This window comes from Paenarthrobacter sp. NEAU-H11 (assembly GCF_050573415.1).
Taxonomy (GTDB): Bacteria; Actinomycetota; Actinomycetes; order Actinomycetales; family Micrococcaceae; genus Arthrobacter.
Genome location: NZ_JBNZGA010000016.1, coordinates 1 through 57671, shown reverse-complemented (window position 1 = coordinate 57671; position 57671 = coordinate 1). Strand labels below are relative to the sequence as shown.

Annotated in this window: 52 protein-coding genes (1 of these 52 running past the window's edge); 36 read left to right on the top strand and 16 right to left on the bottom strand. The window is 65.9% G+C overall.

Annotated features, from left to right (window positions below):
• Positions 1 to 1755 carry the 5' portion of an AMP-dependent synthetase/ligase gene (locus ACQ3DC_RS17455; RefSeq protein WP_323057399.1) on the bottom strand. Its footprint begins 54 nt before the window's first position, so the window shows 1755 of its 1809 coding nt (coding positions 1–1755); it begins with the start codon at positions 1753 to 1755; the stop codon falls past the left edge of the window.
• 188 nt (positions 1756 to 1943) lie between these two features.
• Here ACQ3DC_RS17455 and ACQ3DC_RS17450 point away from each other — a divergent pair, with 188 nt between their 5' ends.
• A complete protein-coding gene (locus tag ACQ3DC_RS17450) occupies positions 1944 to 3038 on the top strand; it encodes an ROK family glucokinase (RefSeq protein WP_157238521.1) in 1095 nt (364 codons plus the stop codon).
• Here the strand turns inward: ACQ3DC_RS17450 and ACQ3DC_RS17445 are convergent.
• From ACQ3DC_RS17445 to ACQ3DC_RS17435, 3 genes are read right to left on the bottom strand one after another with little or no spacing between them, the layout of a single operon-like run.
• Positions 3035 to 3613: a hypothetical protein gene (locus tag ACQ3DC_RS17445; protein WP_321215913.1), complete on the bottom strand. Its 579-nt coding sequence runs from the start codon at positions 3611 to 3613 to the stop codon at positions 3035 to 3037. The two genes, ACQ3DC_RS17450 and ACQ3DC_RS17445, sit on opposite strands and share 4 nt — an antisense overlap.
• A complete protein-coding gene (locus tag ACQ3DC_RS17440) occupies positions 3600 to 4421 on the bottom strand; it encodes an alpha/beta hydrolase (protein WP_321215914.1) in 822 nt (273 codons plus the stop codon). Before ACQ3DC_RS17440 ends, ACQ3DC_RS17445 begins: the two co-directional genes overlap by 14 nt.
• Positions 4418 to 5206, bottom strand: a complete 789-nt coding sequence (locus ACQ3DC_RS17435) for an alpha/beta hydrolase (RefSeq protein ID WP_321215915.1) — start codon at positions 5204 to 5206, stop codon at positions 4418 to 4420. Before ACQ3DC_RS17435 ends, ACQ3DC_RS17440 begins: the two co-directional genes overlap by 4 nt.
• 111 nt (positions 5207 to 5317) lie before the next feature.
• Between ACQ3DC_RS17435 and ACQ3DC_RS17430 the strand changes: the two genes are divergently transcribed.
• On the top strand, positions 5318 to 6151 hold the full coding sequence (locus ACQ3DC_RS17430) for a lysophospholipid acyltransferase family protein (RefSeq protein WP_421093467.1): 834 nt from the start codon (positions 5318 to 5320) through the stop codon (positions 6149 to 6151).
• A 73-nt stretch (positions 6152 to 6224) separates the two neighbouring features.
• Positions 6225 to 7619 (top strand): class II 3-deoxy-7-phosphoheptulonate synthase, encoded by a 1395-nt coding sequence (locus ACQ3DC_RS17425; RefSeq protein WP_104997491.1) that lies wholly within the window; start codon positions 6225 to 6227, stop codon positions 7617 to 7619.
• Positions 7620 to 7666: 47 nt separating this feature from the next.
• On the opposite strand, the gene ACQ3DC_RS17420 is transcribed toward ACQ3DC_RS17425, so the two are convergent.
• Both ACQ3DC_RS17420 and ACQ3DC_RS17415 read right to left on the bottom strand, forming a co-directional pair.
• Positions 7667 to 9796 carry a protein kinase domain-containing protein gene (locus ACQ3DC_RS17420; RefSeq protein ID WP_421093466.1) on the bottom strand — a complete coding sequence of 710 codons (2130 nt, stop codon included), beginning with the start codon at positions 9794 to 9796 and terminating at the stop codon, positions 7667 to 7669.
• Positions 9797 to 9902: 106 nt separating this feature from the next.
• Positions 9903 to 11306, bottom strand: a complete 1404-nt coding sequence (locus ACQ3DC_RS17415; protein WP_323057395.1) for a LysM peptidoglycan-binding domain-containing protein — start codon at positions 11304 to 11306, stop codon at positions 9903 to 9905.
• A 242-nt stretch (positions 11307 to 11548) separates the two neighbouring features.
• Between ACQ3DC_RS17415 and ACQ3DC_RS17410 the strand changes: the two genes are divergently transcribed.
• Complete coding sequence (locus tag ACQ3DC_RS17410; RefSeq protein WP_321215918.1) at positions 11549 to 11902, top strand: Rv2175c family DNA-binding protein; 354 nt, start codon at positions 11549 to 11551, stop codon at positions 11900 to 11902.
• 66 nt (positions 11903 to 11968) lie between these two features.
• On the opposite strand, the gene ACQ3DC_RS17405 is transcribed toward ACQ3DC_RS17410, so the two are convergent.
• Positions 11969 to 13063: a polyprenyl synthetase family protein gene (locus tag ACQ3DC_RS17405; protein ID WP_430752826.1), complete on the bottom strand. Its 1095-nt coding sequence runs from the start codon at positions 13061 to 13063 to the stop codon at positions 11969 to 11971.
• Positions 13060 to 13587: a hypothetical protein gene (locus ACQ3DC_RS17400; protein WP_323057394.1), complete on the bottom strand. Its 528-nt coding sequence runs from the start codon at positions 13585 to 13587 to the stop codon at positions 13060 to 13062. The genes ACQ3DC_RS17405 and ACQ3DC_RS17400 overlap by 4 nt, the downstream gene beginning before the upstream one ends.
• Before the next feature lie 75 nt (positions 13588 to 13662).
• Here ACQ3DC_RS17400 and dinB point away from each other — a divergent pair, with 75 nt between their 5' ends.
• From dinB to dnaE, 23 genes are all read left to right on the top strand, one after another.
• Positions 13663 to 14889: a DNA polymerase IV gene (dinB, locus tag ACQ3DC_RS17395; RefSeq protein WP_321215921.1), complete on the top strand. Its 1227-nt coding sequence runs from the start codon at positions 13663 to 13665 to the stop codon at positions 14887 to 14889.
• 274 nt (positions 14890 to 15163) lie between these two features.
• Positions 15164 to 15541 carry a DUF3040 domain-containing protein gene (locus tag ACQ3DC_RS17390; protein WP_157238514.1) on the top strand — a complete coding sequence of 126 codons (378 nt, stop codon included), beginning with the start codon at positions 15164 to 15166 and terminating at the stop codon, positions 15539 to 15541.
• Between the two features lie 407 nt (positions 15542 to 15948).
• Positions 15949 to 16377, top strand: coding sequence for a division/cell wall cluster transcriptional repressor MraZ (gene mraZ, locus ACQ3DC_RS17385; RefSeq protein WP_009358613.1), 429 nt, complete (start codon positions 15949 to 15951; stop codon positions 16375 to 16377).
• A 166-nt stretch (positions 16378 to 16543) separates the two neighbouring features.
• Positions 16544 to 17536 (top strand): 16S rRNA (cytosine(1402)-N(4))-methyltransferase RsmH, encoded by a 993-nt coding sequence (gene rsmH / locus ACQ3DC_RS17380; RefSeq protein WP_323057393.1) that lies wholly within the window; start codon positions 16544 to 16546, stop codon positions 17534 to 17536.
• Positions 17533 to 18255 (top strand): hypothetical protein, encoded by a 723-nt coding sequence (locus ACQ3DC_RS17375; protein ID WP_421093464.1) that lies wholly within the window; start codon positions 17533 to 17535, stop codon positions 18253 to 18255. The genes rsmH and ACQ3DC_RS17375 overlap by 4 nt, the downstream gene beginning before the upstream one ends.
• Positions 18256 to 18303: 48 nt before the next feature.
• Positions 18304 to 20100, top strand: coding sequence for a peptidoglycan D,D-transpeptidase FtsI family protein (locus ACQ3DC_RS17370; RefSeq protein ID WP_370460333.1), 1797 nt, complete (start codon positions 18304 to 18306; stop codon positions 20098 to 20100).
• Positions 20101 to 20278: 178 nt separating this feature from the next.
• A complete protein-coding gene (locus ACQ3DC_RS17365) occupies positions 20279 to 21889 on the top strand; it encodes a UDP-N-acetylmuramoyl-L-alanyl-D-glutamate--2,6-diaminopimelate ligase (RefSeq protein ID WP_430752838.1) in 1611 nt (536 codons plus the stop codon).
• Between the two features lie 6 nt (positions 21890 to 21895).
• Positions 21896 to 23362: a UDP-N-acetylmuramoyl-tripeptide--D-alanyl-D-alanine ligase gene (locus tag ACQ3DC_RS17360; protein ID WP_321215925.1), complete on the top strand. Its 1467-nt coding sequence runs from the start codon at positions 21896 to 21898 to the stop codon at positions 23360 to 23362.
• Positions 23359 to 24468 (top strand): phospho-N-acetylmuramoyl-pentapeptide-transferase, encoded by a 1110-nt coding sequence (gene mraY, locus ACQ3DC_RS17355; RefSeq protein WP_321215926.1) that lies wholly within the window; start codon positions 23359 to 23361, stop codon positions 24466 to 24468. Before ACQ3DC_RS17360 ends, mraY begins: the two co-directional genes overlap by 4 nt.
• A complete protein-coding gene (murD, locus tag ACQ3DC_RS17350) occupies positions 24450 to 26024 on the top strand; it encodes a UDP-N-acetylmuramoyl-L-alanine--D-glutamate ligase (protein ID WP_421093462.1) in 1575 nt (524 codons plus the stop codon). Before mraY ends, murD begins: the two co-directional genes overlap by 19 nt.
• Before the next feature lie 2 nt (positions 26025 to 26026).
• A complete protein-coding gene (gene ftsW / locus ACQ3DC_RS17345; RefSeq protein WP_157238509.1) occupies positions 26027 to 27367 on the top strand; it encodes a putative lipid II flippase FtsW in 1341 nt (446 codons plus the stop codon).
• A 6-nt stretch (positions 27368 to 27373) separates the two neighbouring features.
• Positions 27374 to 28474 carry an undecaprenyldiphospho-muramoylpentapeptide beta-N-acetylglucosaminyltransferase gene (gene murG / locus ACQ3DC_RS17340; protein WP_421093461.1) on the top strand — a complete coding sequence of 367 codons (1101 nt, stop codon included), beginning with the start codon at positions 27374 to 27376 and terminating at the stop codon, positions 28472 to 28474.
• Positions 28471 to 29847: a UDP-N-acetylmuramate--L-alanine ligase gene (murC, locus tag ACQ3DC_RS17335; RefSeq protein WP_430752825.1), complete on the top strand. Its 1377-nt coding sequence runs from the start codon at positions 28471 to 28473 to the stop codon at positions 29845 to 29847. Before murG ends, murC begins: the two co-directional genes overlap by 4 nt.
• Positions 29840 to 30796 carry a cell division protein FtsQ/DivIB gene (locus ACQ3DC_RS17330; RefSeq protein ID WP_430752824.1) on the top strand — a complete coding sequence of 319 codons (957 nt, stop codon included), beginning with the start codon at positions 29840 to 29842 and terminating at the stop codon, positions 30794 to 30796. Before murC ends, ACQ3DC_RS17330 begins: the two co-directional genes overlap by 8 nt.
• A gap of 183 nt (positions 30797 to 30979) precedes the next feature.
• Complete coding sequence (ftsZ, locus tag ACQ3DC_RS17325) at positions 30980 to 32215, top strand: cell division protein FtsZ (RefSeq protein WP_321215930.1); 1236 nt, start codon at positions 30980 to 30982, stop codon at positions 32213 to 32215.
• An 8-nt stretch (positions 32216 to 32223) separates the two neighbouring features.
• Positions 32224 to 32913 (top strand): polyphenol oxidase family protein, encoded by a 690-nt coding sequence (locus ACQ3DC_RS17320; protein ID WP_430752823.1) that lies wholly within the window; start codon positions 32224 to 32226, stop codon positions 32911 to 32913.
• The gene (locus ACQ3DC_RS17315) at positions 32906 to 33676 is read left to right on the top strand and encodes a YggS family pyridoxal phosphate-dependent enzyme (protein WP_430752822.1); all 771 of its coding nucleotides are present in this window, start codon (positions 32906 to 32908) and stop codon (positions 33674 to 33676) included. Before ACQ3DC_RS17320 ends, ACQ3DC_RS17315 begins: the two co-directional genes overlap by 8 nt.
• A gap of 90 nt (positions 33677 to 33766) precedes the next feature.
• Entirely contained in the window at positions 33767 to 34297 is a 531-nt protein-coding gene (locus ACQ3DC_RS17310) for a cell division protein SepF (RefSeq protein ID WP_104997513.1), read from the top strand.
• A gap of 120 nt (positions 34298 to 34417) precedes the next feature.
• Positions 34418 to 34705, top strand: coding sequence for a YggT family protein (locus tag ACQ3DC_RS17305; protein ID WP_139028864.1), 288 nt, complete (start codon positions 34418 to 34420; stop codon positions 34703 to 34705).
• Between the two features lie 177 nt (positions 34706 to 34882).
• The gene (locus tag ACQ3DC_RS17300) at positions 34883 to 35569 is read left to right on the top strand and encodes a DivIVA domain-containing protein (protein ID WP_157238503.1); all 687 of its coding nucleotides are present in this window, start codon (positions 34883 to 34885) and stop codon (positions 35567 to 35569) included.
• A gap of 91 nt (positions 35570 to 35660) precedes the next feature.
• Entirely contained in the window at positions 35661 to 36233 is a 573-nt protein-coding gene (gene lspA, locus ACQ3DC_RS17295; protein WP_157238502.1) for a signal peptidase II, read from the top strand.
• 4 nt (positions 36234 to 36237) lie between these two features.
• Entirely contained in the window at positions 36238 to 37164 is a 927-nt protein-coding gene (locus ACQ3DC_RS17290) for an RluA family pseudouridine synthase (RefSeq protein ID WP_157242536.1), read from the top strand.
• Positions 37165 to 37200: 36 nt separating this feature from the next.
• Complete coding sequence (gene dnaE, locus ACQ3DC_RS17285; RefSeq protein ID WP_323057384.1) at positions 37201 to 40758, top strand: DNA polymerase III subunit alpha; 3558 nt, start codon at positions 37201 to 37203, stop codon at positions 40756 to 40758.
• Between the two features lie 55 nt (positions 40759 to 40813).
• Here the strand turns inward: dnaE and ACQ3DC_RS17280 are convergent, their stop codons facing one another.
• Complete coding sequence (locus ACQ3DC_RS17280; protein ID WP_104999690.1) at positions 40814 to 41272, bottom strand: flavin reductase family protein; 459 nt, start codon at positions 41270 to 41272, stop codon at positions 40814 to 40816.
• 177 nt (positions 41273 to 41449) lie between these two features.
• On the opposite strand from ACQ3DC_RS17280, the gene ACQ3DC_RS17275 reads away from it, so the two are divergent.
• The 3 genes from ACQ3DC_RS17275 (at position 41450) to nrdR (ending at position 43999) form a co-directional block, all read left to right on the top strand.
• Positions 41450 to 41986, top strand: a complete 537-nt coding sequence (locus ACQ3DC_RS17275) for a hypothetical protein (protein ID WP_321215934.1) — start codon at positions 41450 to 41452, stop codon at positions 41984 to 41986.
• A gap of 4 nt (positions 41987 to 41990) precedes the next feature.
• Positions 41991 to 43358 carry a histidinol dehydrogenase gene (gene hisD / locus ACQ3DC_RS17270; RefSeq protein WP_430752821.1) on the top strand — a complete coding sequence of 456 codons (1368 nt, stop codon included), beginning with the start codon at positions 41991 to 41993 and terminating at the stop codon, positions 43356 to 43358.
• Positions 43359 to 43495: 137 nt separating this feature from the next.
• Positions 43496 to 43999: a transcriptional regulator NrdR gene (gene nrdR / locus ACQ3DC_RS17265; protein WP_157238500.1), complete on the top strand. Its 504-nt coding sequence runs from the start codon at positions 43496 to 43498 to the stop codon at positions 43997 to 43999.
• A gap of 98 nt (positions 44000 to 44097) precedes the next feature.
• Here the strand turns inward: nrdR and ppgK are convergent, their stop codons facing one another.
• Positions 44098 to 44901, bottom strand: coding sequence for a polyphosphate--glucose phosphotransferase (ppgK, locus tag ACQ3DC_RS17260; RefSeq protein ID WP_157238499.1), 804 nt, complete (start codon positions 44899 to 44901; stop codon positions 44098 to 44100).
• A 130-nt stretch (positions 44902 to 45031) separates the two neighbouring features.
• On the bottom strand, positions 45032 to 45910 hold the full coding sequence (gene map / locus ACQ3DC_RS17255) for a type I methionyl aminopeptidase (protein ID WP_157238498.1): 879 nt from the start codon (positions 45908 to 45910) through the stop codon (positions 45032 to 45034).
• A gap of 121 nt (positions 45911 to 46031) precedes the next feature.
• Between map and ACQ3DC_RS17250 the strand changes: the two genes are divergently transcribed.
• On the top strand, positions 46032 to 46196 hold the full coding sequence (locus tag ACQ3DC_RS17250) for an SPOR domain-containing protein (RefSeq protein ID WP_120691318.1): 165 nt from the start codon (positions 46032 to 46034) through the stop codon (positions 46194 to 46196).
• A 78-nt stretch (positions 46197 to 46274) separates the two neighbouring features.
• On the opposite strand, the gene panB is transcribed toward ACQ3DC_RS17250, so the two are convergent.
• Entirely contained in the window at positions 46275 to 47171 is an 897-nt protein-coding gene (gene panB / locus ACQ3DC_RS17245; RefSeq protein WP_430752820.1) for a 3-methyl-2-oxobutanoate hydroxymethyltransferase, read from the bottom strand.
• Between the two features lie 276 nt (positions 47172 to 47447).
• Between panB and glnA (ACQ3DC_RS17240) the strand changes: the two genes are divergently transcribed.
• The 4 genes from glnA (ACQ3DC_RS17240) (at position 47448) to ACQ3DC_RS17225 (ending at position 52863) form a co-directional block, all read left to right on the top strand.
• Positions 47448 to 48788, top strand: a complete 1341-nt coding sequence (gene glnA, locus ACQ3DC_RS17240) for a type I glutamate--ammonia ligase (protein WP_157238496.1) — start codon at positions 47448 to 47450, stop codon at positions 48786 to 48788.
• A gap of 9 nt (positions 48789 to 48797) precedes the next feature.
• Positions 48798 to 51809, top strand: a complete 3012-nt coding sequence (locus ACQ3DC_RS17235; RefSeq protein ID WP_430752819.1) for a bifunctional [glutamine synthetase] adenylyltransferase/[glutamine synthetase]-adenylyl-L-tyrosine phosphorylase — start codon at positions 48798 to 48800, stop codon at positions 51807 to 51809.
• Between the two features lie 80 nt (positions 51810 to 51889).
• Positions 51890 to 52333 carry a VOC family protein gene (locus tag ACQ3DC_RS17230; RefSeq protein WP_157238495.1) on the top strand — a complete coding sequence of 148 codons (444 nt, stop codon included), beginning with the start codon at positions 51890 to 51892 and terminating at the stop codon, positions 52331 to 52333.
• Between the two features lie 5 nt (positions 52334 to 52338).
• Positions 52339 to 52863, top strand: a complete 525-nt coding sequence (locus tag ACQ3DC_RS17225; protein WP_157238494.1) for a GNAT family N-acetyltransferase — start codon at positions 52339 to 52341, stop codon at positions 52861 to 52863.
• Between the two features lie 277 nt (positions 52864 to 53140).
• Here ACQ3DC_RS17225 and glnA (ACQ3DC_RS17220) read toward each other — a convergent pair whose 3' ends face one another.
• Positions 53141 to 54565 carry a type I glutamate--ammonia ligase gene (gene glnA / locus ACQ3DC_RS17220; RefSeq protein WP_139028876.1) on the bottom strand — a complete coding sequence of 475 codons (1425 nt, stop codon included), beginning with the start codon at positions 54563 to 54565 and terminating at the stop codon, positions 53141 to 53143.
• A gap of 319 nt (positions 54566 to 54884) precedes the next feature.
• On the opposite strand from glnA (ACQ3DC_RS17220), the gene ACQ3DC_RS17215 reads away from it, so the two are divergent.
• On the top strand, positions 54885 to 55322 hold the full coding sequence (locus ACQ3DC_RS17215; RefSeq protein WP_321215938.1) for an RDD family protein: 438 nt from the start codon (positions 54885 to 54887) through the stop codon (positions 55320 to 55322).
• Positions 55323 to 55361: 39 nt separating this feature from the next.
• On the opposite strand, the gene ACQ3DC_RS17210 is transcribed toward ACQ3DC_RS17215, so the two are convergent.
• The 3 genes from ACQ3DC_RS17210 to lipA all read right to left on the bottom strand — a co-directional run.
• Positions 55362 to 55718: a DUF3817 domain-containing protein gene (locus tag ACQ3DC_RS17210; protein WP_430752818.1), complete on the bottom strand. Its 357-nt coding sequence runs from the start codon at positions 55716 to 55718 to the stop codon at positions 55362 to 55364.
• 83 nt (positions 55719 to 55801) lie between these two features.
• Entirely contained in the window at positions 55802 to 56554 is a 753-nt protein-coding gene (locus tag ACQ3DC_RS17205; RefSeq protein ID WP_323057381.1) for a DUF4191 domain-containing protein, read from the bottom strand.
• Positions 56555 to 56652: 98 nt separating this feature from the next.
• Positions 56653 to 57671 (bottom strand): lipoyl synthase (lipA, locus tag ACQ3DC_RS17200; RefSeq protein WP_430752817.1); only part of this gene is annotated, 1019 nt, incomplete at its 5' end.

The following is a 57671-nucleotide window of genomic DNA, read 5'->3' as shown; positions in this document are numbered from 1 at the left end:
CACTTGCGCCCTTTTTACTTTCATTGAAGGCGTCAGGTGCCCGGACGCTTCGGTGAAGTCGGCCGGCACGATGCGGAAGGACTTGATGGCCTCGGCCTGGGAAACCGACGCATTCGCGGCCGTGATCAGGTCCTGGACTGCCGCCTTGACTACCGGGTTCTTGGCGGCGTCCGCCAGGGAAGTGTCTGCCGGGAGGTTGTGCCGCTGCAGCCAGCCGGGCAGGGCTTCCTGGTCCAGCGTGACCAGGGCGCCGATGAACGGCCGGTTGTCGCCGACCACCAGCACCTGCGAGACCAGCGCATCGGCCCGGATCTGGTCCTCGAGCAGGGCGGGGATGACGTTCTTGCCGCCCGCGGTGACAATGATCTCCTTCTTGCGCCCGGTAATCCACACAAAGCCGTCGTCATCGAGCCGGCCGATGTCCCCGGTACGGAACCATCCGTCGTCGAACGTTTCGCCGGTGAGGTCGGGCCGCTTGTAGTAGCCGCGCATTACGCACACGCCCTTGGCGAGGATCTCGCCGTCCTCGGCGATCTTCACGGCATTTCCGGGCAGGGGCTTTCCCACGGACCCGATCTTGATCAGCGACGGGGTGTTCACCGTAATGGGGGCCGTGGTTTCCGTCAGGCCGTAGCCTTCAAGCACCTGCAGCCCGATGCCCTGGAAAAAGTGGCCCAGCCGCTCGCCCAGCGGGCCGCCGCCGGACACCGCATGGGCAACATGGCCGCCCATCGCGGCCCGCAGTTTGCCGTAGACCAGTTTGTCGAACAGTGCGTGGCGCAGCCTGAGGCCCAGGCCGACGCGGCCCTCCTGCCGTGCCTTGGAGAAGGCGATGGCGGTATCGGCTGCCTTATGGAAGATGGCTCCCTTGCCGGCGTCCTCCGCCTTGGTCATGGCAGAGTTGTAGACCTTTTCGAAGACCCGCGGCACCGCCAGGATGAAGGTGGGCTCGTAGCTCTGGAGGTCCGCCAGGAGGTTCTTGATATCCGGTGTGTGCGCCACGGTGGTGCCGGCAGCCATGGCCAGGACGGAGATGAAGCGGGCAAAGACGTGCGCCAGCGGGAGGAACATGATGGTCTTCGCGTTCTCGTGGACGATCTCGCCAATGATGGCCAGTGCGTTGTCGGAAAGCTCGACGAAGTTGCCGTGCGTCAGTTCGCAGCCCTTGGGCCTGCCTGTGGTGCCGGACGTGTAGATGATGGTGGCGGTATCACCCAGGGTGGCTGTTTTCCTCCGGGCTTCAAGATCCTCGTCGCTGACCTCCCGGCCGGCTTCGCGGAGGGCGTCAAGTCCCTCGCCTTCCAGCTGCCACACGTGCTGGAGGGATGCCAGGCCTTCCGCCGTTACCGCCTGGCGGATGATGTCCTCATGGTGGGCTGCCTCGCCGAAAGCGGCCACCGCGCCGGAGTCGCCCAGGTTCCAGGCCACCTGGGAGGGCGAGGAAGTTTCGTAGATGGGGACGGAGACGGCGCCGGCGAACCAGATTGCGAAATCCACCAGGGACCATTCGTACCGGGTGCGGGACATGATGCCCACGCGGTCGCCGGCACCCACTCCGCTGGCCATCAGCCCCTTTGCCAGTGCCCGGACGTCGGCCACGAAATCAGTGGCGGAAATGTCCTGCCAGGACCCGGAGGCGTCGCGCCGCGAAAAGAGTGCGGGGTTGCCGGCCTTGGCTGCCTGCCGCAGCACCAGATCGGTGATGTTGGTTTCCGGTGGGACTACAACAAGAGGCGGAACACTGAATTCGCGCACTATAGCTCCTTTGATATCCGAGGTCCCGCACGGGGGCATGCCTAAAGCCTAGTACGCCGGTGCGGGGCCGTGCAGTATATAAAGTTACTGGCCAGTAACTTTCCCGTCAACGACGCCGGAAGACACGTGGGCGGCATCCGTGGCTGCCGCGGGCTTCGGCGGAATATGCGCACCTAGAATGGGGGATTATGTATGTACCGCCCCCCGGCGAACAGGCCGGGCCCCTCAGAAGACCTGCCCCCTGGAGGCGCCGGCCCACCACTTCCAGGGCAAGGACGCGGCACGACGGCGAAGGCTTCCGTGAGCACCTGCGCCTCGGCCGCAAGGGCCTCGCCATTGGGATCGACATCGGCGGGACGAAGGTGGCCGCCGGCGTCGTTGATGCAGACGGCCGCATCCTCAGCGAGGCACGGCGTGCCACCCCCGGCAGCGATCCCCGGGCAGTGGAAAAGGTCATCGTGGAGTTGGTCGAGGAACTGGGCAAGGGGCACCGGATCTGGTCCGTGGGCATCGGCGCCGCAGGGTGGATGGACCTCGACGGCGGGACGGTGCTTTTCAGCCCCCACCTCGCCTGGCGCAATGAACCACTACGCGCCAACCTGCAGCGGCTCCTGCGCCGGCCGGTGCTCCTTTCCAACGACGCCGACGCCGCCGCGTGGGCGGAATGGCGCTTCGGTGCGGGCCAGGGGGAAGACCGGCTGGTCTGCATCACGCTGGGTACCGGCATCGGCGGTGCCATGGTGATGGACGGCAGGGTGGAGCGCGGCCGTTTCGGTGTGGCAGGGGAATTCGGGCACCAGATCATCATGCCGGGCGGGCACCGCTGCGAATGCGGAAACCGCGGCTGCTGGGAACAGTACGCCTCCGGGAATGCGCTGGGCCGGGAAGCAAGGATCCTGGCGCGGGCCAACTCCCCGGTGGCGCAGGACCTGATAGCGGCCGTGGGCGGGCGGACCGAGGCCATCACCGGTGCGATCGTGACGGAACTGGCGCTGGCAGGCGACCCGGTATCACGTGAATTGCTTGAGGAAGTAGGGGAGTGGCTCGGGCTGGGACTCGCCAACCTTGCTGCCGCCCTGGACCCGGGACTTTTCGTCATCGGCGGCGGCCTGTGCTCGGCAGGGGACCTGCTGGTGGAACCTGCCCGCAAAGCTTTCGCCCGCAACCTGACGGGCCGCGGTTTCAGGCCTGCCGCGGGGATCCAGCTGGCGGCCCTGGGGCCGAATGCCGGACTCATCGGTGCTGCCGATCTGTCCCGCGTCAGCAGCAGGACGCGCCGCTAGACGCGGGCGCCGTCGTCGTCCTCGTCCTTCTCCTGCGGAAGCTGCATGATCAGGTACACGGTTCCCAGCACGAACACGGCGACGATTCCCACGATTGCCAGGAGCGGCGCGGAGCGCCAGAACATCGCTGAGAACAGCAGCGCCACCGGTCCGCCCACGGCGGCGAGCCAGGCAAGCATGGTCAGCGGATCCGTACCGGCGAGGCTGGGTGGTTCCTCCGGGACGAACGCACCGTCTTCCCCGTCCACGTCATAGTCGCGTGGCCCGGCTGGAGCGTCTGCGTCTGCGCCTGTGCCTGCGTCGTCCCCGGCAGCCTGCCGTTCGGCCGCAGACATCTCGGCAGGTGCCGCGCCAGCCAGGCCCAAGGGATCGAAGTCCCGGAACGAGGCTGGCCGTCCACCCGCCGTCGAATCGTCCCGTGGAGCGGCGGCAGCGCCCGGATCGGTGCCGGCGCCGTTGGCGCTGCCGGTGCCTCCGGCGGGGGAATCGGCTTCCAGCCGGGCCACCAGGTCCAGCCAGACGGCGTCATCCTGGTTGGCGCCCTGGTCAGGGGAGCCCGGGTCAGGCCTGTTCATGGGACGCGACCTCCAGCGTTGAGGGCGCACTTGCCGTTGAACGCCCGGGAGCCCCGCCGGAAGCAACCGAGCGGATGAACTCAACGGATCCCTGAAAAATCCGGTCGGCATCATTGTCCAGGGTTGCCACATGGTAGCTGTTCTCAAGGTAGACCAGGTCCAGGGGAGCATGGGTGAGCCCGCGGCGGAGCGCCACGAGGCTTGAGTCGGACACCACGTGGTCAACCGTGGAGCGGAAGGCCTTGACCGGGGCCGTGATCCGGGGAAGGAGCCTGATGGTGTCCTTGAACATCTTGTTGACTTCGTGCGCCGCAGCAACCGGGGTCCGGGGGTAGGCGCCCTCGTCCATGCCTTCCTTGAGAATGTCGTTGGCGATGGCCGGCGTACTTTTCATCACCAGCTTCAGGATCCCGGCGATCGGTGCGCGCGGGTCATCGATGACCAGCCCCGGGTTGACCACGATCACGCCGGCCACGGGCCGGGTGGCCGCAATCCGCAGCGCCAGCGCCCCGCCCATGCTCAGCCCGGCCGCAAAGACATAGTCGCAGTCCGCATCCAGTTCAAGGTAGGCCTCGTCCAACGCCCTGTGCCATTCCTGCCACCGCGTCCGTGCGAGTTCCTGCCAGCTGGTGCCGTGGCCGGGCAGCAGGGGCATACGGACGGCGAAGCCGGCATCGGCCAGGCTCCGGGCCCAGGCGCGCAGTCCGTGCGGACTGGCGGTAAAGCCATGTGAGAGGACCACGCCGACGCGGGGCCCGTCGCCGATGGAACTGCTGCTGAACGGGCTGTGGTCCGGGCCGGAGGTCATGGGGTCTCCAATGAGGTCTTCTGGCGGGCGAGGGCGTGGAAGAAAGCGCTGGATTTTGCATGGATCTCCGGCGCGTCCACGTCCAGCGTAGCCACATGTCCGCTGCTGTGGAGGTCCACCACTTCAGCAAGGTTTCCGCCCAGGCCTTTTCGGAGCAGTGCCAGCGAAGTTGGCGGAACCACCGCGTCCGTGCGCGACTTGAACACCTGGACCGGGGCAGCCACCGTGGGCAGGCACCGCGCCGCCGCACCAAAAAGTCTCTTCAGTTCGTGCACTGCCGCCAGGGGAGTGCGTGAATAGTCGCCGTCATTGGTGGCTGCCGCCGTCGGCTGTTCCTCCTGGATAGGAAGGGTTGTCCGCTGGAAATACTTCAGTACGCCGATCACCCGGACCCGCCGGTCGTAGAAACTCAGGCCCGGGTTGACCACGGACACTCCGGCCACGTTGTGCCGGGAAGCGGTCAGCAGCGCTATGGCGCCGCCCATCGAGAGTCCGGCCACAAAGGTTGTGTCGGTCCGTCCTTCCAACTCCAGGTAGGCAGCCTCAAAGCTGCGGTACCAGTCGCCCCAGCGTGTCCCTGCCAGTTGGCGCCAGTCGGTTCCGTGGCCCGGCAGCAGGGGAACGGTGACCGCATAACCCTGCGAAGCGAGGTGCTCAGCCCACGGCAGCAGGCTGAGCGGGCTGCCGGTAAAGCCGTGGCAGATGGCCACACCGGTGCGTGCATTGGGTCCGTGGCCGGGATAGCTGAAAGCGGCAGGAGGGGACGGGGTGCTGCTTTCGCTCATGCCTCCATCGTGTCACTGTTCCGGACAAATCTCACTAGAGTAGGGTTGCATTGAACTGCTGGCCAGGCCCGACGCGGGGTCCGGGGGCCGCCTTCCGGAGAGGTTTCTCACGTGTTCTATTGGGTCATGAAGCGGATTTTCCTTGGTCCTGTGCTGAAGCTTCTTTTCCGCCCCTGGGTTAAGGGGCTGGACAATATTCCTGCCGAGGGCGCGGCCATTATCGCCTCCAACCACCTGTCGTTTTCAGATTCGATTTTCATGCCGCTGATGGTGCGGCGCCCCGTGGTCTTCCTGGCCAAATCGGAGTACTTCACCGGAACCGGGATCAAGGGCAGGCTGACCGCGCTGTTCTTCCGCCTGACCAACCAGTTGCCCATGGACCGGTCCGGCGGGGCTGCATCGGCCGCCTCGCTGAGTGCCGGAATGGAGGTCCTCAACCACGGCGGCCTGCTGGGCATCTACCCGGAGGGCACCCGGAGTCCGGACTCGAAGCTGTACAGGGGCAAGGTGGGCGTGGCCAGGCTTGCGCTGCAGGCCGGAGTTCCGGTGATTCCGGTGGCCATGATCGGCACGGACAAGGTGCAGCCCATCGGCAAGCGGCTGCCGAACATCCGCAGGATCGGCATGATCTTCGGTGAGCCGCTTGACTTCAGCCGGTATCGGGACCAGGCAGAGGACCGGGATATCCAGCGGAAAGTCACGGACCAGATCATGTTCGAACTGATGCGGCTCTCCGGGCAGGAATACGTGGATGAGTACGCCGCCGTGGTGAAGCTCCGGCTGGCGGGAAAGCCCCCCGAACCCGTGGCCGCCGCGGAACCCCTGGTGTCGCCGGCGCCTGCCGCGGCCGGTGCCGGGAGTCCGTCCGGCGATGCGGGCCCGGCGGAAGGCGCCGGAGGCCTCCGGAAAGCGGAGGACGACGGCGGGGCTGCCGCCAGGGAGTGAAGCGGTTGTGACGCGCCCGGGCGGGTGCGTGACGGTACGGTGTCCCGGGGCCCGGCGCGACCGTTAGTCTTAGATGGTGACTGAGCTATCTGCAAAACCCGCCTTTTCGCTGTCCAGCACCGCCCAGAGCGGAGCAGCCAACTATCCCGGACTCGACGACTGGCGGGACCTCCCCATTTCCCAGCAGCCCAGCTGGCAGGACCGGGACGTGTTTGAAGCCTCCGTGAAGGAGCTCTCCGTACTTCCTCCCCTGGTGTTCGCCGGCGAGGTGGACGTCCTCCGCGAACGCCTGGCTGCCGCTGCCCAGGGCAAGGCTTTCCTCCTGCAGGGCGGTGACTGCGCGGAGACCTTCGAGGCCGCGACGGCGGACAAGATCAGCGCGCGCGTCAAGACCATCCTCCAGATGGCTGTGGTGCTCACGTACGGTGCGGCCATGCCGGTCATCAAGATGGGCCGCATGGCGGGCCAGTTCGCCAAGCCCCGCTCCTCCAACGACGAAACCCGCGACGGCGTGACCTTGCCCGCCTACCGCGGCGACATCGTCAACGGGTACGACTTCACGCCGGAGTCCCGGGGCCACGACGCCTCGCGCATGCTCCGCGCCTACCACACGTCCGCTTCCACGCTGAACCTCATCCGCGCCTTCACCCAGGGCGGGTTCGCCGACCTGCGCTCGGTGCACCAGTGGAACAAGGGCTTCACCGAGAACCCGGCACACGCACGCTATGAGTCCCTGGCCCGCGACATTGACCGCGCCATCAAGTTCATGGCCTCCTGCGGCGCCGACTTTGAGGCGCTCAAGCGCGTCGAGTTCTTCGCCAGCCACGAAGCCCTGCTGCTGGACTACGAGCGCGCGCTGACCCGGATCGATTCCCGCACCGGATTCCCCTACGACACCTCCGCGCACTTCCTCTGGATCGGGGAGCGGACCCGCGAACTGGACCACGCGCACGTCGACTTCCTGTCGCGGGTGCGGAACCCCATCGGCGTGAAGCTGGGCCCGTCCACCACCGGCGACGATGCGCTCCGCCTGATTGACAAGCTTGACCCGGAGCGCGAACCCGGCCGGCTGACCTTCATAACCCGCATGGGTGCGGGCAACATCCGAGAGAAGCTGCCCGCCGTCGTCGAGAAGGTCACCGCGTCAGGCGCGCAGGTGCTCTGGGTTACCGACCCCATGCACGGCAACACCGTCACGTCCCCCAACGGGTACAAGACACGCAACTTCGACGACGTCATTGACGAAGTGCGCGGCTTCTTCGAAGTGCACCACGCCCTGGGCACCGTTCCCGGCGGCCTGCACGTTGAAATGACCGGCGACGACGTCGCGGAGTGCCTTGGCGGCGCCGACCCCGTGGACCAGGACGCCTTCCTGGACCGCTACGAGTCAGTCTGCGATCCACGGCTGAACCACATGCAGTCGCTGGAAATGGCGTTCCTGGTGGCCGGCGCCCTCGCCAAACACTAGGCGGCGCGCACTTCCCACGTGAACGGTGGTGTGGCGGGCAGGTCCGGCTACACCACCGTCAGGGTAACGACTGATCCCTCCGGAACCTCCTTGTTAACCGGATCCTGGTCCCGGACCGTGCCGAAGAAGCCGCCCAGGATATTGTTCACGCGTACCTGGAAGCCCAGGCCCTCCAAGGCCTTCCGGGCATCAGCGGCCTGCTTGCCGATGAAGCTGGGCACCTGCACCATCCGGGGTCCCTTGGAAATGGTCAGCGTGACGGTGCCGCCGCGGGTAAGCGTTCCGGTAGCCGGAGCCTGGCTGACAACCGCGCCCTTCGGGACGTCCCTGCTGAACACTTCCTCGCGCGCAACCTCAGCCGTGAGGCCGGCCTCCTCGATGGCATCAACGGCATCCTTCTCGTCCTGGCCCACCACCGAAGGGACAGGAATGGGCTCGGGACCCTTTGAAACCACCAGGCTGACGGGCGTGCCATGCCGGACGGCCGTACCGGGAGCGGGGTCCTGGGACAGGACTGTGCCGGCAGGGACCTTCTCATGAAACTGTTCCGTCACCGGGCCGAGCGCCATTTCCGCCGCGTTGAGGCCAGTCTTGGCCTGCTCCAGGGTGCCGCCGGCCAGCTTCGGCAGCGGGAACAGCTGGGGACCCTTGGAAACAAGTAGCGAGACCGGCTGGAACTTGCGGATTTCGGCGCCCGCCGCGGGTTCGCTGCCCACCACGAGGCCTGAGGGCACGTCGTCGTCGAAAATGTCCTTGGTGGTGGACCGGAACCCGGCCTCGTCCAGGAGCTGCTGTGCCTGCGCCACTGTCTTGTTGGCCACGGAAGGGATGGTGGCGGCGGCGCCCGGGCCCATGCCGAAGAACCAGCCCGCCCCGGTTGCCAGGAGGGCAGCAATCAGCAGGACAACTATCCACAGGATTCCCCGGCGGCGCGGGCTGCCCTCACGCAGCGTACGGGCCGGGGTGGCGGCCGCACGGGCCCGTGCCCTCTCGTCCTCCTTGTCCGCCTTGCGCTGGGCGCGCTTGCCCAGCGTCGGAGGCGGTGGAGACCACGGCTCGACATCGTCGCCGGGCGGTGTGAGGGTGTGCCGGGCAGCTTCGGGTTGGGCAGGACCGGCGTAACGAGGCTGGCCCTGTGACGGCGGGTAGGCGGGCGCAGCCGGCTTGCCAAACGGCATCACAGTTGTTGGATTGTTGGCCCGGCCGATTACCTCTGTGGGGTTCTGGTGGCCAGGATCCTGGAACCGCCCGGGATCGGTGGGCGGTGCGGGAACCTGGGAGTGGGCCATGGCGCCTCCGGCCGCAGCCGCCGGCGGATGCAGGTCCAGCTCCGCATCGGTGAGGTTGGTCCGGATATGCCGAAGCTCCTGGAGCAGCGCGTTCCCGTCCACGGGCCGGTTTTCCGGATCATTGGAGGTGCACCACTGCACCAGCTCGTCCACTTCAGCAGCCAGTCCGGGAACCAGGGCCGAAGGCGGTCCCACTGTCCCGTTCACATGCTGGTACGCCACCTGGATGGGGACATCGCCGTTAAACGGCTGCTGCCCCGTGAGCATTTCGAACAGCATGATGCCCACGGAATAGATGTCGCTGCGCGCGTCCGCCGGCTTTCCAAGGACGAGCTCTGGGGGGAGGTAGGCAACTGTTCCGAGCAGGGCGCCGGTGCTCGTGGAAGTGGTGACGGCGCGTGCCAGCCCGAAATCTCCAATTTTGATCCGTCCATCGTCGGAAATCAGGACGTTTTCCGGTTTGACGTCACGATGGATGAAGCCGGCGGCATGCGCAGCGCCTAGTCCTTCAACCACCGGGTCGATCAGCGCGAGGGCAAGTCGGGGCGGCAGCGCACCCTTCTCGGCGATGACGTCACGAAGGGTGTGGCCCCTGATGTATTCCATGACCAGATACGCGGTGCGGCCGTCGTTCCCCTGGTCGAGCACCCCCACTACATGGGGGTGGGACAACCTGGCTGCTGCCTTCGCCTCCCGCCCCAGCCTGCCCAGGAAATTCTCGTCTGCCGAAAGGTGCGGATGCAGCACCTTGAGCGCCACGTCCCGTTCCAACCGCTGGTCCGTGGCCAGGTAGACAGTGGACATTCCGCCCCGCGCAAGCTTGGACCTGACGGCATACCGGTTGTCCACCAGTGTCCCAACAAGGGGGTCTGACACGTGTTCCTGCACCCTTCGATCCTAGTCCCCGCAATGAAACGGGCCCGAACCGTTGCCGGTCCGGACCCGTGTCAAATCTTCCTGCGTGCCGGCTGCGGGTGGTGCCGGGCGGTGCAGGTCAGCCGAAGTTCTTCTGGTGGGCCTTGATGGCGGCGACGTAGGCCTTGGTGTCGTCGTACATCCCGTATTTGCTCACTGAGTATTGGCCCTGGTAGTAGCCCGCAATGGCAGTGTCCGTGTCCTTGCTGGTGGCGAGGAGACGGCGGATGATGGCGACGCCGGCCGTTGCATTGTCGTAGGGGTCCAGGAGGTTCAGCTTGCGCCCCACCAGATCCGATGCCCACTGCCCGGAGCTCGGGATGACCTGCATGGTTCCGATGGCGTTCGCCGGAGACACTGCGCGCTGGTCAAACCCGGATTCCTGGTGCGCAAATGCAAGGGCGAGCGAGGGTTCCACGCCCATCCTGCGCGCGGTGTCAGCCACGATGTTCCGCATTTCGCTGCGGGAGGGCACCGGAGAGGCGTTCAACAGGGCTTTGTTCTCGTTGGCCGAGCTGACCACCGCAGAAGGGTAACTGAATCCGAGGAATGAACTTGGGACGAGGGGCGTCACTGAGGCAGCCGGCTGCGGGGCCGCCGGCTGGGCCGAGGCTCCAGGGATGGCCAGTTTGTTGCCCGGGTAGATGACACTGGTCATGCTCAGGCGGTTGGCAGAGAGCAATTCGGAGAGTTTTACGCCGTGGCGCGTGGCGATGGCCGAAAGGGTATCTCCGGCTTTCACCGTGTAGGAGCCGGAAGCCGGCGCCGGAGCCGGAGCCGCCGGTACCGGCGCAGCCGGCGCGGACGTTGAGGCCAGGCCTGCCGAAGCAGGAGCGGCAGCGGGGGCCGGGGCAGTTTCGCCGGCGCCCACCTTGATCTTCTGGCCCGGGTAGATGATGGAGCGCATGCTGAGGTTGTTCCAGGCAAATACGTCAGCCAGGCCCACGTTATGCCGGGCCGCAATGGCGCCCAGCGTGTCGCCTGCCTTGACGGTATAGGTGGCACCGGATGCCGCGGCGGGAGCGGGAGCGGCAGGTGCAGGAGCGGCAGCGGGGGCGGCCGGCGCAGCGGCTGAGCCTGAGAGCTTGATCTTCTGGCCCGGGTAAATGATGGTGTTCGGCTGGAGGTTGTTCAGTTTCAGGATGTCAGCGGTGTTGAGGCCGAACTTTCCAGCGATCGCACTGATGGTATCGCCGCGCGCAATGGTGTACTCGGCGGGCGCCTGCGGCTGGGTAGGCCTAAAGGCGGCCGGGATGGCAGTGGACACGGCGGAGGCGGGGATGACCGCCGCAGTGGCTTTTGCAGCCTGGGCTTTCATGGCTGCGGCAAGCGTTCCCGGGATGGCACGGACTGGTTGCACGGCTGCAGCGGGCTGGGCCAAGGCCAAGGATGACAATACAACCGCTGGCAACGCCGCAGTGGTGGCAGCAAGCATTGGCAGGCTCGGCTTGGGGGGCTGCTTGTGCGAGCGGGACATCGTCATGGAAAGAATCCTCTTCTCAACTGCGGGCGCGGGCGGGGTGCCGCTGTCATTTCTCGATACTACTGTTACTGCTGTTAATTTTGTTACGTATGTGGTCAATGAGAATCTCTCACGGATTTCGAAATAGCACAAGAATTCCGGGAATGGCCGCAAGGAAGAATTCCGGGTGTGTCTGCAGGTCAGGAGCGCCCTATAGGGGTATCGACTAGGCGGCAGGGCGCACAGCGTGGCAACCTTGATCCGTGAGTAATGTAGAAGAGCTTGTGGGCGAATGGTTGCCCCTACCCGACGTCGCCCGTTTATTGGATGTTTCCATCACCAGGGTTCACAGCCTGCTTGATGAGCGTGCCCTTGCGGCATTGCGTGTCGGGGAACGAAGAATCCGTTCCGTGCCGGCCGAGTTTATCCAGGACGGCCAGGTTGTAGACAGCCTCAAGGGCACGATTGTTGTCCTGGCTGACGCCGGGTATTCCGATGAGGACCTGATCGTTTGGCTCTTTACCCCGGATGAATCGCTGCGGGGACGGCCCATTGACGCCCTGCGCGAGGGCCGCAAAACGGAAATCAGGCGACGGGCCCAAACCCTCGCCTGGTAAACCACTGGCCGGGGATGTTCGGCAACACCAAAAGCCCGCCATCCCCGGCCAACAAAGCGTGGTTGCTCAGGAGGCGCGGCTGACTGTAGCTTCAGCCAGCCTCCGCAGGGCGGTTTTCGGCAGTTCGTCCAGGGGGAGCGATTCAAGCGCCTCGAATGCGGCCGCCCCAAATTCATTGATGAGGACTTCGGTGGCCGCCAACGCACCGGATTCCTCGATAATGCGCCGGAGTTCAAGGATGTCCTCTTCGGAGAGGTCCGGGCTGCCAAGCCTGGCATCGATGAAGGCAGACTCGGCTGCCGATGCCTGGTCCAGCGCCAGGGCAACCAGCACAGTGCGCTTTCCTTCCCGCAAATCGTCCCCGGCAGGCTTGCCGGTTGTCAGCGGATCACCGAAGACACCCAGCACGTCGTCCCGGAGTTGGAAGGCTTCGCCCAAGGGCAACGCAAAAGCGGAGTAGCCGCGGAGCAGCTCATCCGAGGCTCCTGCCAATGCTCCACCCAGGGCCAGTGGATGCTCCGTGGAGTATTTTGCGGACTTGAACCGGATGATGGACTGTGCGCGGGTAACGGCCCCGGCCCGGTCCCTTACCGGACCGGCAACTTCTTCCAGGATGTCCAGGTACTGGCCGGCCATCACCTCCGCCCGCATGAGGTTGAAAATCAGCCTGGCCCTGGTGCCGGCGGCTGCCCGCTCGCCAATGTCCGTGAACGCCTCTTCGCTGAAGGAGAGGCACAGGTCACCTGTCAGGATTGCCGCCGCGTGCCCGAACCGTTCGCTGTCCAGCGCCCAGCCCCGCGACCCGTGCAGTTCGCTGAAACGGCGGTGGACGCTTGGGCCGCCCCGCCTGGTATCCGACCGGTCGATGATGTCGTCGTGGATCAGGGCCGCCGCCTGGAACAATTCCAGTGCGGCGCCTGCGGTCACCACCTGTTGCGCGGCGGGCTGTCCGCCCGCGCCTCGCCAGCCCCAGTAGCACATCAGCGCGCGCAGGCGCTTACCGCCCGTGACCAGGTTGGAGATGGAACCCATGAGGGGTTCGATATCCGGAGAGATGCCGGACATGATGGACTGCCGGGAGGTGAGGAACCCCGTCAGCTCGCCGGCAACCGCCGCAACGAAGTCTGCCTGTTCATTCCTCAGCTGTTCCGCTGCCGTCACTTGGCGGACTCAGCTGCCACGTTGGCGCCGATGGTGAATGTGGCAACGCCCGAAGCTTCAACCACCGAGAGGTTGACCGTTTCGTTGTCCCCGCGGACAAAGTCCTTGGACGCCACTGCTCCCACGGCTTCGCCAGGAACTGCCTTGAAGCCCTGCCCTTCAAGGGCCTTGGTGTAATAGTCCACAACCGCAGCGGTGGGGGCTGCGATGCTTCCCACCAGGGCGGCAGTGGCGGGGGCTGACGCCTTGTCAAAGCTGCTCGATACCACCTTGGCTCCCGGCATAAGGGGAAGGAGCTGCTGCGGGAAGCCCTCCACCACCGCCCCGACGGTCGCCGAGGTATTGGGCGACGCGGAGGGGCTGGGGGAAGCTGTGATGGTTGATCCGGCAGTTCCCGGAGTCGAAGCGGAGGCAGAAGGATCCGGGGCTGCTGACGGAGTCGGGCTGCAGGCTGCAAGCAGCAAAGCCGCGCCGGCAGCGAATACTGCCAACCCTGCTGGCTTAAGGTTTCCAAAGACCGTCACAGGGACATTCCTCCTGGTGTTGATGCCGGATTCAGCCTCCAGTTTAGTCAGTACAAAACGGATAGGATTGCAGCCGTGGGGCCCGAAGGTAAGAACCAGCCGCCCGGAGCGCGCCTTCCGGGACGCAGGCGCAAGTGCATCATGCACGTGGACATGGATGCCTTCTATGTCTCGGTGGAGCTGCGGACCCGTCCTGAACTCATGGGCAGGCCCGTCATCGTCGGGTTCCCCGCGGACCGTTCCGTGGTCCTCTCAGCCTCCTACGAAGCCAGGGCATTCGGCGTGAAGTCGGCCATGCCGATGGCCGTGGCCGCCCGTATGTGCCCCCACGCGGTCATCATCGAACCGCGCCACAAGCTGTACTACGAAGTGTCCGCCCAGCTGATGGGCATTTTCGAATCCATTACGGAGCTCGTCGAACCCCTCAGCGTCGATGAGGCCTTCCTCGACGTCACCGGCGCCATCAGGCGCCTGGGTGCGCCGAAGGGAATTGGGGAAATGATCCGGCGGCAGGTTAGCTCTGAGCTGGGCATCACGGCGTCGGTGGGGATAGCGGAATCAAAATTCGTGGCGAAAATTGCCTCCACCCGCTGCAAGCCGGACGGACTGCTCATGATCGCGCCCGATGAGACCGTGCCGTATCTTCATAGCCTGCCGGTCGGCGCCCTGTGGGGAGTAGGTGCCAAGACGGCGGAGGTGCTCGCGAGGATGGGCATCAGGACCGTTGCGGACGTGGCGGCAACGCCGGTCTCTTCCCTGAAGAAGATGCTGGGCGCCACGGGGGAGCACGTCCACCAGCTTTCCTGGGGCATAGACCCCCGGCCCGTCACCCCGGTCCGGCTGGAGAAGAGTATCGGGGCGGAAGAAACGTTTGCCGTTGACACCGCCGACGACGCCCTGCTCCACCGGGAACTGCTGCGCCTCTCCCACCGCACGGCCGCGCGCCTGAGGAGTTCAGGTATGGTGGCCCGGACCGTCGCCCTGAAGCTCCGGTTCGCGGACTTCTCCACCATCACGCGCAGCAGGACGGTCCAGACTCCCGTGGACAGCGCCCAGCTGATCTACGCAGTCGCCCTGCAGCTGCTCGAGTCCGTGGGGGACAGGGCAATGACCGTTCGGCTTGTGGGGGTGCGCGCCGAGCAGCTCGAAGACGCTGCCCGGACCTCGCTTCAGCTCAGCATCGACCGGCGGGACGACAACTGGCGGGCGGCTGAGCAGGCACTCGACGAAGTGGCACGCAAATTCGGCAGCAAGTCCGTCCTTCCCGCCCGCCTCATGGAGCCCGGAAACACCCCCGAATAACGGCCGCCGGAAGCCTTGGCGGGGCCGCCGCCAAAGTCTTTTCCGTCTTTCAGAACAGCCCTCGACAAACTATCCTTAGATATACATAGTTTTCGAGTGACTGGACTTACTGCCGGACCCTCTTGGACATGCTCCCGCTCCTGCGACGGCATGCCGGGTTACCGATTTCCGCTTTTGCCGGCGGAGCGGGAACCTCTTAGGCATAACAGCCGTTAAGGGTGCAGAAGTAGTGGCTGGGATCAGCCCGGACGTTGGCCTACAAAAGGAGGTCGTGATGCCGCTGTCGGAGCACGAACAGAAGCTGCTTGAGCAGCTGGAGAAGCAGCTTCACGAGGACGACCCGAAGTTCGCGAATTCCATGGGTTCAGACCCGGGGCGTTCATGGTCCACGAGGCACGTGGTGATTGGCGTCCTCTGCGCCCTGGCTGGCGTCTTCCTGCTACTCGTGGGTGTCACTCTCCAAAACATCTTCGTCGGAGTCCTGGGCTTTGTGGTGATGGGCGGCGGCGTCTATTTCGCCACCATGCGGAGCAGTTCGGCCGGGGCGAAGCCGGGATCCAAGGCCGGCGGCCGAAAGCCGGGGAAGTCCAGGAGTTCCTTTATGAGCAGCCTTGAGGAACGGTGGGATGAAAGGCGCAGGGGAGAACCCTAAACGCCTCCCGCCGAATTACTCCCGGCACCTCCACTTTGCTCCCTGTTGGAGGGGGCAGGCGAAAAGACCCGCACTTTGCGGGTCTTTTCGCATTTAAGCGCGCCCGATAAATACGGCCCGAATTGAAGAACGTCGTGGATGCGGCGCATTCCGGGCGATCACCAGCAGTTTTGCCGGCAGGTGATGCCGGCGCCAGGAACTTGCCGTCAGCCCGTGGGGCAAAAGTCCTCCACTTCCCACCACCGGCAGGAATCCCTGCAATTCCGGCGTTCTTTTCCCATAAATAACCTGCCATCGGGCCGCGTTCGCGTTGACTGTGGGGGAAAGTGGAGTAATGTGGAGGACATAAGAGGGTGGTTGCAACATAGGGGATGTGCAGTTCCTGACAGCGGACAGGCGGTGGGCCAGTGTTTCTGGGCACTCACTCGCCACGTCTGGATGAAAAGGGACGGATCATTCTCCCCGCAAAGTTCCGGGAGGAACTTGCCAGCGGGCTGGTGCTCACAAGGGGCCAGGAACGTTGCATCTACGTCTTCAGCGAGAAGGAATTTGCGCGGGTCCACGAGCAAATGCGGGAGGCGCCAATCTCCTCTAAGCAGGCACGCGACTATATCCGCGTCTTTCTCTCTGGAGCCTCTGACGAGGTACCTGACAAGCAGGGGCGCGTTACCATTCCACCCGCGCTCCGGGAATACGCAGGCCTCGGCAGGGAACTCGCCGTGATAGGCGCCGGATCCCGGGCCGAGATCTGGGACGCCCAGGCTTGGAATGAATACCTCGCGGAGAAGGAAACAGCCTTCTCTGAAACTGATGACCCCATTCCGGGCATTCTCTGACCGGAACAGGACAGCAGGCAGCTTCTTGGATGAGATCTCCAGCCGCCCATCGGCTGGCCATCCTGGCTCACTTCCCCGGAGCCAGGCTGGCGGACGATAGGCGCGGATGGGGATCTGGTCCCAGAAGCCACCACAAGGTGACACCAACGGCGAGAAAGGACGAGGCATGAACGAACACCCCAAGCCAACGTCCGAACGCCATGTGCCGGTCCTGCGGGACCGGTGCATCAATTTGTTGGCACCTGGATTCGAGGCGGCCAGGCTCCGCGGCGAAACGCCGGTGGCCGTCGACGCGACCCTGGGCATGGGCGGCCACTCCGAGGCCATGCTGCAGCGCTTTCCGGACCTGCACCTCATCGGCATAGACAGGGACGAGGAAGCACTCGCCCTCGCCGGGGAGAGGCTGGCCCCTTTCGCCGCCCGCACGGACCTGGTGCACGCCGTTTACGACGAGATAGCGGACGTCCTGGCGGACCTGGGCGTTGCTGAAGTCCACGGAATCCTGATGGACCTCGGAGTGTCATCCCTCCAGTTGGACGAACGCGAACGCGGCTTCGCCTACTCCTTCGACGCCCCGCTGGACATGCGGATGGACACCAGCCGTGGGCAGACCGCGGCAGACGTAGTGAACAACTACAGCGAAGAGGAACTCGTCCGGATCATCCGGAAGTGGGGCGAGGAGAAGTTCGCCGGCCGGATCGCCAACAGGATTGTCACCGCCCGTGCCACCAAGCCCTTCACCACCACCGGAGAACTCGTGGAGCAGATCCGGGCGGTAGTTCCGGCAGCGGCGGCCAAGTCCGGCGGGCACCCCGCCAAGCGCACTTTCCAGGCGCTGCGGATCGAAGTGAACGAAGAACTCGACGTCCTTGAACGCGCCGTGCCTGCCGCCGTCGACTCCTTGGCCCTGGGCGGGCGCATCGTGGTCATGTCCTACCACTCCCTCGAGGACAAGATCGTCAAGAGCGTCCTGCAGGCACGTTCCAAATCCTCAGCTCCGCTCGGGTTCCCGGTGGAGCTGGAAGAACACAAGGCCGAACTTAAGACCCTGACCAAAGGCACCGAGGTGCCCACCGCCGTCGAGATCGCCGAAAACCCGCGCGCTGCATCAGCAAGGCTGCGCGCGGCGGAACGAATCAGAGCCAGGAGAGCTGCATGAGCACCGCTGCCGTCAAGAACTTTCCCGCCGCGTCAGGCAGTTCGGCGGCCGGCAGGGCCCTTCCGGCGCAGACCCCCGCGGACGGCCGGAAGGGCCGGACTCCGCTGTCAGTGGTGCGTACTGTACCCCGCAAGCGCCGCGCACCATTCGTAGTGCTCTGCTTCGCCCTGCTTGCCGTGGCCCTGGTGGCCGTGCTGGTGTTGAACATCTCCGTGTCCACCGCGCAGTACCAGCTGGTGGAGCTGCGGGCACGGCAGAGCACGCTGACCAAGCAGAACCAGGACCTCACCCAGCAGGTGCAGAACTTCGAAGCGCCCCAGAACCTGGCGGCCAAAGCTTCGGAGCTCGGTATGGTGGCCTCCACGGTCAAGGGCCAGATCGACCTGTCCACCCTGACGGTCACGGGCAAGGCGACACCGGCAGTTAAGGGCGGTCCCGCCGGGGCCGTTATTCCCGCACCTGCCGTGGCAGGGCAGCTGATTGTGGTTCCGCCGGCAACCAGGGGTGAACCGCTGGCAAGCCGCAAACCGGCAGAGGCGGGAGCCCAGGGTGCTGCAGCGGCTGATGCTGCGGGCTCCAAAGCAGCGACCCCGGATGCGGCCACGCCTGCCGGTCCACCTGCCGGCCTTCCCGCAGCGGCTGCCGCAGCGGCTGCTGCAGCAGTGGAGCTCCACGGCGGATCCGTCCCCGCACCCGAGCAGAAGGTGCCCGGGCAGTAAAACGGCAGGTCTGACAGGCAGCAGGGTCGAGCAGCAAGGAATTTCACGGTGGCGCAGAGGTCCGGCAAGGCAGTCAACAGCAAAGTGCCCAATGCCACCAAGCGCTTGCGCCTGGGGCTTGGCATCATGCTGACGCTCCTGTTGGTGGTGGGCGGCAAACTCTTCCTCGTCCAGGGGCTCGATGTAGGGGGCATGGCGGAAGCCGCCCTCAACAGCCGGATGAAACAGACCGTCCTGCCGGCGGAACGGGGCAGCATCCTGGACTCCCGGGGCACCGTGCTGGCCAACAGCGTGATCCGCTACAACGTGGTGGTGGACCAGCGGGTCAACACAAAAACGGAGACTTTCAAGCGCCTGGACGACGCCAAGGAGAAGCTGGTTGATGTCAGCCGGGAACAGGGGCTGACGGAACTGGCGGCTGCCCTGGGCATGGAGAAGGACGCCATCCGCGAGGCCGTCACCGGGCAGCAGCCGTATTACATCGTGGCCAAGGACGTAAAGCCCGATGTCGAGGACCGCATCTCGCAGCTCCAGATTCCCGGCATCGTGACCGAAGGCATCAGCAAGCGCGTCTATCCCAACGGGTCGGTTGCCGGCGGGATCATCGGCTTCCTCCAGGACGGCACCACCGGCCAGGCCGGCATTGAACAGACCCAGGACGAACTCCTGAAGGGCTCGGACGGCAAACGGCTCTTTGAGATCGGTGCGGACGGCCTGCGGATCCCCGTGGGGGTTGACGAACTGACGCCCCCGCAGGACGGGAAGGACGTTAAGCTCACCCTCAACTCGGACCTCCAGTACTTCGCCCAGCAGGCGATCCAGAGCCAGTCGGACAAACTGGGCGCCGAGTGGGGCGTCATCATCGTGATGGACGTCAAGACGGGCAACCTGGTTGCCATGGCCGACACCAATTCGCCGGATCCGAATGACCCTGGCCGGGTAGCGGCCAAGGACCGCGGCGTCCGTGCCGTTACGGCCGCCTACGAGCCCGGTTCGGTTGAGAAGATGATGACGGCGGCGGCGCTCATCGAAGAGGGCAAAGCCAAGCCGCTGGACACGTTCACCCTCGGACCCACCTACACGGTGGACGGGCAGACCTTCAGTGACTCCTTTGCCCATGGAACCGAGGAGCGGACCCTGGCCGGCATCCTGGGCTATTCGATGAACACCGGCACCGTCATGGCCGGGCAGCGCCTGAGCAAGGAACAGCGCTACGAGTGGCTGAAGAAGTTCGGGGTGGGCGAAGCCCCGGACATCGGACTGCCGGCCACTGCCTCCGGCATCCTGACGCCCTGGGAACAGTGGGACGGCCGGCAGGAATATACAGTCCTGTTCGGGCAGGGCGTTTCGCAGTCCACCCTGCAGACAGTGCGCGCGTTCCAGTCCATCGCGAACAATGGCGTGATGCTCCAGCCCCGCCTGATCGACTCCTATGTCTCCGCTGACGGAACAGAGGAAAAGGTTCCGGCCGCGGAGCCCCGGCAGATCGTTTCCGAGGACACCGCCCAGCAGGTCCAGGACATCCTCGAAAGCGCAGTCACCGAGGGCCAGATCAAGGACGCGGCCATCGACGGGTACCGGGTGGGAGCCAAGACGGGCACCTCCGAGTCTCCCTGCGACGACGGCAAGTCCGGGTTCTGCGGCTACACGGCCTCAATGGTGGGCATGGCACCCATGGATGATCCGCGGTTTATTGTGGAGGTGGTACTCCAGCGGCCCAAGGGCAGCATCTACGGGATTACCAACGGGCCGGTCTTCCGGTCGGTCATGAGCCAGGCACTGCGGACCTACAACGTCCAGCCGTCCACGGGCGAGCCGGCCAGACTGCCCCAGTTCGCCAAGTAACACCCCGGCAGCATCCGGAGCAGCCGCCGCTGCTACGGTTCATCCATGCCGGACACGGTCCACTAGCACCATCGGAGATCCCTTGTCAGAGTTCAACCCGTCCCACCATCATGCAGCCCCGCAGGGACAAGCCCCGCAGGGACAAGCACAGGACGAACAAGCACAGGACGAACAAGCCCTGCAAGGACCCGCACGGCTGGGACCGGACCAGCCCCGCTTCCGGCCGTCCGCCGTTGATGCCGTCCGGCTGGACAGCATCGGCGAGGCGGTCGGCGTCGTAGTTCCGGGAGCCTCCGCTGACGTGGCGGTGACCGGCATCTCCCTGAACTCCCGGACGGTTGAACCGGGTGACCTGTACGTCGCCCTTCCGGGCGCAACCCGGCACGGCGCCGACTTCGCTGCCCAGGCCATTGCGGCGGGAGCGGCGGCCATTGTGACGGACGACGCCGGTGCCCGCCTCCTGGCCTTGTCCTCCGACACGTCGGTTCCGGTGCTGGTGGTCGATGCCCCGCGGAACGTGGTGGGCCCGCTGTCCGCCATGATCTACCGGGGCAGCCAGGAGGGGGCGGCGCTGCAGCTTTTCGGCGTGACGGGCACGAACGGCAAGACCACCACCACCTACTTCATCACCTCGCTGCTGCGGTCGCTGGGCAAAAAGCCGGGCCTGATCGGGACCATCGAGATCCTGGCCGGCGGCGAACCGATTCCGAGCCTCCTGACCACGCCGGAGTCCCCGGAAGTCCACGGGCTGCTGGCACTGATGCGGGAGAAAGGACTTGCTGCGGCCGCGATGGAAGTCTCCTCGCACGCCATCTCCTACCAGCGCGTGGACGGAGTGCAGTTCGACGTTGCAGGGTTCACCAACCTCACCCAGGACCACCTTGACCTGCACCACACCATGGAGGACTACTTCGCCACGAAGGCCGAACTGTTCACGCCCGCCCGCGCGCGGAAGGCCGTGGTGACGGTCGACGACGAATGGGGGCGCCGCCTCGCAGCCAGCACCCAGGTGCCCGTCACCACGCTCGCCACCGTGCCCGGGAACAGTGCCGACTGGACCGTCACGGAGGCAAAGCCCCGCGGGCTTGGCACGGAGTTCACGCTCAGCGGGCCCGGCGGCACTGTCCTGACGGTCCACACGGGGCTTCCCGGGAGCTTCAACGTTGCCAACGCAGCCCTGGCCGCGGTCATGGTCCTTACAGGCGGCGTTGACGCCGCTACGCTGCAGGCGGCCTTGGATGCGGGCGACCCCTTCACGGTGGCCGTCCCGGGGCGCATGCAGCTGGTCTCCGAGCGGCCGGCCGCCGTGGTGGACTTCGCACACAACACGGACGCGCTGGCCAGGGCGCTGGAAGCCGTCCGGTCGGCCGAACCGGAATCCCGGCTGATCGTGGTGTTTGGCGCCACAGGCCAGCGCGACCAGGGCAAACGGCCGGCCATGGGCGCGATGGCGGCCCGGCTTGCGGACACCGTGATCGTCACGGACGACGACCCCCACGACGAGGACGCCGCAGCCATCCGCGCCGACGTCCTCGCAGGGGCGCTGGAAGCCCGGGCCAGTGAGTCCCTGCCCTGCGAGGTGCTGGAGGTTTTCCCCCGCGACAAGGCCATTCAACGAGCCGTGGAACTCGCCCGGCCACAGGACAGCATCCTGGTTGCCGGTCGCGGCCATGAAGTATGGCAGGAGGTGAAAGGCGTCAACCTCGCACTGGATGACAGGGTGGAACTGCGCAGCGCCTTGACAGCCAGGGGATTCAACGTTCTCCAAGACGACCGGATAGAGTCCTAGACCGAGATGATTGCATTTACCGCGGCGGAAATCGCCGACATCACTAAAGGGCGCCTGGACGCCGATCCCGGGATCACGCCTCTGTCGGTGGTCACCGATTCCCGCGAAGCCACGCCGGGATCGCTCTACGTCGCAAAACCCGGCGAGTATGCGGACGGACACGACTTCGTCGAAGCCGCCTTCACCGCCGGTGCCAGCCTGGCACTAGTGGAGCGCCCAGTGGCAGCACCGGACGGTTCGCCGTATCCGTCCGTGGTGGTTCCCGACGCCGTGCTCGCGATGGGCGCGCTGGCCGCGGAAGCCGTCCGGAGGATCCGTGCCGCCCGCGCGGAGGCCAACGAAGAACTGACTGTCATCGGCATCACCGGCTCTGCCGGAAAGACCACCACCAAGGACCTGCTTGCCGGCATACTTTCCCGGCACGGCGCCACTGTGGCGCCGCGGGGGTCCTACAACGGTGAAATCGGAGTGCCGCTCACCGTCTTCACCGCCGGAACCGACACCCGCTACCTCGTGATCGAGATGGGCGCCACCGGCATCGGCCACATCAGGTACCTGGCCGAGATGGTCAGGCCTGACATCGGAGTGGTGCTCGGCGTCGGGACAGCGCACGCCGGCGAATTCGGGGGAGTGGAGAACATCGCCCGAGCCAAGGGCGAACTCGTGGAAGGCCTGGCAGCCTCCGGCACAGCCATCATCAACCTCGACGACGAGAGGGTGGCGGACATGCGCGCACGCACCTCCGCGTCCGTCGTCGGCTTCTCCGCCGAAGGCCGGCCCGGCGCCGGCGTGCAGGCGCTCAATGCGGACACCAACGCGGAGGGCCACCCCGAATTCGAACTCCTCCTTCCCGGTGCGGACACGACCCACCACGTCAGCAGCCGCCTGATTGGTGCCCACCATGTCAGCAATTTGCTGGCAGCGGCCGCAGCCGCGTGGGCGGCAGGAATTCCCGGCCCGGACATCGCCGCGGCCCTCAGCGGCCAAACGGCAGCCAGCCGGTGGCGCATGGAGCGCACCGAGCGGGAGGACGGCGTCACCATCATCAATGACGCCTACAACGCCAACCCGGAGTCAATGCGCGCGGCCCTGCGCACACTCGCGGACCTGGGCCAAGGAAGGCGCACCTGGGCAGTTCTGGGCGCCATGCTCGAACTCGGCGAGGATTCCATCCGCGAGCATACGGCCGTGGGCACCCAGGTGGTGCGCCTTAACATTTCCCGGCTAGTGGTAGTGGGCCGGGAAGCCCGTGCCCTCTACGTATCCGCCGTCCAGGAGGGCTCCTGGGGTGACGAATGCGTCTTCGCCGAGACCGCCGACGACGCGTACGAGCTGCTGTCAGCGGAACTCAAACCCGGCGACCTGGTGCTGTTCAAATCATCCAACAGCGTGGGACTTCGCCATTTGGGCGATCGGATAGCATTACCCCCACAAACCCCGCAGCCCGCCGATGAAAGGAGCACACAGCTGTGATTGCACTTTTGATCGGCGCCGGACTGGCGCTCCTCTTCGCCCTGGTGGGCACGCCGCTGTTCATTCGGCTCCTGGTCCGCCGCGGCTACGGCCAGTTCATCCGAGACGACGGCCCGACCTCCCACCACACCAAACGCGGAACACCCACCATGGGCGGGACCGTCGTGGTGGCAGCGGTCCTTTTGAGTTACGGCCTGACGCACCTCATCATGCTCATGGTGAATCCGGATTCGCCTGGCCCGTCCGCCTCCGCCCTGATCCTGCTGTTCCTCATGGTGGGGATGGGGCTTGTCGGATTCCTGGATGACTTCATCAAGATTTCGCGGCAGCGCAGCCTGGGGCTCAACGCCAAGGCGAAGCTGATCCTGCAGGCAGCAGTGGGCGTCATCTTCGCTGTGCTGGCCCTCAACTTTCCGGATGAAGACGGCCTCGCGCCGGCCTCCACCAAAATCTCCCTGGTCCGGGACCTGCCCTGGCTGGACCTCGCCTTCGGCGGAACCGTGCTGGGCGCCATCCTTTTCGTCATCTGGTCCAATCTGATCGTCACTGCCGCCACCAACGGCGTAAACCTCACGGACGGCCTTGACGGACTGGCAGCCGGGGCCTCGGTCATGGTCTTCGGCGCCTATACGCTGATGGGCATTTGGCAGAGCAACCAGGCCTGCGGCTCGCCCCGGGAAGCCGGCAGCGGGTGCTACCAGGTCCGGGACCCCCTGGACTTGGCCCTGCTGGCCGCCATCATGAGCGCTGCCCTGGTGGGATTCCTTTGGTGGAACACCTCGCCGGCCAAGATCTTCATGGGGGATACCGGCTCCCTCGCCATTGGCGGTGCGATCGCAGGTTTTGCCATCCTTTCCAGGACGGAGCTGTTGCTGGGGATCATTGGCGGACTGTTCGTCCTGATCACGCTTTCGGTGATCATCCAGGTGGGTTATTTCAAAGCCACAGGCGGTAAACGCGTCTTCAAGATGGCGCCGCTGCAGCACCACTTCGAACTGAAGGGGTGGGCTGAAGTGACCGTGGTGGTCCGGTTCTGGATCCTCGGCGGGCTCTTCGTCGCCGTGGGCCTGGGAATTTTCTACGCTGAATGGGTTGTGCTGCTGTGACCGTTTCCCCACGCCTCCAGGAGCTCGTGAGCTGGGATTCAGACTGGGCCGGGCTGCGGGTGGCAGTCACCGGCATCGGCGTGTCAGGGTTCGCCGCCGCTGACACGCTGATTGAACTCGGTGCCCGCGTGGTGGTGGTTGACGCCGCCACCAGCGATACAGCGAAAGCCCACGCTGAAACCCTGAAGATCGTCGGCGCCGCCGACGTCCTGCTCGGCGATGATGCAGTGACGCGCCTGCCAAAGATCGACGGCAAACTTCCGGAGCTGATCGTGACGTCGCCGGGCTGGCGTCCGGACCAGGCCCTGCTGGCCGCTGCTGCGCGGGCGCACATCCCGGTATGGGGCGACGTTGAACTCGCCTGGCGGGTGCGCGTGCGGGAGGGCCGCAAGACAGCGGACTGGCTGGCCATCACCGGAACCAACGGAAAGACCACCACGGTGGGACTTACCGAATCCATGCTGCGCGCCGCCGGACTGAAGGCCATCGCCGTGGGCAACGTGGGTACGCCGATTCTGGATGCCATTCGGGACCCGGTCGAGTACGACGTTTTCGCCGTCGAACTCTCCAGCTTCCAGCTGCACTGGTCGGAATCCCTCTCGCCGGTGGCCAGCGTGTGCCTCAACGTCGCCGAGGACCACGTTGACTGGCACGGCTCCTACGACTCCTACCTTGCGGACAAGGCCAAGGTCTACGAACGCACCCAAAAAGCCTGCCTCTACAACGCCGAGCAGATTGAAACCGAGCGGATGGTGGAAAACGCCGACGTGGTGGAGGGCTGCCGGGCCGTCGGTTTCACTACCCTCACCCCCGCCATCAGCATGCTGGGCGTGGTGGAAGGCCTGCTGGTGGACAGGGCATTCATCGAAGAGCGAAGGGACAGCGCCGCGGAACTTGCCTCGATGGCCGACCTTGGCGCCATTGCACCGCGGCACATGGTGGCCAACACACTGGCGGCCGCAGGCCTGGTACGCGCCTACGGCGTGGAGCCCAGGGCCGTGCGGCAGGGGATCCAGGACTACGTGCCCGGGAACCACCGCATCCAGCCGGTGGCCCGCCACAACGGAGTCCTGTGGATCAATGATTCCAAGGCCACCAACCCGCATGCGGCCGCCGCTTCGCTCGCTGCATTCAGCAACGTCATCTGGATCGCGGGAGGACTCTCCAAGGGTGTCACCTACGACGACCTTGTGCGGGAGCACGCGCACCGGCTCAAGGCGGTGGTCCTGATCGGAACAGACACTTCCGCGCTGGCCGGCGCCCTCTCGCGACACGCACCCGATGTCCCGGTGATCCAGCCGGCGGCGGGTGACACTGAACAGGTGCAGACTGCTGCAACAGACGGCATCCAGGCCGGTTCCCCCCTGGCCGGGAAACCGGTGATGGCCCGGGCGGTTGCGTCAGCAGCCCAGCTGGCCGGTTCCGGCGATACTGTGCTGATGGCCCCGGCAGCTGCTTCCATGGATCAGTTCTCTTCCTACGCTCACCGTGGTGACACTTTCATCGAAGCTGTCCGCGAGCTGGTGGAAGGGCAGGCCCAGACCGGCGAGGAGTAACAATGGTCAGCACGCCAACACGCCCGCCTGCCCGGCAGCAGGCCGGCAAGCCGCGTCCCGGCTCCTCGGCATCGCCGGCCAGCCGGCCCGCCACTGCCGTAACCCGGCTGCGGGCCGGCTACCGCAAGTTCTGGTCGGCGCTGGAAGGAACCGGAACTTCCCGGAACGGCTCCACCTACTACCTCATCCTGGGATCCACCCTGGCGCTGACGGCGATCGGCATCATGATGGTGCTCTCTGCGTCCAGCGTCGAGTCGATCGCCGCCGGCAAGTCACCCTACGGCGATGCCCTAAAGCAGGGGATGTTCGCCGCAATCGGCATCTTCACCATGTTCGTGCTGTCCCGCATCAATGTGGTGTGGCTCAAGCGGCTCGCATGGCCCGCCATCATCGGCGCCGTGGTCCTCCTGGGACTGGTGCAGCTTGTGGGTGCGGAGGTCAACGGCAACAAGAACTGGATCGACCTCGGCGGCATCACCTTCCAGCCGTCCGAAGCGTCCAAGCTGGCCCTCGCCCTGTGGATGGCTACCGTTTTGGCCAGGAAGGGAAAGCTCCTCAGCCTCTGGCAGCACGTCGCGGTCCCTGCCGTCCCGATGGCCATCATCATCGTGGTGCTGGTCCTGGTGGGCAATGACCTCGGAACGGCCATGATCATCATGATGATCACGGCTGCCGCCCTCTTCTTTGCCGGGGCACCCCTGTATCTTTTCGGTATCGCAGGCCTGGTGGCCGCCGCCGGAACGGCGGTCATGGCTGTGACCAGTTCAAACCGCATGTGCCGGATCACTTCGTGGTGGACCGGCGAGTCCTGCGCCGACGGCATCGACGCCAACTACCAGGCCACCAACGGGCTCTACGGGCTGGCGTCGGGAGGCTGGTTCGGCGTTGGGCTGGGGCAGAGCCGGCAGAAGTACAGCTGGATCCCCGAAGCCCACAACGACTTCATCTTTGCCATCATCGGCGAGGAACTCGGCCTGGTGGGGACCGTCGTCGTCCTCATCCTCTTCGCCATCCTGGGCGCCGCGATCTACCGTGTGGTAGTGGCGCAGGCGGACATGTTCCACCGCGTGCTGGCCGGCACCATCATGGTGTGGCTGCTGGGCCAGGCCACGGTCAACATGTCCGTGGTGACCGGCCTGATGCCCGTCATCGGTGTGCCGCTGCCGTTCATTTCCTACGGCGGCTCGGCGCTGCTGATGTCGCTCTGCGCCATCGGCGTGGTGCTCTCCCTGGCCAGGGAGCAGATGGCCCCGTCCATCCGGCCCAAGCGGATGCTCAAGTTCAAGGCCAAGCCGGCGCGGAAAGACGCGGCCCGGAAGAAGACTGCAAGAAAGCGTGCCTAGCCCTCCATGACCTCCAAAACCCCTTCCATCGTCCTGGCAGGCGGCGGCACCGCCGGGCACATCAGCCCGCTGCTGGCCATCGCCGCCGCCCTCCGGAGCGCGTCTCCCGCTGCCGCCATCCTTGCCGTCGGCACGCCGTCCGGGATGGAAACCAGGCTTGTTCCGGCTGCAGGAGTGGAGCTGGCGACCATCGACAGGGTTCCGTTCCCACGGAAACCTTCGGCTGACCTGGTGCGGCTTCCCGCCCGGCTCGCCGGCGCCGTGCGCCAGGCCGGAGCCATCCTGGACAAAGCGGCTGCGGACGTCCTGGTGGGCGTCGGCGGTTACGTGTGCACGCCCATGTACCTGGCTGCCCGCAAACGGCGCATCCCCATCGTCATCCACGAGGCAAATGCCCGGCCGGGCCTCGCAAACCGGGTGGGTGCCCTGATGACCCACAGGGTGGCCGTCGCCTTCGCCAACACCCCTTTGCGCCATGCAACCCACGTGGGAATGCCGATGCGTTCCGAGATTTCCGGGCTGGACAGGGCCGCGGCGCGCACCGCCGCCCGGGAGGCCCTGGGCCTGGACCCGGCACAGCCGGCGCTGATCGTCACCGGGGGATCCTCCGGGGCGCAGAGCATCAACAGGACCATCGCCGCCGCAGTGGACCGCCTTGCCGGCGCGGGCATCCAGACCCTGCACATCACCGGGCGCGGCAAGACCGTCCTGGACGCCGCCGGCAACCCCCTCGCGGCTGACGGCTACCGGCAGGTGGAATACATCGACGGCATGGAGCTTGCCTATGCCGCGGCGGACGTACTGCTGGCCCGTTCAGGTGCGGCCACGGTATGCGAGGTTGCCGCGGTGGGGGTACCGGCAGTCCTGGTGCCGCTGCCCATTGGCAACGGCGAGCAGGCCCTGAACGCTGCAGGACTGGTGGCTGCCGGGGGCGCGATCCTGGTCAGCGACCGGGACTTCACGGCCGAATGGGTGGACAAGGAGCTGGTTCCGCTGGTCACGGACCAGCCACGGCTTGCCGCAATGTCAGCCAGTTCCTACCGGCTTGGCATCCGGAACGCCGATCAGCGGATGGCTGATCTCATCCTGGAAGCGGTGAAAGCATGAACCACGCCAAAATTCCGGCCCTTGAATCGCTGGGCAGGGTCCACTTCGTGGGCATCGGGGGCGTCGGCATGTCAGCCGTGGCCAGGATCATGGTGGCCCGCGGCGTTCCGGTCAGCGGCTCCGACGCCAAGGACCTGCCGGTCATGGCCGACCTCGCAGCGGCCGGTGCCCGCATCGCCGTCGGATATGCCGCCGCGAACCTTGGTGACGCCCAGACGGTTGTGGCCGGCTCGGCCATCCGCCCGGACAACCCGGAGCTTGTTGCGGCGAGGGAAACCGGCCTGCCGGTGCTGCACCGGTCCGAGGCGTTGGCGGCCACCATGGGCGGCGACACGGTGGTTACCGTGGCGGGAACCCACGGCAAGTCCACTACCACCTCCATGGTCACCGTCCTGCTCCAGGGCGCGGGCCTGGACCCCTCGTTCGCCATCGGCGCCAATGTCCCCGCGCTCGGCGTCAACGCCGCCCACGGAAGCTCCGGGATCTTCGTGGCGGAGGCCGACGAGTCCGACGGATCCTTCCTCAACTACCGGCCCAGGATCGCCGTGGTCACCAACGTGGAGCCGGACCACCTGGACCACTACGGAACGGCTGGAGCGGTCTACGAATCCTTTGACCGGTTCACCGCGCTGCTGCCCGCCGACGGGGTGCTGGTTGCCTGCGCGGACGACGCCGGCGCGCTGGCCCTCGCCGAAAGGACCCGGCAGCGGGGCACCACGCGCGTGGTGCTTTACGGAACCGGAGAGGGTGCGGACCTCCTGCTGCACGACGGCGGTCCCGGCGACACAGCCGTCTCCACACCGTCGGGCCGCTATCCGCTTGACCTGCAGGTGCCAGGGCGGCACAACGCGCTGAACGCGGCGGCCGCCTTCGCTGTCGCCCTTGAACTGGGAGTTGACCCCGGCATTGCGGCCGCCGCCCTGGCGCACTTTTCCGGTGCCTCCCGTCGCTTTGAGCTCAAGGGCGAGGCGAGGGGAGTGCGGGTGTTCGACGACTACGCCCACCACCCGACGGAAGTCCGCGCTGCCCTCGCCGCAGCCCGGACCGTTGCGGGGGACCACAAGGTACACGTCCTCTTCCAGCCGCACCTGTTTTCCCGCACCCGGGAGTTCGCGCAGGAGTTCGCCGATGCCCTCAACCTGGCCGACACCGCCTTGGTCCTGGACATCTATGCCGCCCGTGAGGATCCCATCCCGGGTGTAACCAGCCAGCTCATAGCCGACCACCTGGATGAGGGTGGCCGGCTGGTGGCGGCCGGGGACGCCGTCGCACTCCTGGCGGCTTCCGCCGCGGACGGGGACATCGTGTTGACCGCGGGCGCCGGTGATGTCACCGCGTATGGACCGCAGATCGTAGAGGCCCTGCGTGGCTAGCACCCGCCGGCCCACCTACACCTCCACCGGCCGGTCCGGCGGAGGCGGTGGAGGTGGCGGGGACGATGTCATTTCGGCGTCCCGGAGTGTCCCCGAGCCTGCTCCCGAAAAACCGCAGAAGCCGAAGAAGCCCCGGCAACCCGCAAGAGCGGTCATCCGCGGTTTCGGCCGTGGCAACGGTAAGGGGAACAAGGCGGAGGCCCCGGCGCCGTCCGGGACAGCCGGGGCGAACGTGGTGGCTTTCCCCGAGCCGAAAGGGAAGCGGCGGAAACGGAATCTCCTGACGGCGGCGGGCATCCTCGTTGCGGTTGTGGCGGGGCTGCTGGCAACGGCCATTTTTTCCCCGGTCCTGGCTGTCCACACCATCTCCGTGTCCGGGACGCGCCTGCTGACGCCTGCCCAGGTGCAGGCCGCGCTGGAGCCATTGCAGGGGAAGCCATTGCCGCAGGTCACCGACGAAGAGGTGGCCCGGCTGCTGGAACCGCTGGTCCAGGTCAAGTCCGTGTCCGCGCAGGCGAGGCCGCCGTCCGGCCTTGCCGTGGCTGTGCGGGAAAGGGTGCCGGTGGCGCTGGTCAAGCAGGGGGAGCAGTACCAGCTGGTGGACGTCGACGGCGTGCAGTTGGCTGCCACGGCCGATCCTGCCTCGGTGTCGCTGCCGGTGATCGACGGCGGCGCGGGCACCATCGGCCAGGATCTCTTCCGTGCCACGGCCGCAGTCCTTGGCGCCTTGCCGGCAGACGTGCTGGCGAAGCTGTCCAACGCCTCCGCCCAATCGGTGGACGCGGTGGAGCTCAAGCTCGTGGACGGCCAGACCATCATCTGGGGCAACGCCGGCGAAAGGGAACTCAAGGCCAAAGTGCTGGCCGCGCTCCTGAAGGTTCCGGCCGACCCCAAGAATCCCGTGAGGGTCTACGACGTGAGCGTGCCCCGGCACCCGGTGACCCGCTAACGCTTTATTTTCCGGTATTAATCCGACACGCGGAGCCGGTTATTGAATGTGGCAACCAGAGGAAATACCGTCACAGACATGAGTTACTTGACATAACTATAACCTTCAACTCGAAGGTTAAGGTTGCAGGCTTCAAGCTCTCCATCAGTTTTCGCAATAAGACACGAACAAGGGACACGTAACGTGGCAGCTCCGCAGAATTACTTGGCCGTCATCAAAGTCGTCGGCATCGGCGGCGGTGGCGTGAACGCAGTCAACCGCATGATCGAGGTCGGCCTTCGAGGTGTTGAATTCATCGCCATCAATACCGACGCCCAGGCCCTGCTCATGAGCGACGCGGACGTGAAGCTCGACGTCGGACGCGAGCTGACCCGCGGGCTGGGAGCAGGCGCCAACCCCGAGGTGGGGAAGCAGGCCGCCGAGGACCATGCGGACGAGATCGAGGAAGTCCTGCGCGGCGCCGACATGGTCTTCGTGACGGCCGGAGAGGGAGGCGGCACCGGCACCGGCGGCGCTCCCGTCGTCGCCCGCATCGCCCGTTCCCTGGGTGCGCTGACCATTGGCGTGGTCACCCGCCCCTTCACGTTCGAAGGCCGCCGCCGTGCGGGTTCCGCAGAAGCAGGCATCGACGCCCTGCGTGACGAAGTCGACACGCTGATCGTGATTCCCAACGATCGACTGTTGTCCATCAGCGACCGCAACGTTTCCGTGCTGGACGCCTTCCGGTCTGCCGACCAGGTGCTGCTGTCGGGCGTCCAGGGCATTACGGACCTCATCACCACCCCGGGCCTGATCAACCTCGACTTCGCGGACGTCAAGTCCGTTATGCAGGGTGCGGGCTCCGCGCTCATGGGCATCGGCTCCGCGCGCGGCGAGGACCGGGCGGTCAAGGCTGCCGAACTCGCCATCGCGTCCCCGCTGCTGGAGGCCTCGATCGACGGTGCCCACGGCGTCCTGCTGTCCATCCAGGGCGGTTCCGACCTCGGCCTGTTCGAGATCAACGAGGCCGCGCGGCTGGTGCAGGAAGTTGCCCACCCTGAGGCAAACATCATTTTCGGCGCCGTGATCGACGACGCCCTGGGTGACGAGGCCCGGGTGACGGTCATCGCTGCCGGCTTCGACGACGTCAAGGCCACTTCGCCCTCCATGGACCAGTCCCAGCCGCAGGTGGCGCCCCAGCGGCCCGCCGCTCCGGCCGCTGCTCCCGCCCCGTCCCAGGCGCCGTCCGCCGGCAGCCACCAGGCGCACGTCCAGCCTGTCCATGCAGGGGTAGGCGCAGGCCTCAGCAACTGGGGGCAGCAGCGCCCGTCCGCCGTTCCGGCTGACTCCGGCTTCGATGTGGACCTTCCCTCCGTGGTGGAACCTGACCTGACCGGCAGCCACTCGGATGACCTGGATGTCCCCGACTTCCTGAAGTAGGCCGCGGCTTGTTCCATTGGCGCGCCGAGATCCTGCCCGGGGTGTCTGCGGCGTTCACTGACACCGGTGCCGGAAACCTTGCACTCCACGTGGGCGACGACCCTCTGGCGGTGCGGCGGCGCCGTGAACAGCTGGAAGCTGCCACGGGTATCGGGCCTGACGGCCTGCGGTTCATGAACCAGGTTCACGGAACTTCCGTTGCCGTGATGGAGCGCGCCAGCGTGGCTCCGCAGGCCGACGCCATGGTTTCGCACGGGCTGCCGCTCGCGGTGATGGTGGCCGACTGCATTCCGGTCCTCCTCGCCGGCGAGTCCGCCGACGGTCCCGTCCTGGCCGCCGTGCACGCGGGGCGGCCAGGCGTGGCCAACGGCGTCATCCCCTCGGCCGTGGACAGCATGAGGTCCTTGGGCGCTTCGGGCATAAAAGCCTGGCTTGGGCCATCCATCTGCGGCAGCTGCTACGAGGTTCCTACGGCACTGCGGGATGAGGTGGCCGCCCTTGTGCCCGCGACGCGGTCCACCACGTCCTGGGGCACGCCGGCACTGGACCTGCCGGCCGGCGCCCGGAGCCAGCTGGAGCGCGCCGGGGTAGACGTGGAGTATGCCGGTCCGTGCACCTTCGAGACGAACTCGCTCTATTCATACCGCCGCGACAGGAACACGGGGCGTTTCGCCGGCTTGGTCTGGTGCCATGGGTGAGCCCTCCGCGAACGGCGGCGAGGCTGGCCGCCGGGATGCGCCCGGCAGGGATCCACGCACCGCAGAGCTGGCCGGCCGGCTGGAAGCGGTCCGCGGCCGGATCGGTGCTGCCGCCGCGGCGGCCGGACGTGGGGACCGGCTGCCCACACTGATTGTTGTCACCAAGTTCCATCCGGTGGAGGACATCCGGCGGCTCGCGTCCCTCGGCGTCACGGACGTCGGGGAAAACCGCGACCAGGAGGCAGCCGGTAAAGCGGAACTCCTGGCCGACTGCGGGCTCACCTGGCACTTTGTGGGACAGCTGCAGACCAAGAAAGCCAAGTCGGTGGTCCGCTATGCCGCCGCCGTCCATTCGGTGGACCGGCCCCAGCTTGTGGATGCCCTGGCCAAGGCCATGCGGATCCAGCAGGACAGCACGGGACGGGCGCCCCTGGACTGCTTCATCCAGGTCAGCCTGGAAGAGGACGGCGGTGCCCACCGGGGCGGCGCCGCCCCGTCCGAGGTGCCGCTGCTGGCCGACCGGATAGCAGCAGAGGAGGGCCTTCGCCTGGCAGGCCTGATGGCCGTGGCCCCGCTTGGCGCTCCGCCCGGGCCCGCCTTCGAGAAGCTTGCCGGGCTTTCGGCCCTGCTGGTTGCACAGCATCCCGGTGCCACCGCCATCTCCGCCGGCATGAGCCAGGATCTTGAAGCCGCCATAGCCTTCGGGGCGACACACCTGCGAATCGGTTCCGATATTCTCGGATCGCGTCCCCCGGTGGGGTAGCGTCGGTCCTATTGGAAGTGATGGGCGGGGGACTCCAGTGCTGTCAAGTCATTGGGCGGCCCGCATACGGGACACGATTAGGAGTCGACCATGGCCGGCGCTCTGCGCAAGACAATGATCTATCTTGGGCTCGCCGACGGCGATGAGCATTACGAGTCCGAGCACCAGTCAACACGTAAGGATGAGGACGAAACTATGGAAGCTGACCGCGAGGAGCGCCGTGCACCTGCACCCGTCCGCGAGGTCAGCCGCGAAGCGTCCTACACCCCCGAAGAGGAATACCGCGCCCCAGTGACTCCCATTAAGCGAGCGGCCTCGAGCCGCGAAGAAACCAGCGGACTTCGCCAGATCACCACAATCCACCCCCGTTCATACAACGATGCCAAGCTCATCGGCGAGAGCTTCCGGGACGGCATTCCGGTGATCATGAACGTTACCGACATGGGCGAGGCCGATGCCAAGCGCCTGGTGGACTTCTCCGCCGGCCTGGTTTTTGGACTCCGCGGAAGCATCGAGCGGGTCACCAACAAGGTCTTCCTGCTGTCGCCGTCATACGTTGAGGTCATCGGCGATGACAAGAAAGCCAGCGAAACACAGGCAAGCTTCTTCAACCAAAGCTGAGCACCAGGCGGTGCGTGGATGCCAGACAGGGACACCTGTCTGGCATCTGTGCTGAAATAGAACGGACACATCGGCAGCACGCCGCGGTGCACATATGGACATGGAGATATGAGTTAAGTCATGGGAATCGCTTTCGGACTTGTCTATCTCGCGCTGCTTCTGTTCTTTGTTGCACTGATCATCCGACTGGTCTTTGACTGGGTGCAGATGTTTGCGCGGGAGTGGCGCCCGCGGGGCGTAGCCCTGGTGGTGGCCCACGCCGTGTATTCAATCACCGATCCGCCCCTGAAAGTGCTTCGCCGGCTGATCCCGCCCCTGCGTTTGGGCGGCATCTCCCTGGACCTTGGTTTCCTGATCCTCTTCATTGCCGTCAGCATTGCGATGGGGATCACCAGGGGACTTGCCTGATTTACCCGAAATAGACCTAGCAGCGCAGGTGGACCCGTCCGGGAACAGCTACTGTGAAGCGAAGAAAACTCGTGTTTGACACCGCAGTGTTGAATTAGAGTAACCAGACCAAATTTAGGTACCGTAGTTTTGACGGCCGGAAGGCCTACTGACTAACTAGACCAGTGAGGTGACCAGATGGCTTTGACGCCAGAAGACGTTGTCAACAAGCGCTTTCAGCCGACCAAGTTCCGCGAGGGCTACGACCAGGACGAAGTTGATGACTTCCTGGACGAGATCGTTGTTGAGCTCCGCCGCCTGAACCAGGAGAACGACGAACTTCGCAAGAAGCTCGCCGAAGCCGGGTCCAGCGTTCCGGCCAGCTCGGCCGCTTCCCCCGTTGTGGAGAAGGTCCCCGCGCCCGTCAAGGCCGACAAGGATGAGGCACGCGAAAAGGCGGAAGCCGAAGCCAAGGCTGCCGAAGCAGCGAAGAAGAAGGACGTTCAGCCGTCCGCTCCTGCCGCGGCAGCCCCCGCAGTCTCCACCGCGGTCGGAACCCCCTCCGCTGAGTCCGCAGCCGGCCTGCTGGCCATGGCCCAGCAGATGCACGATCGGCACGTCGCCGACGGCCAGGCCCAGAAGGACAAGATCATCGCCGAAGCGCAGATCGAAGCCAGCAGCCTGGTCAACGACGCACAGGAGAAGTCCCGCAAGATCCTTGGCGCCCTCGAGCAGCAGCGCTCCGTCCTGGAGCGCAAGGTTGAACAGCTCCGCGGCTTCGAACGCGACTACCGTTCACGCCTCAAGGCCTACATCGAAGGCCAGTTGCGCGACCTGGATGCCCGCGGTTCCGTTGCTACGCCGGAAGTCAGCGAAGCCAACTAATCCGTCAAGCACGTATTCTGAAAGCCGGTGGCTGAGGATTCCTCGGCCACCGGCTTTTGGCATTGACACCGGTTTTATGAATGAAAGCACCATGACTGACGAACTTGCTGCGGACCCCGCACGCCCTGTCCCACCTGCCCCGCGTCCAGGCCGCGGGGTGCTGCTCTCCGTCTTCGCAGGGTTTGCACTTTTCGCCTACATCCTGGACCAGCTCACCAAGCTGTGGGTGACGTCCAGCATGGTGGAAGGCGAACGGATCCCGGTGCTCCCGCCGCTGCTGCACTGGTACTTCATTCGGAATTCCGGCGCGGCGTTTTCCATCGGAGAGAACGTCACCTGGGTGTTTTCCATCATCATGGCCGGTGTGGCTGTGGCAATTCTCTTCCAGATCCGGAAACTGGGGTCGCTCTGGTGGTCCCTCGCGCTGGGCCTGCTCCTGGGCGGTGCACTGGGCAACCTTACCGACCGGCTCTTCCGGGAACCGTCCTTCGGCATGGGACACGTGGTGGACTTCATCCAGCTTCCCAACTTCGCGATCTTCAACATCGCCGACTCGGCGGTGGTTTCCGCCGTGGCCATCATCTGCATCCTGACACTGCGCGGCATAGCCCTGGACGGCAGCCGGCTCACCGCTGAACGCAAGGACAAGTCCGGCGATGCCTGAAACGATGCCTGAGCGGATTGTCGTTGCCGACGAATACGGAGGAACGCGGGCCGATGCCGGCCTTGCCGGACTCCTGGGCATCTCGCGTTCCCTTGCCGCGTCCCTCCTTGCCGAGGGCCATGTGCAGAGCAAGGGCAAAACGCTGGGCAAGTCGGAAAAGCTGGTTGCGGGCGACGTGCTCCACGTCAGCAGGCCGGAACGGCGTGACCCCCTGGAAGTCGTGGAGGAAGTTGTGGAAGGCCTGAAGATCCTGCTGGATGACGAGGATTTCGTCGTCGTTGACAAGCCGGTGGGCGTTGCCGCCCATCCGTCGCCCGGGTGGGTCGGGCCCACGGTGGTGGGTGGCCTGGCCGGGGCCGGCTACCGCATCTCCACCTCCGGATCGCCGGAGCGGGCGGGCATCGTGCACCGGCTGGACGTCGGAACGTCAGGTGTCATGGTGGTGGCAAAGTCCGAGCGCGCCTACACGGCCCTGAAGCGGGCCTTCAAGGAACGAACGGTGGACAAGGTCTACCACGCCGTTGTCCAGGGCCTTCCGGACCCGCTGGCGGGAACCATTGATGCACCCATCGGCCGGCATCCGGGGCATGACTGGCGCTTCGCGGTCATCGAGGACGGACGCCACTCCGTCACGCACTATGAGGTGATTGAAGCCTTCGGCAAAGCCAGCCTGGTGGAAGTCCACCTGGAAACCGGCCGCACCCACCAGATCCGCGTGCACTTTTCCGCGCTGCGGCATCCCTGTGCCGGAGACCTGACCTACGGTGCCGATCCGCGGCTTGCTGCCACCCTTGGCCTGACGCGGCAGTGGCTGCATGCCCGCGAACTGGGATTCGAGCACCCTGTGACGGGGGAGCCCGTCCGGGTCACCAGTGATTATCCGCAGGACCTCGCGTTTGCCTTGGAAGTGCTCGCGTCCGGGCAGGCCTGACGCAGGCCAGCCACACCCGGCGCATAGAATAGTGCGGTGACTTCCAGCAACGACTCGTTTGTCCATCTCCACAACCACACCGAGTATTCGATGCTGGACGGCGCCGCCAGGCTCGGCGAGCTGTTCGATGAGACGGAACGGCTGGGCATGCCAGCCCTCGCCACCACGGACCACGGCTATCTCTTCGGGGCCTTCGACTTCTGGAAGAAGGCCACCGACAAAGGGATCAAGCCGATCATCGGCGTCGAAGCCTACGTGACTCCGGGAACTGCCCGCGGCGACAAGAGCCGCGTGCGCTGGGGTGAGGAACACCAGCGCAAGGACGATATTTCCGGCGGCGGTTCCTACACCCACATGACCCTGCTCAGCTACAACAACGCAGGCATGCGGAACCTGTTCCGGGCGTCCTCCATCGCCTCGCTGGATGCAGTCTTCGGCAAATGGCCGCGCCTGGACCGGGAGCTGCTGAACACCTACTCGGAGGGCCTGATCGCCACCACGGGCTGCCCGTCCGGTGAAATCCAGACGCGGCTGCGGCTGGGCCAGTACCGCGAGGCCCTCGAGGCCGCAGCCGAGTTCCGGGACATTTTCGGGGCGGAGAACTACTTCTGCGAACTCATGGACCACGGGCTGGACATCGAGCGGCGCGTCACCGGGGACCTGCTGCGGCTCGCCAAGGAGCTGAACCTCCCCCTGGTGGCCACCAACGACCTCCACTACACCCACGAGCACGATGCCAAGGCCCACGAGGCCCTGCTGGCCATCCAGTCCGGTTCAACCCTCCTGGAACCCACGTACGACAACGGCGGGTCCCGCTTCGCCTTCTCCGGCAGCGGCTACTACCTGAAGTCGCCCCGGGAAATGCGGGAACTGTTCCGCGACCACCCCGACGCATGCGACAACACCCTCCTGATCGCCGAACGCTGCGAAGTGTCCTTCAACACCGGGGCCAACTACATGCCGCGGTTCCCCTGCCCGCCGGGCGAGGATGAAACGTCCTGGCTGGTCAAGGAAGTGGCCAAGGGACTTGAGTACCGGTATCCGGGCGGCGTCCCCGACAACGTCCGCGCCCAGGCCGACTACGAACTGGGCGTCATCACCTCCATGGGTTTCCCCGGCTACTTCCTGGTGGTGGCGGACTTCATCAACTGGGCCAAGAACAACGGCATCAGGGTTGGCCCCGGCCGTGGTTCCGGCGCCGGCTCCATGGTGGCCTACGCCATGCGCATCACCGACCTGGACCCCCTGCGCCACGGCCTGATCTTCGAACGGTTCCTGAACCCGGACCGCGTCTCCATGCCCGACTTCGACGTCGACTTCGATGACCGGCGCCGCTCCGAAGTCATCGACTACGTGACCCGGAAGTACGGCGACGAACGCGTGGCCATGATCGTCACGTACGGCACCATCAAGACCAAGCAGGCCCTGAAGGACTCCTCGCGCGTGCTGGGCTACCCGTTCAGCATGGGTGAAACGCTCACCAAGGCCCTGCCGCCGGCGGTGATGGCCAAGGACATCCCGCTGGCGGACATCCAGAACCCGGAGGCCAAGCGCTACGGCGAAGCGGGCGACTTCCGCCAGCTCATCAGCACGGACCCCGAAGCTGCGAAAGTCTTTGAGACCGCGCTGGGCATCGAGGGCCTGAAACGGCAGTGGGGCGTGCACGCAGCCGGCGTCATCATGTCCTCGGATCCGATCATCGATGTCATTCCCATCATGCGCCGGATCCAGGACGGCCAGGTCATTACCCAGTTCGACTACCCCACATGTGAGGGCCTCGGCCTGATCAAGATGGACTTCCTGGGCCTGCGGAACCTGACGATCATTTCCGACGCCCTGGAAAACATCAAGATGAACCGCGGCATCGACCTGGACCTGGAAAACCTGGAACTCGACGACGCCCCTTCCTATGAGCTGCTGGCCCGCGGCGACACCCTGGGCGTCTTCCAGCTCGACGGCGGACCCATGCGGTCCCTGCTCAAGCTGATGAAGCCTGACAACTTCGAAGACATTTCCGCCGTGCTCGCCCTGTACCGGCCGGGCCCCATGGGCGCGAACGCCCACACGGACTATGCGCTGCGGAAGAACGGGATCCAGGAAGTCATTCCCATCCACCCGGAACTGAAGGAACCCCTTGCGGAGATCCTGGGCGGAACGTACGGCTTGATCGTGTACCAGGAACAGGTTATGGCGGTCGCCCAGAAGCTGGCCGGCTACTCGCTGGGCCAGGCAGACATCCTCCGCCGCGCCATGGGCAAGAAGAAGAAATCGGAACTGGACAAGCAGTTCGCCGGTTTCTCCCAGGGCATGCAGGACAACGGGTACTCCATGGAAGCCGTGAAAACCCTCTGGGACATCCTGCTTCCCTTCTCCGACTACGCCTTCAACAAGGCACACTCGGCCGCCTACGGCGTCATTTCCTACTGGACCGCTTACCTCAAGGCGCACTACGCGCCGGAGTACATGGCCGCGCTCCTGACCTCCGTGGGTGATGACAAGGATAAGTCGGCGATCTACCTCAACGAATGCCGGCGCATGGGCATCACCGTGCTGCCGCCGGACGTGAACGAGTCCGCGCTGAACTTCACCCCGGTGGGCAACGACATCCGCTTCGGCATGGGCGCCATCCGCAACGTCGGCGTCAACGTGGTGGAGGCCATGGTGGCTGCCCGCGAAAGCGAGGGCGCGTTTACGTCGTTCAAGGACTATCTGATGAAGGTCCCCGCCGTGGTCTGCAACAAGCGGACCATTGAATCGCTGATCAAGTCCGGCGCCTTCGACTCGCTGGGCCACCACCGCCGGGCCCTGGCCATGATCCACGAAGAGGCCATCGACTCCGTCATCACGCTCAAGCGGAACGAAGCGATCGGACAGTTCGACCTCTTCGCAGGGTTCGACGAAGCCGAATCCGAGTCATCCCTGAGCATCGAGATCCCGGACCTGCCGGAGTGGGAGAAGAAGGACAAACTCTCCTTCGAACGGGACATGCTGGGACTCTACGTTTCAGACCACCCCCTGCAGGGCCTCGAAGGGCTGCTGAGCCAGCATGCGGAGATGAGCATCACCTCCGTCCTCGGCGAAGACGGACCGCAGGATGGCGCGATCATCACCATCGCCGGCATGATCACGTCGCTGAGCAGGCGCATCGCCAAGGCCAGCGGCAACGCCTACGCCAGGGCCGAAGTGGAGGACCTGGGCGGCTCGATGGAAGTCATGTTCTTCGGCCAGGTCTACGGCCCCATCGCATCTGTCCTCGCCGAGGACCTGATCGTGGTGGTCAAGGGGCGCCTGCAAAAGCGCGACGACGGCGCCATCACCCTGAACTGCATGGAACTGTCCGTTCCGGACCTCAGCGAGGGGCTCAACGGCCCGCTGGTGATCACCATGCCCACCTACAAGGCCACGGAAGCGGTGGTCACCGAACTGGGCGACGTCCTCCGTACCCACCGCGGGAACTCCGAAGTGCGGCTGCACCTGCAGGGTGACACCCGGACGGAGATCATGGGCCTGCCGGTCCACCTGCGCGTGAACCCCAGCCCGTCCCTGTTCGGCGACCTGAAAGTGCTCCTCGGGCCCGCCTGCCTGGACGCCTGACGGAGGCACGGACGACGGCGGGCGGCAAGTACCGCCGTCGTTCGGAGCTAGTGCCTCAGATCTCGTAATCCAGCGGGACCGGCTGGCCGTACGCCCCGCCGTGGTACAACAGGGGAGAGCCGTCCCCGCCCACCTGCCCGTCCACCACCTGGACCACAACAACGGCGTTGTTTTCGAAGGACAGGCGCATCTGCACTTCGCCGATCAGCCAACCGGCTACGCCCTTAAGCACCGGCACGCCGTGCGGACCCACCTCCCAGTGGTCCCCCTCAAAGCGGTTGCCGGCACCGGCAAACCTGTCAGCGAGCTGCTGGTTCTCCAGGCCCAGCATATGGACCCCCAGGTAGGTGGTGTTTGCCACGGCCGGCCACGACCGTGAGCTGCGGGCCATGTTGAAGGTGAAGCGCGGCGGCTGCGCGGAAAGCGAGGCAACCGAGGTGGCGGTGAAACCGTAGGGCTGGTCCTGGTAGTTCACCGTGATGATGGCGACGCCGGCGGCATGGCGCCGGAACATCTCCTTGAACGTCCGTTCGAACGGAACGTCAGCTGTTGTCACGGAAACTCCTGGTGGGCTGGATGGTTTGGTATTTATGTTCTCCTTCAAGGGTATGGGTCCGGCGCGCCGGTGGAGAATCCCCTGGAGCCCGCGCACGGCGGCTATCCTGCCGGAACATTTGTTAAGGTTTGTTGCATGACGAAAGCCACCCGCCGCACGCGCCCGCGGCTGTCCTGGGCGTTGTTCGCGGTCCCTGCAGCGGCGGGTGTCCCGGTGGGCATCCTGTGGTGGCTCCTGGCTCCTGGCGGCCTCAACCTGGTCACCCGGGATCCGGCCCTCTCCAGCGGCACCAATCCGGTTGTCTGGCTCCCGCGGGACCTGACGCTGGCCGGCCTGCTGGTCCTTGCCGGGTGCCTCCTGGCCGTTTTCCTGGCGGACCGGAAGCGCGCGGATCCGCAGGCGGACCTCCTGATGGGCCTGGCTGGTGCCCTGTGCGGCGCAGTGGTCGCCTGGCAGGCGGGGCTCCTCAGCGCGCAGTTATGGGCGCCCGCCGTCGATGCCTCGGCGAATGCCAGCATCGCTTTTTCGCTGCGCGCCTGGCCGGTGCTGCTCCTGTGGCCCGCCGCCACGGCCGTGTCCGTTTTCGCGCTGGAGCTTCTTAACCTCCTGGGCGGGAAGTCCGACGACGGCACCCACCAGTCGCGGCACGCTGCGGCGGGGCCCGTAAAATAGACCAGTGACCATTTCTTCGGAGAATCCCGCCAGCCCAGCCGCCGCCGTCGTAAACTTCCGCACCGTTGACCTGCGCGGCCAAAGCCTGACCCTCGCCGGCTTGCGCGCCGCTGTCCCGCGCGCCCAGGGCCGGACCGTAGCGGACGCTGAAGAAAAGGTCCTGGACATCATTGCGGCCGTCCGGCGGGGCGGCTTCGAGGCACTGGGAGAACTGGCCCTTCGCTTCGACGGCGTGCAGCAGCGCCACCCGCTGGTTCCGCAGGAGGCCCTGGCCGCCGCGCTCGAGGAACTCGAGCCGTCAGTTCGCAGCGCACTGGAGGAGTCCATCAGCCGCGCACGGCGCTTCGCCGACGGCCAGCGTCCCCGGAACATCGAGGTCCAGCTCGGCGACGGGGCCGTGGTGGCGCAGAACTGGGTGCCGGTTGCGAGGGTGGGACTCTACGTCCCCGGCGGCCTCGCCGTCTACCCGTCCTCCGTGATCATGAACGTTGTTCCGGCCCTCGCTGCAGGGGTGCGCTCGATTGCCCTGGCCTCGCCTCCGCAGAAGGAGTTCGCAGGACTGCCGCACCCCACCATCCTTGCCGCCGCCGCACTGCTGGGGATCACCGAGGTGTATGCCATCGGCGGCGCCCAGGCCATCGCCGCGTTCGCCTACGGTGTTGAGGCAACGGATGCCGGCCCGGCGCTGGAGCCGGTGGATGTGGTGACCGGGCCGGGCAATATTTTCGTTGCCACCGCCAAGCGCCTGGTCAAGGGCGTCGTGGGGATCGATTCGGAGGCCGGCACTACGGAGATCGCCATCCTGGCAGACTCCACGGCCCGGCCGGCCCTCGTGGCCGCCGACCTCATCAGCCAGGCTGAGCACGACCCCAAGGCGGCCTCGGTGCTGGTCACCGATTCCGAGGACCTCGCCACGGCGGTCCGCGCCGAGCTCGGCCGCCAGGCGGCGGCAACCAAGCACTCGGCGCGCGTCCTCGAAGCGCTGTCCGGCCCGCAGTCCGGGGTGGTGCTGGTGGACAACCTGGAGCAGGGCATCGCCGCCTGCGACGCCTATGCGGCCGAGCACCTGGAGATCATGACCCGGGACGCCGCCGGCGTCGCCGCCAGGATCCGGAACGCCGGCGCCATCTTTGTGGGCGACTACAGCCCCGTCAGCCTGGGGGACTACTGCGCGGGGTCCAACCACGTCCTGCCCACCAGCGGCACCGCCGCTTTCTCATCCGGCCTGAACGTCACCACGTTCCTGCGGGCCATCCAGGTGGTCAACTACAGCCGGGAAGCGCTGGCCGAGGTCAGCGGGCACATCGTCAGCCTGTCCGGCGCGGAGGACCTTCCCGCGCACGGGGAAGCAGTGACGGCCAGGTTCGCCTGAAAACCCCCAGGAACCGATATCTAGTAGCCCCAACCACAACATGTAGTATTACACGCTTGTTATTAGCGGTGCCCAGGACATAAAATGGAGGCGCTGAAGTTGCGCCTGCACTGGCGCCTGGGAAGGAGGGTGGCACTATGTATTGTCCGTTCTGCCGCAACCCGGACTCCCGGGTAGTGGACAGCCGCATGGCGGATGACGGTTCAGCCATCCGCCGGCGCCGCCAGTGCCCGGAATGCGGCCGGAGATTCACCACGGTGGAAACCACCAGCCTTTCCGTGATCAAGCGGTCCGGCGTGGGGGAGCCCTTCAGCCGCAGCAAGGTGATCAACGGAGTACGGAAGGCCTGCCAAGGGCGGCCCGTCAGCGAAGACGACCTCGCGCTGCTGGCGCAGGAGGTCGAAGAGCAGATCCGTTCCTCTGGCGCTGCCGAGATCGACGCCCACGAGGTGGGCCTGGTCATCCTCGGTCCGCTGCAGAAGCTTGACAAGGTCGCCTACCTGCGGTTTGCCAGCGTCTACCAGGCTTTCGAATCCCTTGAGGACTTCGAAACCGCTATCGCCCTGCTCCGGCAGGAAGAGGACGGCGCCCCGGGAATTGCCGCGAAGGGCGCGAAGAGCTCCGAGAAGAGCCCCCTGTAGTCTCCGGTGGCGGCAGCGGAGGGGAAGCCGCAGCCGCCACCGAAGGACTGAGCCGTGCCGCCGTCGACTGCCGGGCAGTTGGCGGCGCACGGCTTTTGCTACTTTGCGAGCTTGTGCTTCAGGGCGATTTCGATGGCGGCACCTACGATGCCGGCCTCGTTGCGAAGGACCGCCGGCACGATGGGGGTCCGGAGCCGAAGGTTGGGCAGGTACTCGTCGGCACGCTTGGAGATGCCGCCGCCCACAATGAACAGTTCGGGCGAGAACAGGAATTCGACGTGGGAGAAGTAGCGCTGCAGCAGGACGCTGTATTCGTCCCAGGACAGCCCGTCGCGTTCCCGTGCCACCGCCGAGGCTTTGGATTCGGCGTCGTGGCCGTCGATTTCCAGGTGTCCCAGTTCAGCATTGGGGACCAGCTTGCCATCGAAGATAAAGGCCGAACCGATTCCCGTGCCCAGGGTGATCACCAGGACGGTGCCCTTGACGCCGGCCCCGGCGCCGTAGCGGGCTTCCGCCAGCCCGGCAGCGTCGGCGTCGTTGATGACCTCCACCGGCCGGCCCAGCCGGGCGGTCAGGAGCGCGTCGATGTCCGTGTTGAGCCAGCTCTTGTCCACGTTGGCCGCGGAGTGCACTACGCCGTGCTGGATGATGCCGGGGAAGGTCACGCCCACGGGCGAACCGGCAGCCGGGGCCTCGGGCCGGGCAGAAAGCTCGGAAACCACCAGCGCCACGGCCTCGGCAACGGATTCCGGGGTAGCCGGCTGGGGGGTGGGGACCCGGAACCGTTCACCCAGCAGTTTGCCCTTCTTCAAGTCGACGATGCCGCCCTTGATTCCGGTGCCACCGATGTCGATGCCGATCAGGGGGGCGTTCTTGTTCGACTTTTCGTCATTCTTGGCCAATGGGTATCCGTTCGTGGCAGAGGCGGGCAGGGTAGGAGCGGCCGGAAAGCCGCCTGGGATTGGTGTCCGGTCAGGAACCGGGGAGGGCGTGCAGCGATCAGTACATCAGGCTGGAGGCCAGGTGAACAGGCTACGGCAGGGTCAGGATCTCCGCACCGGAGTCCGTCACCAGCAGGGTGTGCTCGAATTGGGCAGTGCGCTTCCGGTCCTTCGTGACCACTGTCCAGTCATCCGCCCACATGTCCCACTCCACGGTGCCGAGCGTCAGCATCGGCTCGATGGTGAAGACCATGCCGGCCTCGATCACCGTGTTGTAGGCCGGGGCGGCGTCGTAGTGCGGAATGATGAGCCCTGTGTGGAAGGCTTCACCCACGCCGTGGCCGGTGAAATCCCGCACAACACCGTAGCCGAAGCGCTTGGCGTAGGACTGGATGGCGCGGCCGATCACGTTGATTTCCCGGCCCGGTGCCACTGCCTTGATGGCCCGGTTCAGCGACTCCTGTGTCCGTTCCACCAGCAGCCGGGATTCCTCGTCCACATCGCCCACCAGGAAGGTGTAGTTGGTGTCTCCGTGGACACCGTTGATGAAGGCGGTGATGTCGATGTTGAGGATGTCGCCGTCGTGGACCACGGTGCTGTCCGGGATGCCGTGGCAAATGACCTCGTTCAGGGACGCGCACAGCGACTTGGGGAAGCCCCGGTAGCCCAGGGTGGAAGGGTAGGCGTGGTGGTCAAGGAGGAACTCGTGGCCCACCTTGTCCAGCTGGTCCGTGGTGACGCCCGGCTGGATGTGTTTGCCCACTTCCACGATGGCCTGGGCGGCGATCTTCGAAGCTACCCGGATCTTTTCGATCGTTTCGGGGGATTTGACCTCGGAGCCGGTGAACTTTGCCGGGGCAGGCTTGCCCACGTACTCCGGCCGGGGGATGGACGCCGGGACGGGACGCTGCGGACCTATGGTCCCCGGGGTGAGGGTGCCGATGGGTGCAGTCGAGGCAAGGGAAGGCATAGATTGATCATATAAGGCACTGCAGAACGCCAAACAACCGGAAGCCGCGCGGGACCTGCGAAAGAATCTACGTTACGCGGATCACGCCGCGGCTTCCCCGCCGCCGGAACGAGGAGCAACGATGACTGAGTACTGGTACAACGTCAGGACGCATGAGATCGAAGAGGACCGGCTGTCCGACTGGAGCCAGCTGATCGGGCCTTACAAGACGCGGGAAGAAGCCGAACACGCCCTTGAAAAGGTCCGTGCCCGCAACGAGGCGTGGGAAAAGGACGACGACGACTGACCGCGGGGATGGCAGGCCCGCCTGGTGCGGGCGTGCGTTGCCGGCGGCCGGCCGCCCGGCGGTGGAACCTGTCCGGCGCTAGAACGAGTGTTCAGGACCGGGGAACCGGCCGGACCTGACGTCCTCGGCGTAGGCAGTGGCCGCATCCATCAGCGTGCTCCGCAGGTCCGCGTACTGCTTGACGAACTTGGCCATCCGGCCGCCCCGAAGCCCCGCCATGTCCTGCCAGACGAGCACCTGCCCGGTTGTTTCCTTGCCGGCGCCTATCCCTACGGTGGGAACGGAGACCGCCGCATCCACTGCGGCCGCCGTTTCGGCCGGAACCATTTCCATCAGCACGCTGAAGGCCCCCGCATCAGCCAGCGCGACGGCGTCGTCAATCAACCGCTGTGCGTCGCCGCCGCGGCCCTGGACGCGATACCCGCCCAGTGCGTGCTCGCTCTGGGGGGTGAAGCCGATGTGCGCCATCACCGGAATGCCGGCCTGCACCATGGCTTTTACGGTGGGGGCATAGTATTTGCCGCCCTCGATCTTCACGGCGTGCGCCAGGCCTTCCTTGAGGAACCGGACACCCGCGGCCACGGCCTGCTCAGGGGAAACCTCGTAGCTTCCAAACGGCAGGTCGGCCACGATCAGCGCGCGCTTGGCGGACCGCGCCACCGCCCGGCACAGCGGGAGCAGCTCGTCCACGGTCACCGGAAGGCTTGTTTCGTTGCCGAAGACGTTGTTCGACGCCGAGTCGCCCACGAGGAGCACCTCGATGCCGGCAGCGTCGAAGATCTCCGCCGTGTACTGCTCATAGGCGGTCAGCATCGCGAACCTGGTCCCGTCCCTCTTGGCCTGCTGGAGGTGGTGGATGCGGACCTTGGTGGGCTTCCGTTCCGAAGCGGACGCAGCCGCCTGCCCGGGCCCGCTGCCGTAGGGGGCGGGGACGTCGGCGGACATGCTGGAGTCGGAGCTGTTGCTTGAGGCCATGGCACGAGCGTAGTGCGGTACCGGCCGTCCTAGCTACCGGCGGTCATCGCCCCCGGTGGTGATAAGCGTCATAGAAAGGCGCTGGAGCAGGTCCCCGGAAGCGGGCGAGGGGTGCACTCCGGAGGCAAAATCGGGCGGGGAGGTGTTAACGCTGTGTTACGCGCGGGGCAGGCTCCAGCATCGGGGCCGAATGCTTAGTACAGTGTTGGTGAACTGCTGCCGGCTTTTCCCCTCTGCGGACCCGGAGCATGGACGTTGACCGGAGAAGAGGCCATCATGGACCGCCAGCAAGAGTTTGTCCTGCGCACAATCGAAGAGCGCGACGTACGGTTCGTACGCCTGTGGTTCACCGACGTCGTGGGCTCGCTCAAGTCCGTGGCACTTGCCCCCGCTGAAGTTGAGGGCGCCTTCGAGGAAGGCCTGGGGTTCGACGGTTCCGCGATCGAAGGCCTGGCCCGGGTGTTCGAATCCGACATGCTGGCCCAGCCTGATCCCTCCACGTTCCAGATCCTGCCGTGGCGCGGCGAAACGGAGCAGACCTCCAGGATGTTCTGCGACATCCTCACGCCCGACGGCGAGCCGTCCGCGGCGGATCCGCGCAACGTGCTGAAGCGGACCCTCGCGAAGGCGGCGGACATGGGCTTCACCTGCTACACCCACCCGGAAATCGAGTTCTACCTCCTCAAGTCGCAGGAACCCGGGCCGGACGGTGCACCCGTGCCGGTGGACGAGGGCGGCTATTTCGACCACGTTCCCGGCGGCGTGGCACAGGACTTCCGCCGCACGGCAGTGACAATGCTCGAATCCGTGGGCATCTCGGTGGAGTTCAGCCACCATGAGGCAGGCCCCGGCCAGAACGAAATCGACCTCCGCTATGCGGATGCACTTCAGACGGCGGACAACATCATGACGTTCCGCACCGTGATCAAGGAAGTGGCACTCCAGCAGGGCACCTACGCCACCTTCATGCCCAAGCCGTTCACCGCCCATCCCGGATCCGGCATGCACACACACTTCTCCCTGTTCGAGGGGGACACCAACGCCTTCTATGAGGCCGGCGCGGAGTTCCAGCTGTCCAAGACCGCCCGCCAGTTCATCGCAGGCATCCTCAAGCACGCCCCCGAATTCACTGCGGTGACCAACCAGTTCGTCAACTCCTACAAGCGGCTCTGGGGCGGCGGGGAAGCTCCCAGCTACTTGAGCTGGGGGCACAACAACCGCTCGGCGCTGGTCCGGGTTCCGCTGTACAAGCCGGGCAAGGGCCAGTCCGCCCGGATCGAGTACCGCGGCATCGATTCCGCGGCCAATCCCTACCTGGCCTACGCCGTCCTGCTGGGCGCCGGCCTGAAGGGCATCGAGGAAGGCTACGACCTTCCCGCCGCCGCCGAGGACGACGTCTGGTCGCTCAGCTCGGCGGAACGCCGCGCCATGGGCCACGATCCGCTTCCCGCCAGCCTCCATGACGCCATCCGGACCATGGAAGAGTCCGAACTGATGCCGCAGATCCTGGGAGAGCAGGTTTTTGAGCACTTCCTGCGCAACAAGCGCGCAGAGTGGCAGGACTACCGCCTGCAGGTGACGCCCTACGAGCTGCAGCGCAACCTCGGCATCCTCTAGGCGGCGGGCGTGAGCCTGGCACGCCGCCTCATTGCGGCCGGTTTCAGCGACCTTGAAAAGGGTGAGCGGTTCCTGGCTGCCCCGGAGCTGGAAGGACTGGACCAGGACAGGCTGTTCGCGGGCCTGCACATGGCAGCCAGCCCGGACACTGCCCTCCAGTCCCTGGTCCGCCTGATCGAAAAGCACCCGGACCTCCGGGACCTGGCCGCCGCCGACCCCGACACCAGCGAACCGATGTACAGGGTGCTCGGTGCGTCCGAGGCGCTGGGGGAGTTCCTGATCCGCCACCCGGAACACCTGGAGGCCTTCCGGGTCCGGGCGAGCCCCGAGCCGCTGCAGTCCGATCCTGCCACCCTGCGCGAAGTCCTCCTGCAGTCCGTGGGCGCCGACCCGCGTGCCGAGCGCCCGGTGGCAACCAGCACCGGAGCCGATGCCTATGCCGCCCTGCGCACGGCCTACCGCAGGGGGGTGGTGGACCTCGCCGTCAAGGACCTGTGCGCCGCCGATCCGTTGGACTTCCTGCCGGCCGTGGGCGGCGAACTCGCAGACCTCGCCGGGGCAGCCATCGAGGCGGCCCTCGCGGTCTCGCGTGCCGAAGCCGCCGGCCAGTACGGCGCGGACGCCGTCGCCGGCGTCGGACTGGCCGTCATCGGCATGGGCAAATGCGGCGCCCGGGAGCTGAACTACATTTCCGATGTCGACGTCATTTACGTCGTGGACCCCGGCGCCCTCGAGGACGCGCAGGCGAGCACCATCGGCTCTGCCCTTGCCAGCGGCATATCCCGTGCCATTTCCTCCGTGGCGCGCGAACCGGGCCTGTGGGAGGTGGACGCCAACCTGCGGCCGGAAGGTAAGTCGGGGCCCCTGGTGCGCACCTTGGCCTCGCACGAGACGTACTATGCCCGCTGGGCCGAAAGCTGGGAGTTCCAGGCACTGCTGAAAGCAAGGACCATTGCCGGTGACGCCGCCCTGGGCCGCCGCTACGAGGAAGCCGTCGCGCCGCTGATCTGGAGTTCGGCAAGCCGTGACGGTTTCGTGGAATCCGTCCAGGCGATGCGGCGCCGGGTCACCGAGCACATTCCGGCCGCGGAGGAGCAGCGGCAGATCAAACTGGGCCGCGGCGGGCTCCGCGACGTTGAGTTCACCGTCCAACTCCTTCAGCTTGTGCATGGAAAGGCAGATGAAACGCTGCGACGGCGTGACACCACCTCTGCCATCGCCGCGCTGTCCGCCGGAGGGTACATCGGGCGCGCCGACGCTGCTGCGTTCGACAACGCCTACAGGTACCTGCGGCTGCTGGAGCACCGCATCCAGCTTTTCCAGCTGCGCAGGACCCATCTCATGCCGGTGGCTGAACCGGCCCTCCGGTCGCTGGCCAAGGCCGTGCTGGGGCCCTTCTCAAACGAGCGGCCCCATCCTGACGCACTGCTGGCCACGTGGCAGAAAACCAAGCGTTCGGTACGGGAACTGCACGAGCGTATCTTCTACCGGCCGCTGCTCAACACGGCGGCCAAGCTCAGCAGCGAGGACGCGAAGCTGACCCCGGAAGCCGCCCAGGGCAGGCTGGCAGCCCTCGGATATCGGGATCCGCAGGGCGCCATGCGCCACATCGAGGCACTCACGGCGGGGGTCAGCAGGCGCGCCGCCCTGCAGCGGCAGCTGCTGCCAATCCTGCTGGACTGGCTGGCCGAGGGCGTGGACCCGGATGCCGGGCTGCTTGCGTTCCGGCGCGTCAGTGAAGCCCTGGGAACCACGCACTGGTACCTGGGAATGCTCCGGGACTCCAGCGCCGCAGCAGAACGCCTGTGCCACGTGCTCTCGAATTCCAGGCTGATAGCGGATCTCCTGGAGGTCTCGCCCGAGTCCGTGGCCTGGCTGGGCCACGACAAGGACCTGGTCCCCTTGAGCTTCGAAGCGCAGTGGCAGGAGATCACCTCCAAGATGTCCCGGCATGCGGATCCGGAGAGTGCCATGCGGCTGATCCGGCTGATTCGGCGGCGGGAAATCCTCCGGATCGCCGTGGCAGATTCAGCCGGGCTGCTGGCCCAGGACCGGGTGGGGACGGCGCTGGCGGACACCGACCGTGCTGCCGTCCTGGGTGCCCTGCGGGTGGCCGAAGGCATCGTCTCCGCCGGCGGGCCGCTTAAGACGGCCGTCCTGGTGGTGGCCATGGGCAGGCAGGGCGGCCGCGAGATCGGCTACGGTTCGGATGCGGACGTTATGTATGTGCACAGGGCCCTGCCCGGTTTCAGCCAGGAGGAAGCGCAGGAGCAGGCCGCACGGATCGTCGCGAAGGTCTCCACCCTGCTGACGCAGCCCCTTAAACCGGCCATCATGGCCGAGCGCGTCCTGCAAATGGACGCGGACCTGCGGCCGGAGGGAAAGAACGGGGCCATGGTCCGCTCCTTGGACTCCTTTGCCGAGTACTACCGGAGATGGTCCCTGATCTGGGAAGCCCAAGCGCTCCTGAGGGCACGCCCCATGGCCGGTAACGACGATCTTGCCAAGGATTTCATCGAGCTCATTGACCCCATCAGGTACCCGGAAAGCATTGCGGATACCGACGTGCGGGAGATCAGGCGGATCAAGGCGCGCGTGGAGGCGGAACGGCTTCCCCGCGGGGCAGATCCCGCACGGCACCTGAAACTGGGCCGAGGCGGGCTGAGCGACGTCGAATGGCTGGTGCAGCTACTCCAGCTTCGGCACGCCGGCCGGCACCCCGAACTGCGGACAACCTCGACGCTTGCGGCGCTGGAAGCCGCCGCCCAGCTGGGCTTGCTGGCCCGGGCGGATGCCGACCTCCTGGCCCGTGCGTGGCGCCTGGCCAGCCGCATCCGGTCCGCCAACGTGATCTGGAGCGGCAAGGCCTCGGACCTGCTGCCCTCTTCCCGCCGCGACCTGGAAGCCGTGGCGCGGTGGTGCGGGTACGAGCCCGGCCAGGCAGCCGTCCTTGAAGAGGACTACCTGCGGGTCAGCAGGCGGGCCCGGGCAGTCTTCGAGCGGGTTTTTTACGGACAGTAGCCGCCCCAGGCAGCCGGACGCCTCCCTGGCGATGGCTGCGAGTGGCTGACACCCGCCCTGGCCGGTGCTACTTTGAGCCCATGGCAACCCAAATCTATTTCAACCTGCCCGTCAAAGACCTGAAACGCTCGGTGGACTTTTTTGCGGCCCTTGGCTTCTCCTTCAACCCGGACTATACCGACGAGAATGCCACCTGCATGATCGTCAACGAGAACGCCTACGTCATGCTCCTGGTGGAGTCCTTCTTCAAGACCTTCACCTCCAAGGACGTTGCGGACAGCAAGGGCTCCGCGGAGGCGATCATCGCCTACTCCGTGGACAGCCGGGAGGCCGTGGACCAGGCCGTCAGGACCGCCCTGTCCTCCGGCGGGTCACCGTCCGAGAAACCCCAGGACTACGGATTCATGTATAACCACAGCTTCCAGGATCCGGACGGCCACCTCTGGGAAGTGATGTGGATGGATCCGGCCGGTCCGCCGGCCGAGTCCGCAGCCGGCGGCAATTCCGCCGGGCCGCAGGCCTGAGCGGCATGGGCCGGAGCGTATGGCTCATCCCGCTCCAGGACCTCGACGCCGACGCCCGGGCTGTCCAGCTGGGAGCCGTGGCAACCCTGGAGCCGGGCCCCGGGCAGGAGCGGTTCGTCGGTGACCCGCTCCGGATGGCCCTGGCAGGACTGGCTGAGGAATCGCGGCGGCCCTACGTCATTGAGTGCGCCGGCAGGGCCGTCGGCGTGCTGACCCTGCAGGCCGGGGCAGCACGCCTGGCAGGATGGCCGGACGAGGCGTCTGCGTGGCTGCTGAGGGGTTTCCTGATCGACCGGCGGGAACAAGGCCGCGGGCTCGGCGGCCTCGCCGCAGCCGCCGCTGTGGCGGCCGCTGAAAAACTCACCGCCCGGCACCAAACCCGGGAGGCCGGCGTCGTCCTTTCAGTCAACGAAGCCAATCCTGCGGGCGTGTCCGCCTACCGCCGGGCCGGGTTCGAGGACCGGGGCCAGTACACCGGAGGGGCGGCAGGACCCCAACGCATCATGTTCCGAAGTTTTCGGCCACAATAGCGTCTCGGCGCGGGGGCGCCGTTTGCACTGAGAAAGCGATTGCCCGATCATGTGGATTGGCGGTGTTCTCCAACCTTGTTGGGGGGAAGGCTGGAACGGTCTTCATCCCGGGGGGCATTCGTCAGGGGGTCCGGTTCCCGGTCTCAGCACGTCTGGAACCGGGCCCCCACCTCCATTTCCGTCCCGGGTGCGACTTTCCCGGGCACGCAAAAGGCGGCCACCGGATAACCGGTGGCCGCCTTCGCTGCCTTAGGAGTCCTGGAGACCAGGTCCGGGACTAGACGCCGTAGTAGAGCTCGAACTCGTAGGGGTTCGGGCGCAGGGACAGCGGGCGGATCTCGTTCTCGTACTTGTACTCGATCCAGGTATCGATCAGGTCCTGGGTGAAGACACCGCCGGCCTGCAGGAACTCGTTGTCCTCGCGCAGGGCCTCCAGTGCTTCTTCAAGCGTGCCCGGAGCCTTGGGGATGTCCTTGGCCTCTTCGGCGGGGAGCTCGTAGAGGTCCTTGTCGATCGGGGCCGGGGGCTCGATGCGGTTGCGGATGCCGTCAATGCCGGCCATCAGCTGGGCAGCGAACGCCAGGTACGGGTTGGAGGAGGGGTCCGGCGCGCGGAACTCGATGCGCTTGGCCTTCGGGTTGGTGCCCGTGATGGGGATACGGATACCGGCGGAGCGGTTGCCCTGCGAGTAGACCATGTTGACCGGAGCTTCGAAGCCCTTGACCAGGCGGCGGTAGGAGTTCACCGTCGGGTTGGTGAAGGCCAGGACGGCGGAGGCGTGCTTGAGCAGGCCGCCGATGTACCAGCGGGCGGTGTCGGACAGGCCGGCGTAGCCCTTCTCGTCGTAGAACAGCGGCTCGCCACCGTTCCAGAGCGACTGGTGGCAGTGCATGCCGGATCCGTTGTCGCCGAAGACCGGCTTGGGCATGAAGGTTACGGACTTGCCCCAGGCGTCCGCGGTGTTCTTGATGACGTACTTGAACTTCTGCAGGTCATCGGCAGCGTGGGTCAGCGTGGTGAACTTGTAGTTGATCTCAGCCTGGCCGGCGGAGCCAACTTCGTGGTGGCTGCGCTCGACCTCGAGGCCGGCTTCGTCCAGTGCAACACACATGGCGTCGCGGAGGTCAGCCTGCTTGTCGGTGGGGGAGACCGGGAAGTAACCGCCCTTGACGGGGGTCTTGTAGCCGAGGTTTCCGCCCTCTTCCTCGCGGCCGGTGTTCCAGTGGGCTTCCTCGGAATCGATCTTGTAGAAGCTGCCCTGCGGGGAGGACTGGTACTGGACGTTGTCGAACACGAAGAACTCGGCTTCGGGAGCGAAGAACGCGGTGTCCGCGATGCCGGTGGATGCCAGGTACGCCTCAGCCTTCTCGGCAACGCCGCGGGGGTCGCGGTGGTACGGATCGCCGGTGCGCGGGTTGACGATGGAGAAGTTCAGCGCGAGGGTCTTCTCCATGCGGAAGGTGTCCAGGAACGCCGTGGTGACGTCGGGGATGAGCTGCATGTCAGACTCAGCGATGCCCTGGAAGCCGCGGATGGAGGATCCGTCGAAGAGCTGGCCGTTGATGAAGAAGTCGGCGTCAACACTCTTCGCGGGGACGTTGAAGTGCTGCTGGACGCCCGGAAGATCGGTGAAACGGATGTCGACGAACTTAATATCTTCGTCCTTGATGAACTTGAGGACTTCGTCCGCAGTCTTGAACATCTATGCTCCTTACGCATATGTAAATATCTGGCGTGCAAGCCAGCTGATCCAGCGCAATCCGAAGGCAGGGAAACAACGCGGTGTTCCCCTGCCTTCAGTACCCTGCCGCAATAGCCTGCCGTGTACTACCTGCTGTGTCTTGCCTTCCGGCGGATTGCTTGAAACTGGTAACAGCCTATGGACGCGGCATTTCCCGTCCATGTCCGCATTGTTTCGGGCAGGTTACAGAATGCCCTGATATGGCAACGCTATCCTCTGTCCACACTGTGGTCTAACCCCATCCACAGTGTGGTCGGCAGGAAGTCGCTAAACTTGGACGGTGGTAGATCGCAAAGACATCGGCTCCTGGCTCTCCGGCCCCGACACCTCGGGCATATCCAAGTATCCGGGGGAGCGGCTGGGACTGCCGGAGTCAGGGCCGGGCTCCATTGCGCGGGCGGGCCGCAGGATCGCCGCGATCACGATCGACTGGACCGTTGCGCTGCTGATCAGCAACTTCGCCTTCGCGGGCGACGCCTGGGCCACCCTCGCAATCTTCGCCGTAGAACAGGCCCTGCTGGTAGGGACCCTCGGCTACAGCATTGGACACCGTGCGGTGGGCATCCACGTGGTGAGGGCCGGGGGTGGTGCGCCGGGTCCGCTGGCCGCACTGGTGAGGTCCCTGCTGCTTTGCCTGGTGATTCCCGCGGTGATTTTCGATCCTGACCACCGCGGCCTCCACGACAAGGCAATGAATACGCTGCTGCTCCGCCGCTAGGCGCTCGAAGCCCCGGCGGCGCGGAGCGCACCCGGCAGGCTAGACCGAACTTGGTTCCCGGAGAGTGGCTGCGCCGGAAGGTGCCCCGGCAACGCTGAGGTACCGGCGCTGTCCTGCCCACCGTTCGAACAGGATGGTGGCGAACGGGAACACGGCGGACAGGCCCGCGAACAGGGCCACCACAAAGGGCCAACGCTGCAGCCGCCAGAGTCCCAGGGCGCAGACGCCATACCCCACGAACAGGGCTCCGTGAATGGGGCCCGCCACCTGGACGCCAATTTCCGTGGTGCCGGCGATCCACTTGAAGTACATGCCGATGAGGAGGGCCGCCCAGCTGAAGGCTTCCGCGACGGCCAGGATCCGGAACGCGCGGATCACTGCTTTGGTGAGGGTCATGGTGTTGTCCTGTCCTGCCTTGGGGGCTGCAAAGAAAACGCCCCGGCTGCCGGCCTAAGCCGGAACCGGGGCGGGTTCAAAACCTAGCGTCCGCGGTTGGGACGCGCCTTGTAGGGGTCAATGCCCTTGGGAATCGGGAGGCGGTTGCCCAGGGATGCAATCCGCTTCGACACGGCATTCACCTCAAGCTTGGTCAGTTCCTTCTTGAGCTTGCCCATCTTCTTGGCCACTTCGCTGAGGGGAACCTGGCCCTCGCCGCGGCCGCTTTCAATGACGTGCACGGTGACGTTGGGCAGGATGCGCGCGAGGCGCTTGCGTTCGGCCTCCAGCAGCGGCTTTACGCGGTGCGTGGGGCCTTCGCTGACGAGCACGACGCCGGGACGGCCAATTGCGCGGAAGACGGCGTCCTGCGTGCGGGGGTTGACGGCAACGGGCTGTTCCTCGGTGATCCAGCCGCGCCGCAGGGTGCCCAGGGCAGCGCCGGAGGCGCCGGGCTGATCCTCGATCTGCGCGAAGGCGGCACGCTCGGCCCGGCGCGACAAGATGAACGTGGCACCGAGCAGGCCCAGCGGGAGGCCGATGATCAGGCCGGTGATCCAGTTGTCCAGCCAGAAGCCGACCAGGAAGCTGACAGCCACAACGCCAAGGAAGACCAGCAGCATAAGCCACGGAACCATGGGGTCATGACGGCGCGTCATGGTGAAGACTTCGCCGATCTGCTTGAGCCGGCTGGGCTTCTTGACCTTGGCCTCTTTGGGCTTCCGCGAGAAGAGGCCACGCTTGACTGCGCTGGAGCCAGACGGAGTGGAGTTGCTGGAATCAGGGGATTTCGCCATAGTTCCTCAATTCTACGTGACCAAAGCCCAAGGGCCGGCACCGGAGTCTTCCGGTGCCGGCCCTTGGGTGGCGCTGTGATTTTGTGGCGGTGCGCAGCTCAGGAACGGGCGGCGAGCAGTGAGCTGGCTTCCTGGCGGGTGGTGCCGGAGTCCTGGATGCCGTCGGCGATGTGGGCGAGTTCGGCGGGGATGTCGCGGCCCTTCTTCCGCATCGCGGTGGCCCAGAGCCGGCCGGCGCGGTAGGAGGAACGGACCAGCGGCCCGGACATGACGCCCAGGAAGCCGATCTCGTTGGCCTCGTCCTGGAGGTCCACGAATTCCTGCGGCTTGACCCAGCGGTCCACCGGCAGGTGCCGCTCGGACGGGCGCAGGTACTGGGTGATGGTGATCAGGTCGCAGCCGGCCTCGTGCAGGTCCCGCAGCGCCTCGGAGATCTCTTCCCGGGTTTCGCCCATGCCCAGGATCAGGTTGGACTTGGTCACCATGCCCAGGTTCCGGCCCTGCGTGATCACGTCCAGGGACCGCTCATAGCGGAACGCGGGCCGGATCCGCTTGAAAATCCTCGGCACCGTCTCCACGTTGTGCGCGAAGACCTCGGGCCTGGAGTCGCAGATCGCTTCGATGTGTTCGGGTTTGCCGGAGAAGTCCGGGATCAGCAGCTCCACCCCGGTGCCGGGGTTCAGTTCGTGGATCTTGCGGACCGTCTCGGCGTACAGCCACACGCCCTCGTCCTCGAGGTCGTCACGGGCCACCCCGGTGACGGTGGCGTAGCGCAGCTGCATGGCCTGGACGGAGCGGGCCACCTTGGTGGGCTCGAACCTGTCCACCGGGGAGGGCTTGCCGGTATCGATCTGGCAGAAGTCACACCGCCGGGTGCACTCGGACCCGCCGATCAGGAACGTGGCTTCCTTGTCCTCCCAGCACTCGAAGATGTTGGGGCAGCCGGCCTCCTCGCACACCGTGTGCAGGCCTTCCTTCTTGACCAGGTTCTTGAGCTGGACGAACTCCGGGCCCATCTGGACCTTGGCCTTGATCCAGTCCGGCTTCCGCTCCACCGGGACAGCCGAGTTGCGCTGTTCAACGCGCAAAAGCTTCCGGCCTTCAGGTGCCAATGTCA

Bases quoted from the DNA above. Each gene is read 5' to 3' on its own strand.
- ACQ3DC_RS17450 (WP_157238521.1), top strand. From the start codon at position 1,944: ATGTATGTACCGCCCCCCGGCGAACAGGCCGGGCCCCTCAGAAGACCT.
- ACQ3DC_RS17445 (WP_321215913.1), bottom strand. From the start codon at position 3,613: ATGAACAGGCCTGACCCGGGCTCCCCTGACCAGGGCGCCAACCAGGAT.
- ACQ3DC_RS17440 (WP_321215914.1), bottom strand. From the start codon at position 4,421: ATGACCTCCGGCCCGGACCACAGCCCGTTCAGCAGCAGTTCCATCGGC.
- ACQ3DC_RS17435 (WP_321215915.1), bottom strand. From the start codon at position 5,206: ATGAGCGAAAGCAGCACCCCGTCCCCTCCTGCCGCTTTCAGCTATCCC.
- ACQ3DC_RS17425 (WP_104997491.1), top strand. From the start codon at position 6,225: ATGGTGACTGAGCTATCTGCAAAACCCGCCTTTTCGCTGTCCAGCACC.
- ACQ3DC_RS17415 (WP_323057395.1), bottom strand. From the start codon at position 11,306: ATGACGATGTCCCGCTCGCACAAGCAGCCCCCCAAGCCGAGCCTGCCA.
- ACQ3DC_RS17390 (WP_157238514.1), top strand. From the start codon at position 15,164: ATGCCGCTGTCGGAGCACGAACAGAAGCTGCTTGAGCAGCTGGAGAAG.
- rsmH (WP_323057393.1), top strand. From the start codon at position 16,544: ATGAACGAACACCCCAAGCCAACGTCCGAACGCCATGTGCCGGTCCTG.
- ACQ3DC_RS17375 (WP_421093464.1), top strand. From the start codon at position 17,533: ATGAGCACCGCTGCCGTCAAGAACTTTCCCGCCGCGTCAGGCAGTTCG.
- ACQ3DC_RS17360 (WP_321215925.1), top strand. From the start codon at position 21,896: ATGATTGCATTTACCGCGGCGGAAATCGCCGACATCACTAAAGGGCGC.
- murD (WP_421093462.1), top strand. From the start codon at position 24,450: ATGGGTTGTGCTGCTGTGACCGTTTCCCCACGCCTCCAGGAGCTCGTG.
- ftsW (WP_157238509.1), top strand. From the start codon at position 26,027: ATGGTCAGCACGCCAACACGCCCGCCTGCCCGGCAGCAGGCCGGCAAG.
- murG (WP_421093461.1), top strand. From the start codon at position 27,374: ATGACCTCCAAAACCCCTTCCATCGTCCTGGCAGGCGGCGGCACCGCC.
- murC (WP_430752825.1), top strand. From the start codon at position 28,471: ATGAACCACGCCAAAATTCCGGCCCTTGAATCGCTGGGCAGGGTCCAC.
- ACQ3DC_RS17315 (WP_430752822.1), top strand. From the start codon at position 32,906: ATGGGTGAGCCCTCCGCGAACGGCGGCGAGGCTGGCCGCCGGGATGCG.
- ACQ3DC_RS17310 (WP_104997513.1), top strand. From the start codon at position 33,767: ATGGCCGGCGCTCTGCGCAAGACAATGATCTATCTTGGGCTCGCCGAC.
- ACQ3DC_RS17305 (WP_139028864.1), top strand. From the start codon at position 34,418: ATGGGAATCGCTTTCGGACTTGTCTATCTCGCGCTGCTTCTGTTCTTT.
- ACQ3DC_RS17300 (WP_157238503.1), top strand. From the start codon at position 34,883: ATGGCTTTGACGCCAGAAGACGTTGTCAACAAGCGCTTTCAGCCGACC.
- lspA (WP_157238502.1), top strand. From the start codon at position 35,661: ATGACTGACGAACTTGCTGCGGACCCCGCACGCCCTGTCCCACCTGCC.
- ACQ3DC_RS17290 (WP_157242536.1), top strand. From the start codon at position 36,238: ATGCCTGAGCGGATTGTCGTTGCCGACGAATACGGAGGAACGCGGGCC.
- ACQ3DC_RS17280 (WP_104999690.1), bottom strand. From the start codon at position 41,272: ATGTTCCGGCGCCATGCCGCCGGCGTCGCCATCATCACGGTGAACTAC.
- ACQ3DC_RS17275 (WP_321215934.1), top strand. From the start codon at position 41,450: ATGACGAAAGCCACCCGCCGCACGCGCCCGCGGCTGTCCTGGGCGTTG.
- nrdR (WP_157238500.1), top strand. From the start codon at position 43,496: ATGTATTGTCCGTTCTGCCGCAACCCGGACTCCCGGGTAGTGGACAGC.
- map (WP_157238498.1), bottom strand. From the start codon at position 45,910: ATGCCTTCCCTTGCCTCGACTGCACCCATCGGCACCCTCACCCCGGGG.
- ACQ3DC_RS17250 (WP_120691318.1), top strand. From the start codon at position 46,032: ATGACTGAGTACTGGTACAACGTCAGGACGCATGAGATCGAAGAGGAC.
- panB (WP_430752820.1), bottom strand. From the start codon at position 47,171: ATGGCCTCAAGCAACAGCTCCGACTCCAGCATGTCCGCCGACGTCCCC.
- glnA (WP_157238496.1), top strand. From the start codon at position 47,448: ATGGACCGCCAGCAAGAGTTTGTCCTGCGCACAATCGAAGAGCGCGAC.
- ACQ3DC_RS17230 (WP_157238495.1), top strand. From the start codon at position 51,890: ATGGCAACCCAAATCTATTTCAACCTGCCCGTCAAAGACCTGAAACGC.
- ACQ3DC_RS17225 (WP_157238494.1), top strand. From the start codon at position 52,339: ATGGGCCGGAGCGTATGGCTCATCCCGCTCCAGGACCTCGACGCCGAC.
- glnA (WP_139028876.1), bottom strand. From the start codon at position 54,565: ATGTTCAAGACTGCGGACGAAGTCCTCAAGTTCATCAAGGACGAAGAT.
- ACQ3DC_RS17210 (WP_430752818.1), bottom strand. From the start codon at position 55,718: ATGACCCTCACCAAAGCAGTGATCCGCGCGTTCCGGATCCTGGCCGTC.
- ACQ3DC_RS17205 (WP_323057381.1), bottom strand. From the start codon at position 56,554: ATGGCGAAATCCCCTGATTCCAGCAACTCCACTCCGTCTGGCTCCAGC.